This is a genomic window from Mycobacterium sp. 852013-51886_SCH5428379, assembly GCF_001665575.1.
GTDB lineage: Bacteria > Actinomycetota > Actinomycetes > Mycobacteriales > Mycobacteriaceae > Mycobacterium.
The window spans coordinates 1-57,671 of the sequence record NZ_LZSU01000009.1; the positions used below are offsets into that span (position 1 = coordinate 1).

Sequence of the window (57,671 nt, forward strand, 5' to 3'; positions counted from 1 at the left end):
ACCATCGTGGCCACCACCACCCTCGACGCCCTCGAGAAGGCAACCGGCTACGCCGCCACCGCCGGCGGCACCCGCCTACCGATCCGCGACCTCATCCAGATGGCCGGCCAAGCCCGCCACTACCTCGCCGTGTTCGACAACCACCACCGCGAGGTCCTTTATCTAGGAAGGGCGAAACGCTGCGCCACCACCGCCCAACGACTGGCCCTGTTCGCCCGCGACATCGGCTGCACCCGCCCCGGCTGCACCAAAGCCGCCTTCGACTGCCAAGCCCACCACGGCGACAAGCCCTGGCCGCAGGCGGACAGACCAACATCGACGAACTCACCCTGGCCTGCACCCCCGACCACGCAACGCTCGAGGACACCGGTTGGACCACCCGCCGCCGCAACGGCCACACCGAATGGACCCCACCACCCAAACTCGACACCGGCCAAACCCGCATCAACCACTACCACCACCCCCAGCGCTACCTCGAAACCGAGGACGGCGGCAGTGACGACGACGAGCCCGAATAGCGCCGGTACTCGCTCGGGTTGACGCCGCGGACCCGTTTGAACGCGGCGCTGAACCCGAACGGATCGGAATAGCCCACGGCGCGGGCTATTTCGGCAATGGTCGCGGTCTTGCGTTCCCCCAGCAGGTCCGCGGCGAGGGTCATACGCCACCGCGTGAGATACGTCAGCGGCGGTTCGCCCACCAGATCCGTGAAGCGCTTGGCGAGGGTCGACCGCGACACCCCGATGTGATCGGCCAGCCCGGCCACCGTCCACGGCGCAGCCGGATCCGCGTGCAGCGCCCGCAGCGCGTCTCCGACCACCGGATCCCGTTGGGCACTCCACCATGCGGGCGGTCGTCCGCCGGGCCGGTCGAACCACTCGCGCAGCGTGCACACCAGCAGCCAGTCCAGCAGCCGGTCCAGCACCACCTGCTGACCGGGAACGTCGAGGGCCACCTCCGCCGCCAGATGATCCAGTACCGGGTCCCCCGTGCCGCCGGCTTCCACCCGCAGCACGACCGGCAGTGCGTCGAGCAGGCGGTGGCCGATCTCGCCGCGCACCGGATAGGCGCCGACGATCAGCGTCGTCGATCCGCTCCCCCCGTCGTACCACCCCAGCCGGTGCCGTGTCCCACCCTGATCCGGCGTCGCACACGATTCGCCACACAGGATCGGCTCCGCCGACGTGCCGATCTCGTCGACGAAGGAGAACGTGCCAGGACCCCGCACCACAACGGTCTCGTATGCGTTGAGCGGTTCGGGTTCACCGTGCTCCGGCACGATCCAGCCGCCACGACCGAGCACCGTGCACAGCGTCAGCGGCGCGCCGTCGACGAAGTGCAGTGCCCAGGGCGGCGAATGCGTCGAGCTTCCGAACAGCGAGCCCCGGGCCCGTACATCGCGGAAGAGATCACCGAAGACGTCCACCACCCGAGGCTAGACGATCAGACAGGTAATCCGGCCGATCACCCATGGCGCCGTCCAAATTTCACGGATTGACTGGAGTCATGACCACCGACACCACCCTCGTCCTCGGCGCCACCGGTAAGACCGGCCGACGGGTCGCCGCCCGACTCCGGATGCGGGGCATCCCCGTCCGCGCCGCCTCCCGGTCGAGCCAGACCGCCTTCGACTGGTCGCAACCGAGCACCTGGGACAGCGCGCTCGACGGCGTCGCCACGGTGTACGCCGTCGCCCCCGCGACGCCGGGGCCGATGCACGACTTCACGACCCGGGCCGAGGCCGCCGGCGTGCGCCACGTGGTGCTGCTCTCCGGCCGCGGCGCGGACACCTGGGGCGACTCCGATTTCGGCCGTGACATGCGAGACGCCGAGGCGGCGGTGCGCGGGTCACGACTCGCCTGGACTGTGTTGCGCCCCAACAATTTCGCGCAGAACTTCGACGAGGAGCTCTGGTACGAACCGCTGACGGACGGAGAGCTCGCGCTACCGGCCGGTGACGTGCCCGAACCCTTCATCGACATCGAGGACGTCGCCGCCGTCGCCGCGACCGTGCTGGCGGACCCCGGCCGGCACACCGGACAGACGTACGAGCTGACCGGGCCCCGGTCGATCACCTTCACCGAAGCCGTCACGTTGATCTCCCGCGCCTCCGGCAAATCGATGTCCTACCGGCAGATCTCGCCGGCCGAGTACCGCGCCGACTCCGTCGCGCGCGGGCTGAGCGACGACACCGCCCACCACCTCGCCGAGATGTTCGCGCTCATGGACCGCGGCCTGCTCTCCGGAACCACCGACGGCGTGGCCACGGTGCTCGGCCGCCCGCCCCGGCCGTTCGAGGAGTACGTGGCGCGCACCGCCGCGACGGGAGTGTGGTCCCGATGAGCGCCGACGCCCTCACCGCCGAGGATCTCGCGTTACTGCGCCGCCCGCTCTACGGGTTCCTCGCTGTCGCCGCGGGCCCCACCCCGCCGCAGCCCCGGCCGGTGTGGTTCGAAGCCACCACCGCAAGGACGATCGAACTGTTCACCGGCCCCGACACGCTCAAGATCCGCCGGCTCCACACAGATCCTCGCGCATCGCTCGTCGTCACCGCACCCGTCGGCGAGCGCGAACACTGGGTTTCTGTCACCGGCCCCACCACCATCGAGACGACTGGCGCCCACGATCTGGCCGCCCGTCTCGCCGCGCGGTACTGGGATCTCGACGACGCCGGGCGCGCCCAGGATCTCGCCGACATCCTGGCGGAGGATCAGGTCCGGGTGGTCATCCATCCCGAGAGGGTGGCGCGGTATCTCATGCCCGTGCGTCAGCTCGAATGAGGGACGCCCGAAAGGCGGCGGATCGTGTCGACCTCGCTGGGGCGATAGGGCCGACCGTCGGCATGCAGCAGGTCGTGGAACCAGACCCGCGGTGTCGCGTCGTAGGGCCGATCCCACGAATCCCACGGTAGGTACGTCTGCGTCCGGCCCGCGACGAGGCCCCAGGTGTAGGCGCCGACCCCGCGCTTGCGGGCGACGGGCAGCACCTCCTCGATCGTGCTGCCCATCGTCCTGGCCAGGAATTCCGTGCACATCAGCGGCCGTTCCAGCGAGGCGAGCTCGTCGATCCGCCCCTCGAACTCCCGCGCATCGCCGTAGTTGTGGAAGCTGATCACGTCGGACTGCGTGAGCTGGATGTCGCTGATCCTGCTCCGGCGCACCGGATCCTTCCACGGCCCCTGCCATACGCCGCTGGTCAGCGGCTGCACCGGGTCCACCGATCGGACCCATTCGAAGACGTGCGGCAACATCGCGGTCACCAGCTCAAACTTGTTGCGCCGCTGCATCCGCCGGTACTCCTTGGCGGGGTTGTCCGGTTCGTTCCACACATCCCACGCCAGTACGCGCTCGTCGTCGCGGAACCGGTCGACGATGCCGGTGACGTAGTCGTAGAGCACGCGGTGGTACTTGGAGTCCTGCAGTTTCTCCGTGCCCGGACTCTGCACCCAACGGGAGTTGTGCACGCCCGGCGTCGGCGGCCGCTGCCGGCCCGGCCGGGGAACGGGATCCCAGCACGAATCGAACAGCACCAGCAACGGCTTGATGTCGTGGCGCGCTGCGGTCGCGACGAAGTCCTCCAGCCGGCGGGTGAATCCCACGCTGTCCTGTGCCCACAGCTGATCGTGCAGGAACACCCGCACCGTGTTCAGCCCGATGTCGCGGGCCAGCCCCAGTTCACGGTCGATCCGCGCCGGATCGTGGGTCTCGCGCTGGAACATCTCCAGCTGATTGACGGCGTTGGAGGTGATGAAGTTGGCGCCCACCAGCCAACCCTGATCCCGCTGCCAGTCGCGTGCCCGGGCCGCTGACCACCGCTGCGGCCGTGCGGTTGCGCGCGGCGTCTGTGACGCGACTGCGGCCGCGGTGAGCAGCAGCGGAGCCTTCAGCGCGGCTCGACGGCGCAGTGCGTATCGTTTCTCCGGCGGCATTCGTTACAGACGACTTTCGTTTATTTCCAGTGGTTTTCGGGTGAGCAACGCCCGACGGTACAAGCGGTCGGCGCGGTGCACCACCCCACTCGGACATCCGCCTGCGAGTTCTGCGATCAGGCGTGGTGAACACCACACCGGGGTCGTACATTGAGCCATGCGCGATCGGGCCCCACTCCTGGCGGCGGGCTTCACCACGGCATTCGGTGCACACGCCGTCGCCGGGACACTGGGCACCACGGCGTCGGGCACGGCGTCGTCGCTGTTGATGCTCGGCGCTCTGCTGGCCGTTTATGACGGTGCGGAGGTGGTGCTCAAGCCGTTGTTCGGGTCTCTGGCGGATCGCATCGGTGCGCGTCCCGTCCTGATCGCCGGCCTGCTGGTCTTCGCCGCCGCCTCGGCGGGATACGCACTGGTCGACGACATGGCGTTGTTGTGGGCGGGCCGATTCGGTCAGGGCGTGGGCGCGGCCGCCTTCTCCCCTGCAGCCTCGGCCATGATGGCTCAGCTCACCCCCGCGCGCGGCCACGGCCGGGCGTTCGGGTCCTACGGCTCCGTCAAATCAGTCGGCTACACCCTGGGTCCACTGCTCGGCGGCTTGATCGTCGCCTACGCCGGCGGTATGAGGGGCCTGTTCGCAGTCATGACCGTCCTCGGCGTCCTCGTGGCCGCCTGGGCGGCGATCAGCGTTCCTGCCGTCGCACCCGCCCCCCGCCGCAGGCAGACTCTCCTCGACACCGTCCGTCGATTCTCGAACTCCGCCTTCGTCATCCCCACTCTTGCGCTGGCCGCGGCGACAGCCGCCCTCTCTGTGGGCGTCGGATTCCTCCCCCTGATCGGCACCCACGCCGGCCTGTCACCCGTCGTCACCGGGGCGGTGGTGTCGGCGCTGGCCCTGACCACCGCGATAACCCAACCGCTGGCCGGGCGGGCGCTCGACCGTGGCCGCGTGGCGGCGGTACCCGGCATCATCGCCGGAATCGCCATCACCGCAGCCGGATTGACAGCGGTCCTGTTACCTGGGCTGGTCGGCCTGGTGTGTTCGGCGATCGTGATCGGCGCAGGCTGCGGCCTCATCACCCCGCTGGCATTCACCACACTCGCAGGCGCCACCCCGCCCGCGCACCTCGGACAGACGATGGGAGCCGCCGAGATCGGGCGTGAATGCGGCGACGCGGCCGGCCCGCTGCTGGTGGCCGGTGTGGCCGCCGCCAGCACCGTTCCGATCGGGTTCCTGGTCCTGGCCGTCGTGATCGGAGCCGCCGGCGGCGCCACCGTGGCCGGCCACGTCCGCGCAGCCGGTGTAAGCACGCGTGACACGGGTACAGATGCGCGGTGACCTCCGCTGCTGACCCCGCCCCCGACGATCTGCGCCGGCTGGCCGCCGCACACGGGGTGGCGACCTCCTACCGCAATGAGCGACGGGAACCGGTCGAGGTGGACGCCGACGTCGTGATCCGGGTGCTCGGCCTGCTCGATGTGGCGGCCGAAACCGAAGCCGACCGCCGCCGCGAACTCGACCGCCTCGAGGAACTGCGCGACGCGGGCACGCTGCCGCCGACCGTCGCGGTCCGCCTCGACGGCAGCGCGCACACCATCCCGGGGGCGGTTGCCCTCACCGCGGAGGACGGCACCGAGACCGAGGTGCGCGGCGAGCTGCCTGCCGATCTCGCCCCGGGGTGGTATCGGCTGCGCACCCGGGACGGCCAGGAGTCGACGCTCGTGGCGGCGCCGCCGACAGTGCCCGCGGCACCCGACACGTGGGGGTGGATGCTCCAGCTGTACGCGATGCGCTCGGAGCGGTCCTGGGGCATCGGGGACCTGGGCGATCTGCGGGAGTTCGTCGACTGGACGGCAGCCGAACACGGTGCCGGGGCGGTGCTGCTCAACCCCCTGCACGCACCCGGCCCCACCCATCCGGTCCAGCCGTCGCCCTACACGCCCTCGAGCCGCCGGTTCGCCAACCCGCTGGCGCTGCGCATCGAGGATCTCGACGCCTACCACCGGGCGGACGCCGCCACCCGGGCGGAGGTCGACGCACTCCGCGTGTCCTCGACCACCGCGCGCATCGACCACGATCTGGTGTGGGCTGCGAAACGTGCTGCCCTCGAAATACTCTGGCGCTCCGAGGGCCGACCCGACCCGCTCGAGGACCCGACATCACCGCCGGGACTGCGGGACTGGGCTGCCTACTGCGCCCTCGCGGAACGGCACGGTGGCAGGTGGAGCCGGTGGCCGGAACCGCTGCGCGATGTCGCAGGCAGCGCGGTCGCCGCTGCACGCCGAGAGTTGGCTCCGCGGTTGGCCTTTCATGCCTGGGTGCAGAAGCGCTGCGCCGAGCAGCTGGTCGCCGTCCGCCGGGCCGCGCACGATGCCGGGATGGCGCTGGGTGTGCTGCACGACCTTGCCGTCGGGGTGGATGCCGACGGCGCCGACGCCTGGGCGCTGGCCGACGTGCTCGCCGGCGGCGTCAGCATCGGTGCGCCACCGGACAACTTCACGCCACGCGGTCAGGACTGGGGGCTGCCGCCGTGGCGGCCGGACCGCTTGGCGGCCACCGGATACGCCGCACTGCGGGACATGTTGCGCGCGGTGCTGAGCCACGCCGACGGTCTGCGGATCGACCACGTCGCGGGGCTGTGGCGGCTGTGGTGGATTCCGCCCGGCGACGGCCCCGACCGCGGCACCTACGTGCACTACGACGCCGACACCATGCTCGCCGTGCTGGCACTCGAGGCGCACCGGGCGGGTGCCACCGTCGTGGGTGAGGATCTCGGGACGGTCGAGCCCGAGGTGACCGAGGCGCTGGCCGACAACGAGATGCTCGGCTGCGCGGTGGCGTGGTTCACCCGCGACGAATCCGCACCGGGCGAACCGCTGCTGCCGCCGGCGAAGTGGCCGACGCGCGCGGCCGCCAGCATCTCCACCCACGACCTGCCCACCGCCGCGGGGTTCCTCAGCGGTGAACATGTGCGGGCCCGCGCCGAACTCGAGTTGCTCGACGACGTCGAAGGTGAACAGGCCAACGCCGATCGGGAGCGCGCGGAGTGGTTGGCGCTGCTGCGATCCGAGGGCCTGCTGGACACCGACGCCGACGCCGACGAGGCTGCGATCATCACCGCGATGCACCGGCTGCTGGCTGCGACCCCGAGCCGGTTGAAACTGATCTCGCCCTACGACGTCATCAGCGAGACGCGCCAGCCGAATCTTCCTGGCACAGTGGACGAATACCCGAACTGGCGACTGCCGCTGCCCCTGACGTTCGAGCAGTTGCGCGCCGATCCGCGTGTCGCCGAGATCAGTGCGGCCTTCAGGCGCGGGTGAGCACCAGCATCTCGCCGGTCACCGCCTCCCGGCCGAGCAGGTCGCCGATCGCCGAGCTCTGACGTTCGGCCAGCTGCCATGCCCGCGTATGGGCGTAGCGGCTGGTCAGCTCCTCGGTGACCCGGCCGGTACGCTCGTCCCACTCCTGCGGGATGGGAGGCAGGTCGGTGGTGCTACGCCACGCGTCGACCCGCAGACCGGCCTGCTCGATCAGTGCGGTCAGCTCGGTCCTGGTGGGAAAGTGGTTGCTCTCCAGGTGGTCTGCGACCTCCTCGTCCCGCGCCATGAAGACCAGCAGGCCGATCGGCCCGCGCGGCCGCACGGTGCGCCGCATCTCGGTGAGCAGGGTCAGTTGATCACGCGTCGTACACAGCACACCGAGCGCCCAGGCGGCGTCGACACTTTCGTCTGCCACGGGCAGGGCCGAACCGATCCCCTGCAGCACGGGGAGCCCGAAGAGCCGCCGTGCCGCGCGACAGGCACCCGCCTCCGGTTCGACCAGCAGCGGATCGGCCGAAACCGACTGTGCCGCATAAGCAGCGGGTCCGCCCACGCCGGCGCCGCAGTCGAGCAGAACTGCCCCTGCGCTCAGCCGCATCTCACCGATCAGCCAGTCCAGCCCCGGCGGGCTACCGCTGCCCCGGCACGCCGCCGGCAGATAGAAGCGCTCCCCCAGATCGACCGCGACCCTGGCCGTCCACTCCGCGACGGTGTCGAACTCGGCCTCTGTCGCCTCTGTCGCTTCGCTCATGACAACACCTCCTCCCGTATCCGGCGGCCGACCTCGGCCTTGATCTCTGCGCCCACGCGGGTGCCCGACGCCGACGCCGAACCCGAGAGGTTCACCCCGTCGATGCCCTCGACGGCGAGCAGCGCACGCGCTTCGGCCACCGCCGCGTCGATGCCGGCGGCGACCGGATCGGACGCGGCCAGCACCTCCTCCACCACGCGCGCGTCGAGTTCGAGGCCCGGCAGGCCTTGGAGTACGGCGGCGGATTCGACGTCGGTGAACACCGCCGCGGCGGCGATGACGGGTATCGAGAGCCCGGCGGCGCGGGCGCCGGCCATGAACTCCGCCACCATCTCCGGATACGGCACGTGGTTCAGGACACCCATCGATGCGCCTGCGCGCTGCTTCTCGACGAGCCGGGCCGGCCGCAGCGACACCGGTGGCGCGGTGGGCGTCTCCGGGACCGCAGGCGACATCCCCACCGACGCCGCCAGCGAGACCAGCCGCGGCCCGTCGAGATCAAAGGTCTGGGTGACGTCGGGGCGCACGTCGTAGGCGCGGCCGTCGCCGGTCACGCAGAACACCGTGCGCACCCCGATGCTTCCCAGCCCCCGCAGTTCCTGTTCCAGCACCACGCGGTTGCGGTCCCGGCACGACAGCGTGAGCCACGGCGTCACGCCCGCATCGAGGAGCAGGCGGCCCATCAGCGTCGGCGGGAAGTCCGGCCGGTTCTGATGCTCACCGACCAGCACCGCGTCGCAGGATGAGGCGAGGAGCGCCGCGGTGGCCGCGGCGTCGTCCTCGTCGAACGGCGTGCAGCTGAAGTCGGCGAGCACGAGCGGCACCTCGGGCGCGGGCGCAGGCGGCGGGACGGCACCCGACCAGGTCACGATGCCGTCGAAAGCGCATGGCCCGGGCCGCATCTCACACTGCCCGTCGGGCCGGACGCCCCCGCACGGCCCGAACTGCATCCGCTTCGGACACGACGAGTCGTCAGACAAGCGAGTCCCCCTTCGTGCGGCCGTTCCGCGGTAGGTACCCCGTGAGCGCCATCGGCAAGCGGACGCCCGCACTTGACCTCGCTGTCACTTAGTGACACATTGGTGGTGTCACTAAGTGACAGGAGGTATCGACATGGTCACCACCGACCCGGACGACAAGTTGGCGCAGGCGCGCCTACGGGTGTCCCGGCTCGCCTGCGAACTGTTCTGGGAGCGGGGCGTCTCCGCCACCAGCGGTGACGACATCGCTGCCGCCGCAGGACTGTCGACGCGGACGATCTGGCGCTATTTCCGCAGTAAGGAGAGTTGTGTCGAACCTGTTCTGGCACAGACGGTCCGGCACTTCATCGCACTCGTCCAACGCTGGCCGGACGAGTTGTCCCTGGCCGAGCACATGAAGGTGGACACCGCGGAGCACCCGTTGACCGAACAGGAAATCGCCGACGAACGGGCCGCGCTGCGGATCGGCACCATGTCGCTGACCGAACCCGCGCTGCGGTCGGCGTATCTGATGGTCCACGACCAGATGGAGCGCGGCTTCATCCCCGTCATCGCGGACCGGCTGCGCCTCCCCGCGGACGATCTCACCGTCCGACTGTGCGCGGCCGCGGTCATCGGCGCCTTCCGTGTCGTCGATGAGGACATCGGCCGCCGGGCCATCCTCGAGAAAGAACCCATCACCCAGGAGGAAGCGCTGGCGCTGATCGACCGCGCCATCCGAAACGCCACCAACGGCCGCCTCGGCGGCCCCGTGACCTCCTGACCCCCGAAAGGACCCCCATGGCACTGCCCGAACTCATCTCCGTCGAGGACCTGTTCAATCCGCCCGTCCGTGCGGCCGCGACGATCTCACCCGACGGCACCCGCATCGCGTTCCTCGCACCCTGGCGCAACCGCCTCAACGTCTGGATCGAGGACCTCGACACGGAGAATGCCGAGCCGCGGCGCATCACCGCGGACGAGAACCGCAGCATCATGAACTTCGACTGGACCGACGACCCGCGGTGGATGATCTATCTACAGGACACCGACGGTGACGAGAACTGGCACATCCACCGGATCGACCTGGACGATCCCGACGCCCCCGCCGTCGACCTGACCCCGTTTCCGGGAGCGCTGGCCGCGCCGCTGCGCGAAGTGCGGAACGGCAAGGTCCCGGTCCTGCTGAACAACCGGGTGCCGACGCTTTTCGACATCTATGAACTCGACATCGCCGCAGGCGAACTCACCCTCATCGCCGAGAATCCCGGCTATGTGACCGGCTGGCTGACCAACGACAACGGCGACGTCTTCGCGACCTCACTGACCGCCGACGGCGACCTCGAGATCTCCCGGTGGGACGGCGCCGCCCTGCACACGATCATCCGCTTCGACGGCACGGACTTCCCCGTGGGCATGCACCCCACGGTCGTCACCCCGGACGGTAAGGGTCTGTGGGTGGGCTCCTACGGCGACAGCGACCACATCCGACTGGTACACGTCGATCTCGCCACCGGCGTGGAGACCGAGGTGGACAGTCACCCCGATCTCGACCTCGACCAGCGCGCGATCGTCAGCCCCCTGATCCCCGCGCCGCTCATCCAGGACCGGCGCACCGGCGCACTGCTCGGAGTCCGCTATCTCGGCGAGCGACAGGAGATCCGCGCGCTGGACCCGGGATTCGCCGACGTGCTCGCCAATCTGGAGAAGATCTCCGAGGGAGACATCGGCGCGCTGTCCTCCGACGAGAGCGGTCGACGCTGGCTCGTCGGGTTCAACAACGATCGCGATCCCGGCGCGACATACCTCTACGACCACGACACCGGGGAGAGCCGGTTTCTGTATCGGCCACTGCCCCATCTGAATCCGGAGCAACTGGCGCCGATGCAGCCGGTGACGATCCCGGCGCGCGACGGTCTGGCGCTCCCTGCGTTCCTGACCCTCCCGGTCGGGGTGGAACCGGCCGGGCTTCCGCTCGTGCTGATGGTGCACGGCGGACCGTGGTACCGCGACAGCTGGGGTTTCGATGCCGGGGTTCAACTGCTGGCCAACCGCGGCTACGCGGTGCTGCAGGTGAACTTCCGCGGATCCCTCGGCTACGGCAGGAATTTCATCAAGGCCGCGATCGGCGAGTTCGCGGGCAAGATGCACGACGACCTGATCGACGGGGTCAACTGGGCGGTGGAGCAGGGCTATGCCGATCGCGACCGGGTCGGCATCCTCGGCGGCTCCTACGGGGGTTACGCGGCGCTGGTCGGAGTCACGTTCACCCCTGATGTGTTCGCCGCCGCCATCGATTACGTCGGCATCTCGGATCTGGCCAACTTCATGCGGACCCTGCCCGCGATCGCACGGCCGCATCTGGCCAACAATTGGCACGCCTACGTCGGGAATCCCGATGATCCCGAGCAGCTCGCCGACATGATGGCCCGATCCCCGATCACCCGGGTGGACCAGATCCGCACCCCGCTGATGGTGATCCAGGGCGCCAACGATGTCCGCGTCGTACAGGCCGAGTCGGACAATCTCGTCGAGGCACTGCGCGGCCGCGGGGTCGAAGTCGACTACCTCGTGCAGTCCGACGAGGGGCACGGCGCCGTCAACCCGGAGAACGTCATCGGGATGTGGCGCGCCATGACGGAATTCCTTACCCGCCACCTCGGCGGCAGGTCGTGACCGGGGCCGGCGCTACTCCGCCACGGCGGCCGCGAGCCGGGCCGCTGAGAACGGCAGTTCGATGCCGTGTTCGTCGTAGGCGCGCAGGATCTCTCGGCGCAGCCGGCGCTGCACAGCCCACTGCGCATTGGGGCTGGTCTTGACCGTCATCCGCAGCTTGAGCATCTCCGGCGACCACTCCTGCACACCGAGCATCTTGGGCGCGCCCAACGCCTTATCCGCCAGATCCGGATCGGTCAGCGCGGCTTCGGCGGCTTCGATGGCGACCTGTTCGGCGCGCGCTACGTCCGCGGTCGGCGCGACCGGCACCTCGACCCGCGCGACGGCGTAGCCCTGGCTCATGTTGCCCACACGGGCGATCTCCCCGTTGCGGACGTACCAGAGGGTGCCGTCGATGTCGCGGAGCGTGGTGATGCGCAGCCCGACGCTCTGGACCTCGCCGACCGCCTCCCCGAGGTCGATGGTGTCGCCGACGCCGTACTGGTCTTCGAGCAGCATGAACACCCCGGTGACGAAGTCGCGCACCAGGTTCTGTGCACCGAAGCCGATGGCCAGTCCGATCACGCCTGCGGAGGCGATGAACGGCGCGATGTTGACCCCGAGCACGCTCAGGATCGACAGGCTGATCCAGATGAGCAGGATGATCGACACGGTCGACTTGAGCACCGAGCCGATGGTCTGTGCGCGCTGCAGCCGGCGTTCGGCGTTCTTCTGGTCACCGCCGGCGGGGATCCTTGCCCGCACGTGGCGCAGCAGCGACGGCTTCTGGGAGGTGTTCTCGTCGCCGGCTCGGCGGCGGCCGGTGGCCCGGTCGATCATCCGGTGCAGGGCGAAGCGCAGGATCATCGCGACGACGAGATACACCGCAATCCGCACGGGAACCTCGATGAGCCAGTGCCGGTTCGTCTCCGTCCATTCGAATGCCAGTGCGCTCAGATCCATGGGTCCGACCGTACGTGCCATGCCCTATCCGGGCGAATTCGCTGCGTACGGCGGGTGATTCGGACCACTACAACTCGCTGACCGTGCCGTCGGCGACCAGCCACCTGCGGTCCAACCGGACGTTCTGCAACATGCGGCGGTCGTGGGTGACCAGCAGCAGCGCCCCCTCGTAGGTCTCGAGCGCGGTCTCGAGTTGCTCGATGGCGGGCAGATCGAGGTGGTTGGTCGGCTCGTCGAGGACCAGCACGTTGGTGCCGGTGGCCTGCAGCAGCGCCATCCCGGCGCGGGTCCGTTCACCGGGGGACAACTCGTCGACCGGACGTTCCACGTGGTCGGCGCGCAGACCGAATTTCGCCAGCAGGGTGCGCACGTCCGCCGTGGTCCAGGTGGGCACGCGCTGTTCGAAGCGGTCGACGAGCCGCTCCGGACCCGTGAATTCCGCACGCGCCTGGTCGATTTCGCCGACGGCGACGCTGGCGCCAAGGCTCGCACGCCCCGCATCGGGCGCTCGGCGGCCCAACAGCAGGCGCAGCAGTGTCGACTTCCCGGCCCCGTTCGGCCCGGTGATTCCGATGCGCTCACCCGCGTCGACCTGCAGCGACACCGGTCCGAGGACGAAGTCGCCCTGCCGTACGACGGCACCGTCCAGCGTGGCCACGACCGCGCTCGAGCGCGGCGCCGCCCCGATGGTGAACCGCAGTGTCCACTCCTTGCGGGGTTCGTCCACCTCCTCGAGCCGGGCGATTCGGCTCTCCATCTGACGGACCTTCTGGGCCTGCTTCTCGCTGGACTCCGTCTGGGCCCGCCTGCGGTTCTTGTCGTTGTCTGGGGCCTTGCGCATCGCGTTGCGCACACCCTGGCTCGACCACTCCCGTTGGATGCGGGCCCGGGCGACGAGATCTGCCTTCTTGTCGGCGAACTCGTCGTACTGTTCGCGCCGGTGCCGGCGCGCGACCTCACGCTCTTCGAGATAGCTCTCGTAGCCGCCGCCGAAGACGGTCGTGGTGTTCTGCGCCAGGTCGAGTTCGAGCACCCGGTTGACGCTGCGCGCGAGGAACTCGCGGTCATGGCTGACGAGCACCACCCCGCCGCGCAGCTTCCCGACGAACTGTTCGAGCCGGTCGAGCCCGTCGAGATCCAGGTCGTTGGTCGGTTCGTCGAGCAGCACGACGTCGAAGCGCGAGACCAGCAGCGCCGCCAGACCCACGCGCGCCGCCTGCCCGCCGGACAGCGCGGTCATCGGGGTGGACTCCGGTCGCACGAGCGTGGTGTCCAGACCCAGATCGGCCAGCACGGCGGGCAGCCGCTCGTCGAGGTCGGCGGCACCGGTGGCGAGCCAGTGGTCCAGCGCGGCCGAGTACGCCGAGGCATGGTCTCCCGCAGAGTCCGGTTCGGCCAGCGCGGCCGCCGCCGCCTCCATCGCCAGCGTCGCCGCGGTGCACCCGGTGCGACGGGCGACGTAGGCCGAGACGGTCTCGCCCGGCACCCGGTCGTGTTCCTGCGGTAACCAGCCGACGAAGGCGTCAGCGGGCGCCAGGCTGACCGTGCCCTCGAGCGGGGCGAGGTCGCCCGCCAGGATGCGTAGCAGCGTGCTCTTTCCGGCGCCGTTCGCGCCGACGACGCCGACCACGTCACCCGGCGCCACGGTGAGGTCGACCCCTTCGAAGAGGGTGCGGTGCGCTCCGGCGAGAAGGGGGCCGCCTGCCACGTTCTTCGCGACGAGCGTTGCTGTCACCGGGCCATCGTCCCATCCCGCCCGAACCGGCCCGCAGCGAACCAATTTGTGACTGGAGTGACTCGTGGGATAGTTGGGTATACGGATAGCGAAAAAGTCCTGCGTCCGGTCAAGGAGAGGCCGTGTCCACCGACAGAAGTTCCCGGCGCTCGCGCGCGGCGGTGTTACTCGCTGCGCTGGTCGCGGCCGGCGGGTTCGGCGCCCCTACCGCCGATGCCGCGGCCAAGTGCTCCGACATCGAGGTGATCTTCGCCCGTGGCACCGATGAACCCCCGGGGATCGGTGTCGTGGGCAAGGCACTGGTCGACACCCTCAAGCCGATGGTCAAGGGGATGACGATCAACACCTACGCCGTGAAGTACCCGGCGTCGTGGGACTTCCTGAAGGCCGCCGCGGGCGCCAACGACGCCAGCCTGCGCGTCCAGTCGACGGCCGCCAAGTGTCCCGACACCAAGATCGTGTTGGGCGGTTACTCACAGGGCGCGGCGGTCATCGACATCGTGGCGACGTCACCGGTGGCGGCGATGGGGTACAGCGCCCCGCTGCCCGCCGCCGCGATCCCCCACATCGCCGCCATCACCGTCTTCGGCAATCCGGCCGCGCGGCTCGGCCAACCGTTGACCCGGCTGAGCCCCGACTTCGGCGCGCGCACCGCCGACCTGTGCAACACCAACGATCCGGTGTGCTCGCTCGGCGAGGACTTCGACGCCCACGTCACCTACCCGCAGTCCGGTTTGGTCAAGCTCGCCGCGCGGTGGGTGGCCGCGCACGTTCAGCCGCGCGATTGAACCGTCCGCGTTGCCGCGTGGGCGAACGTGCGAGAAGGTGGTGCGATGAGCGCACCGACGCCACTGAACTTCCGCCGGCCCACCGTGCTGGCCGGTGCCGCCGCAGCGGCCGTCTCCCTATCCGCCGCAATCGGCGCACTGACCACGGGTGTCGCCGTCGCCGACCCGGCCCCGCCGTGTCCCGAGGTCGAGGTGGTGTTCGCGCGCGGCACATTCGAAGCACCGGGGATCGGCGCGACGGGACAGGCGTTCATCGACGCGCTCAACGCCCGGGTCGGCACGCCCGTAGCCGTCTACGGCGTCAACTATCCAGCGACACTTGACTTTCCCGCCGCCGTCGATGGCGTTGTAGACGCCAGCCAGAAGATCGAGTCGATCGTCGCGACATGTCCGGATACGAAGATCGTGCTGGGCGGGTATTCGCAGGGCGCCGCCGTCGCCGCCTACACCACCTTCGACGAGATCCCACCCGGACTGACGTTGCCTCCGGGGATCGGACCGATGCCGCCCGCCACGGCGGAACACGTCGACGCCGTCGCGCTGTTCGGCACTCCGGACAACTGGTTCCTCAACCTGGTGGATTCGGCCGCGCCGCCGATCACGGTGGGTCATCTGTACTCGGACAAGACGATCCAGCTGTGCGCGACCGGCGATCCGGTGTGCTTCCCCGGCGGCTTCGATCGCGCCGCCCACAGCTCGTACAAGAGCAACGGCATGGCCGATCAGGCGGCCGCATTCGTCGCCGACCGGTTGGCGTCGGCGCCATCGTCGAACTAGGCGCGCGTCCCAACCAGGTGCGCGTCGAAGAACGTCAGGATCCGCTGCCAGGCGTCCTCGGCCTCCGGTGCTGAATGATGAAGTCCCGCAATTTTTTCCACGAAGTGCAGCGGTGAGGGCGTGCCCCACTGGTTCATGAAGCTGTGACCGACGCCGGGGTACTCCTTGATGTCCCGCGCGACTCCGCTCGGCGCGAGGCCCTCCTCGAGCTTCGCCGCCGCGCCGGGCAGCAGCAGATCTCTGCCGCCGTAGCTCGCGACGATGGGACACGATCGCGACGGCACGCCGGTCGCGGGCGGGAATGGTCCGTAGTTCGGGGCGGTCGCATCGAAGACGTTCCGGTCGGCCAACAGCAGACAGAACCCACCGCCCATGCAGAACCCCGCAGACCCGACCTTTCCGGTCGTCCGATCGTCGGCGCGCAGCGCCTCCGCCGCGGCGATGATGTCGTCGACGGCCGAACCCGTCCCCGTGGCCAGCGCACGGAACGCGCTGACGATGCACACCGGACGCGGCCCACGCTGGAACAGCGCCGGCGCAAAGGCCAGATAGCCGCTGTCGGCGAAGCGGTCGGTGATCCGCCGGATGTCGTCGTTGAGGCCGAAGACCTCGTGCAGCACGACGACCGCAGGCCACGGTCCTTGCGTGGAGGGGACGGCGAGGTACCCGGGCAGGTCGCCGCCCGGCGTGGTCAGTCCGGCATCAGGCACCGGGGTCTGTTACCCGTTTCTGACCCGCGCCGAACGCGGGGTTTAGATGTCGGTCCCGCAGTGCACGCAGCGATATGACCGACGATAAAGCCGTGGATGCGGACGCCGGGGTGCCCGGTCCTCCGACGGAGGAGACGTTGCGGAGGGTGCTGCGGGTGCTCGAACCGGCCCGCCGGCTCGTCAACCCCAAGCTCTACGGGATCGACAACGTGCCGGGCCGGGGCGCACTGCTGGTCGGAAACCACACGTTGATCGGCCTGCTCGACGCCCCGCTGCTGTGCGCGGAGTTGTGGGAGCGCGACATCCGGGTCCGGGTGCTGGGCAACCATGCCCACTTCAAGCTGCCCCGCTGGCGGGATCTCCTGCTGGCCGTCGGGGTGGTGCCGGGGACTCCGGCGGTCGCCGAGACGCTGATGCGACGCGGCGAGACGCTGCTGGTGTTTCCCGGCGGCGGCCGCGAGGTCGCCAAACGCAAGGGCGAGAAGTACCAGCTGTTCTGGGAGAACCGGATGGGCTTCGCGCGGTTGGCGGTCAAGCACGGTTATCCGATCGTCCCGTTCGCCACCGTCGGCGCCGAGGATGCGCTGGACGTCGTGGTCAACTCCGACAGCCGCTTCATGGAACCGGCGCGCCGGCTGTTCGAGAAAGTCTCCGGCAGCCCCGATCTGCTGCCGCTCGTCCGTGGCATCGGACCGACCCCGATCCCCCGTCCCGAACGCCAGTACTACTGGTTCGGCGAGCCGATCGACACCAGCGCGCCGGCCACCACCGACGACCGAGCGGTCGGGGACCTGCGGGACCGCACGAAGTCGGAGATCGAGTCGGGTATCGCGTTCCTGCTCGAGGAGCAGCGGACGGATGCACAGCGATCGGTTCGACAACGGCTGTTCGGCCCCGAGCGACGCCGGTGACCCGCGCGGTAACCCCGGAGACGCTGGGGGCGTGGGTGATCAAGTGCAATCCGAGCCGCACCCCCGTCGAACCGATGGTCGCCGCCGGCGAGACGAAGCCGACGTGGTGTGTCGCCGACAACTACCGGTCGCGGCTCATGAGCCCCGGTCAGCGGGTGCTGTTCTGGGTCGCCGCGCATCCGCTGCGCGGTTTCTGGGGTGCGGGCCGCATCACCGGCGAGACGGTGACGACGGAGCGGGAACGCCATGTGCCCGTGCGCATTCCGCTGTTCGACGCCCCGCTCACCGCCACCGAACTACGCGTCGTCCCCGGGCTGGAGGACCTGGAGGTGTTCCGCTCACCCCAACAGGCCAACCCGTCGTGGGTGAGCCGGACCGAACTGGCCCTGCTCGAGCCGCTGCTTCCCGCGGACTGAGCGGCTACCAGCCCGCGTTGGTGGCCAGGTCGATGGCGTACTGGTTGACGAAGGTGCCCGCGCTCGGCGCGCCGCGGCACGACCCGTCGGACTCGCCGGGCCGCTTCACCCACAGGAACGCGTCGATCTGCGGATTGCCGGTGTCCGTGGTCGGACGCGCACCCAGGGCGCGCCCGCTCGGGTTGCACCAGTACAGATCGTCGCCCTCGACCGGTCCCGCGCCGTTACGCGAGGTGTCGACGACGAAGGGCTTGCCGCCCGTCATCCCCGATATGGCGGCGCCGTAGCCGGCCGACTCCTCGGTGGTGAAGAAGTTCGCGGTGTTGAGGCTGAAGCCGCGCGCCTTCGCGACGCCGACCCGGTTGAGCCGGTCGGCCATGACGTTCGCGGGCACCCAGCGCGGATGTCCGGCGTCGACGTAGACCGCTGTGCCCGGATTGCGGGTCAGCGTGTCGACGGCGTAGGCGATCAGGTCGAAGCGCTCCTCCTGCTGGGCCGGTGACAGACAGTCGGCCATCGCCAGCGCGTCGGGTTCGAGGATGACCGCGGCCGGGCCGCCGCCGATCGCGCCCGCCACCCCGTCGATCCACCCCCGGTAGGAGTCGGCCGAGCCGAAACCGCCCGCCGCGTAGCTGCCGCAGTCCCGGTTGGTGATGCCGTAGAGCGCGAGGATCGGCATGGTGCCCGCGGCCTGCGCCGTGGCGATGTACTTCGCGTCCACCGACGGGGTGGACAGATGGTCCATCCAGTAGGCCGTCGGGGTGTTCACCACCGCGTCGAGCTGAGGGTTGCCGACGCCGCGCGCCGAGCGGATGCCCTTGGAGTCCGGGTTGACGTAGAACGGCCGCCCGACGAGCGGATTGCCGTCGGCGGCGAGCCGAATCTCCGGTGCGGAGGAAACGGGCGCCGCGGCGGGTTCGGCCACGAGCACCGTGCCGGCCACGGCAGCGACTGCGAAGAACGGGGAGATCCACCGCGCGACGGCGCCGGCGACTGAAGACATCACCCCTGGCAACTTAGTGCGCCTCCGGAAGCGCCACCAAACCGAGTCGGGCGGTCAGCTCGCCGCGGTCAGCTTCCGGATGACCCGGATCTCCTCGTCGTCGTAGGCCCGGCCGTCCGGGTGCAGCAGATCGCTGAACCACGGATCGGGCGGCGAGGTGTAGGGCGTCTTCCACGAATCCCACGGCAGATAGGTCTGGGTCCGCCCGGCGACGAAACCCCAGTTGTAGGCGCCGACGTTGCGGCGCTTGGCGACGGGCAGGATGCCCTCCACGGTGCTGCCGAGTCCCCGCGCGAGGTACTCGGTGCAGATGATCGGCCGGCCCAGCGGTTCGAGCTCGTCGATCCTGGCCTCGAACTCGTCCGGGTCACCGTAGCTGTGGAACGTGATGATGTCGGAATGCTCGAGCTGGGTGCTGCACACCTTGCTGCGGTTGCCCGGGTTCTTCCAATGGCCCTGCCAGACGCCGCTGGTCAGGGGCTGCACGGGATTGGCCGCGCGGGTCCACTGGAAGACGTGCGGCAGGAACGCCGCGACGAGCTTCTGCTTGTCCTCGTGTTCGGAGGCGCGGTAGTCCTTCGACGGGTTGTCCGGTTCGTTCCAGACGTCCCAGCCCAGGACGCGGGGGTCGTTGCGGAACATACCGACCACGCCGGTGACGTAGCTCTGCAGGACGGGCAGATACCGCGGGTCCTGCAGGCGGGCCGCACCGGGCCCCTGCACCCAGCCGGAGTTGTGCACGCCGGCGACCGGAGGCCGCTGCTTGCCGGCGCGCGGCGCCGGATCCCAGCACGAGTCGAACAGCACGAACAGCGGTTTGATCCGGTGGCTCGCGGCGATCCCGACGAACTGGGACAGCCTGTTGGCGAACCCGGCCCGGTCGGTGGCCCACAGCTGATCGTGCAGGAACACCCGCATGGTGTTGAAACCGATCTTGCGGGCCAGTTGCAGTTCACCGTCGATGCGGCGCGGATCGTAGGTGCCGGCCTGGAACATCTCGATCTGGTTGACGGCCGTGGACGGAACGTAGTTCGCACCGACCAGCCAGCCCTGCGCCTCGTACCAGGCGTTGGCGCGGTCAGCCGACCATCGGCCGGCCTCCGCCGCACCGGCGACCGGCACCTTCGTCAGTGCAGCGGCCGCCGCCAGGCACAGCGGGAGCTTGAGCGCGGTTCGCCGGTGCACGACGCGACGATAGTGCGCTGTGTTGCCGTCCTACCGTCGTCGGCTCATACTGCAACGCAACGGGTTTCAAATCGTGACCATGGCGCCGGTCAGCGCCGCGGACCCGGCGGCCCCGGACGGCGCTGGATCGTGGGTGGCGCCCGGAACGGCCGGGTGGGCGCCGCCGACCCGGCCGGCCCAGCCGCCCATGACGTGGCGGGGGCGCGCATCCGTGTGGTGGGGGCGCTCTCGATCGTCGCGGTGGCGCCCAGCTTCATCACCCGGGAGGTGTCCTCGTCGCTGTCGTCGCGGTCGAGCAGCACGCCGCGGGCGACCCGTTCGAGTGCGCCCTGCACCTGCATCCGGTCGGGCCGCTCGGTGAACTCGTCTGATTCGGCGAGCGTGTCGGTGATCCAGTCAGAGATGACGTCGCGGGCGTGGCTGACCTCCGACGCACCCGCGGGGGTGAGGGTGAACAGGTCGCCGTCGCGGGTCGCGTAGCCGCCGGCGACCAGGCGTTCGAACGTCGGCTCGAGGATCTGGCGGGGCAGCTGCCGCTGGTCGGCGATCGCGGTCAAACTCGCCGCACCCGTGGCCGCGGTGCGCCGGTAGATCTGGATCAGCGCCCACAGCCGGCCCGCGTCGAGGCGGCCGTTGCGCGAGCGGGCCAGCGCCTCGAAGTCGATGCCGTGGGTACGTCGCAGCAGCCGGCCGACGGCCATCTCGAGGAGTTTCTCCGGCGATTCGGTCGTCGGCATCCCGAAGCCCTCGCCGAGGTCGGTGCTGCCGCTGGCCGCGGCGTCGCGCAGCGGTACCTGTTTGAGGAAGAACGCGAGGAACAGGCCGACGAGGGCGAACGGTGCGGCGAGCAGGAACACCGAACTCAGCGAGTCCGCGTACGCGGTGACGATCGGTTCGGCGATCCGGTCGGGCAGGGCGTGCAGCGCCTGCGGTGACGTCGCCGCCTCGGGCGGCGCGCCGGAGACGGCCAGCGCCGCCGGCAGTTTGCCGTCGAGGAAGTTGCTGAACATCGACCCGAAGATCGCCGCGCCGAACGAGCTGCCGATGGTGCGGAAGAAGGTGACACCTGAGGTCGCCACGCCAAGATCGCTGAAGTCGGCGGTGTTCTGCACGATCAGGATCAGCACCTGCATGCTCAGCCCGATACCGGCGCCGAGGACCAGCAGGTAGAGCGACTGCACCAGCGTCGAGGTCTCGGGGGTCATCCGGGACAGCAGGACGAAGCCGACGGCCATGGTCGCGGTGCCGGCGATCGGGAAGATCTTGTAGCGACCGGTACGCCCGACGATGATGCCGCTGCCCAGCGAGGTCACCAACAGGCCGAGGACCATCGGCAGAGTGCGCAGTCCGGATTCGGTGGCCGAGACGCCGTCGACGAACTGCATGTAGGTGGGCAGGAATGTCAGGGCGCCCAGCATCGCGAAACCGACCACGAACGACAGCACGCAGCACACCGTGAAGACCGGGCTGGCGAACATCCGGATCGGCAGGATCGGCTCGGCGGCCCGCCGCTCGGCGAACACGAACGCCACCAGCGCGAGGATCGACACGGCGAACAACCCGATGATCATGGGCGAGGCCCACGGATAGGTGGTGCCGCCCCAGCTGGTGGCCAGCGTCAGACCGGCGGCGCCGGCACCCACGAGGACGATGCCCGCGTAGTCGAGCACCGGTTTGGCCGAGCGGCCCAGTTCGGGGATGGCCACAGCGGCGATGCCGATGACGATGACGGCGATCGGCAGGTTGATCCAGAACGCCCAGCGCCACGTCAGATGGTCGGTGAAGAAGCCGCCGAGCAGCGGGCCGATGACGGTCGTGACACCGAACACCGCCCCCAGCGCACCCTGGTAGCGGCCGCGTTCGCGCAGCGGGATGACCTCGCCGATCAGGGCGACCGCGGTGACCGTGATGGCGCCGCCACCCAGACCCTGCACCGCCCGCGCCGCCACCAGCACGGACATCGACTGCGCGAGCGCGCACAGCACCGAGCCGACCAGGAACAGCACGATTCCGGCCTGGAAGACGTTCTTGCGGCCGAAGATGTCGCCGAGCTTGCCGACGATCACGGTCACGATCGTCGAGGCCAGCAGATAGCTGGTGACGACCCAGGCCTGGTGGCCCGCGCCGCCGAGGTCGGCCACGACGGTCGGCAGCGCGGTGGCCACGATCGTCTGGTCGAGGGCGGCCAGCAGCATGCCCAGCACGACGGCGAGGAAGATCGTGTTGCGCTGTCGCACACTGACCCGCCCCTGCGCCGGTGCCGGGGTGGCGGTGGTGGATCGAGTCACGACTCTCCTACTTCGTGCTGCGGCGGACGGCGTGCGGAAAAGGCCCTGTCGGGCTTACCCGCCCCCGGACGATTCGAACCGGCGCCGGTGCCGGTGCGCCCTCGGGCCGCGGCGCGGTCGCGACGGCGCGTTAGTGTGCTGTGGTGACAGCAGCAGACGTGTCGCCGCTCGAAGCGCGGGTGGGCCACTGGTACCGGATGGATGGTACGTACCTGGTGGGCCGCGAGAAGATTCGTGAGTACGCCCGGGCGGTCCAGGACTATCACCCCGCGCACTGGGACGTCGCCGCCGCCGCCGAGCTCGGCTATGCGGACGTGATCGCGCCGCTGACGTTCACCTCCGCACCCGGTATGCAGTGCAACCGGCGGATGTTCGAATCGATCGTCGTCGGCTACGACACCTACCTGCAGACCGAAGAGGTCTTCGAACAGCACCGCCCGATCGTCGCCGGCGACGAGCTGACCATCGACGTCGAGCTGACCGCGGTGCGCCGGACGGCCGGCCGGGACTTCATCACCGTGACCAACACCTTCACCGACACCGACGGCGAGCGGGTGCACACGCTGCACACCACGGTCGTCGGCGTCACCGCCGAGGACATCGACGCAGGCGTGAAGACGGCCGTGCAGAACGCGATGATGCACGACGTCGACTTCTCGGGCGTGGGGTCGCTGGACGCCGACTACGAGAAGACGGTGCGCCCCGGGGGCGAGATCCGGATCTCCGAAGGCGGTCTGACTCGCACCCCGGGCACCCCGTCGTTCGACGACGTGAAGGTCGGCGATGAGCTGGCCGTCCACCACACCCGGCTCTCGCGCGGCGATCTGGTGAACTACGCCGGCGTGGCCGGGGACGCCAACCCGATTCACTGGGACGAGGACATCGCCAAACTCGCCGGGCTGCCCGACGTCATCGCCCACGGCATGCTCACCATGGGTCTCGGCGCCGGCTTCGCCTCGTCGTGGTCCGGGGATCCCGGTGCGGTCACCCGCTACACGATCCGGCTGTCCCAGCCGGCGGTGGTCTCGGCCAAGGAGGGCGCCGACATCGAGTTCACCGGCCGAATCAAATCGCTGGATCCCGAGTCTCGCAGCGGTGTCGTCATCGTCGGCGCGAAGGCCGGCGGTAAGAAGATCTTCGGCCTGGCCACGCTGAACATCCGGTTCAGCTGAGGGTCGCCTTCCGTTTCGACGGTCGGCCGGTGGGGAAGATCACGCCCATGGCCGACATCATCGAACTGGTCTACGCCGATCACGACTGGCTGAGAAGGCAGTTCTTCCGCCTCGACGACGCCCAGACCGAAGACGAGCTCGCCGCGGTCTGGGATCAGCTCAGTGCGCGGTTGGACGCGCACGCCGAGGCCGAGGAGACGGTGTTCTATCCGGCCCTGCTCAAGCACGGCGGCAAGGACGATCCCGGCAATCCCGAGGGCGACCCCGAAGACGAGACCGAGGACGCCATCACCGACCACAACGCGATCCGTGACGCGGTGCGCGCATCGCGCCGGCACAAACCCGGCAGCCCGGAGTGGTTCGAGGCGGTGCTCAAGGCGCGGACCGAGAACGGTGCGCACCTCGACGAGGAGGAGCGGGAGGCCATGCCCGACTTCATCAAGAGCGCGTCGCTGGAACTCCGTCACCAGCTGGGGATGCAGTGGCTGCAGTTCTACGCCGAGCATGACACCACCCAGGGAATCGACAACCGGGACAAGGACGCCGACGAGTACATCGAACGGCACTCGGCCCGATGACCGTCGTCCTGGCGCTGCGCTGCGCCGACGGTCTGGTCATCGCGGCCGATTCGCAGATCACCGAACCCGACCGCGGTTTGAGCTACCCGGCCCAGAAGCTGCACGGCTTGGGTGCGAACGCGGCGTGGGCCGGCAGTGGTTCGCGGGCGGTGCTGTGGGACCTCGAGCAGACGTTCGACGCGCAGCCGGAGACCATCGTCGAGGCCAACGACGTCGGCCGGGCGCTGCAGACCCGCGTGGTGCCGATCCTGCAGCACCACTACGAGAACTTCATCGAGACCGTTCCGGGCCAGAAAGAGACCGGCTCCACGCCTGCGACATACGTTCTCGCTGTGGGCTATTCCGACGGTGAACCGTTCATCGTGGACGTCGATCCGCACGGTCTGATCGGGCACTACGAGGACATCGGTTTCCACGCGATCGGCAGCGGAGCGCCGCTGGCCCAGCAGGCGCGTGCCCTGCTGGCGAATTTCCGGATGAACGAGCGGCCGGTGCAGTACGGCGTGCTGGCCGCGCTGCGGGTGCTCGACGCCCTGGACGAGACGTCACCGACCGTCGGGGGTCCGATGGACGTCTGCCGGATCACCCCCGACGGTGCCCAGCACCTGGAGCCCGACGACGTCGACGCGGCGCGGGACGAGGTGGGCCGTTGGCTGGAGCTCGAGCGCAAGGCACTCGACCGGCTGTTCCGCTGACGGATCCGCCTGGTCAGTCCCGGTCGGACCACCGGAAAACGGTCAGACAGCCGATCAGGCCGCCGACACTCCACGCCGTGAGCACCAGGAAGATCCGCCAGTGCTCCCAGCTGCCCGCCGGTTCGATCGAGACCATCTCCGGCGGCAGCAGCACCGAGCGGAACCCCTGCGCCATCCACTTGACCGGGAACACCGACCCCACGATGAGCATCCACGTCGGCAGCACCATCAGCGGCACGTAGGTGCCCGACAGGAACTGCAGACCCACGGCAGGACCGTTGGTCAGGACGGCGGCCGACAGTGCGTTGCCGGCGATGTTGCTGATGAGGATGCCGAGCAGTGAGCAGCTCACGATGCCCAGCACGAAGACCCACCCGAGGGTGAACCACTCGAAAGCGCCCGTGGGCAATCGGAGGTCGAAGACGAACACTCCGACCGCCAGCAGGATCAGCACCTCGGCGAGGCTGACGATCGCGACGAGCATGATCTTGCCGATGAAGTATGACGACGCGGTCGCGGGAGTCCCCCGCAGCCGCCGCAGCGCTCCGCTGTCCCGGTCGGCGGCGATGCTGATGCCGAGGTTGATGAACGACGTCGACAGGATGCCGTAGGCCAGCATGCTGGCGGCGATCACCGTGCCGGTGGTGATGTCGCTGCCCGGCAGCCGCTCCGAGAAGATCGACCCGAGCAGCAGGCAGATCACCGCGGGCATCGAGAACGTCAGCGCCAGCTGTTCGGGCCTGCGGTAGAACATCTTCAGTTCGGGGATGACGCGGGAGAACCCGATTCGCACCGCCGACGGCAGCGCGGCGGTGGAATGCCGGGTGCGTTGGCGCGCCGGCGAGATCCGGTCCTGACCGACGGACATCACGCCAGCCCGATCAGATGCAGATACGCGTCTTCCAGCGTCGGCCGCGTGACGGTAAGTTCGGCCAGTTCCGCGCCGTGCGCGCTGCGCTGCCGGATCAGTTCGGTCGGGCGGTCGGTGTGCTCGACGTGCACCTGGTCGCCCTCGACCCAGCGGACCGTCGCGGCCCCGGTCATGTGCGCGGTCAACCGCGTCGGCGTGTCCACGGCCACCACGCTGCCTGCGGCGATCACCGCGACCCGATCCGCCAGCGCCGCAGCCTCTTCGAGATAGTGCGTGGTCAGCAGGATCGTGGTGCCGTCGGCAGCCAACAGCCGGATGAGGTCCCAGAACTGCCGCCGCGCCTCGGGGTCGAAGCCGGTGGTGGGCTCGTCCAGGAACAGCAGATCGGGCATGCCGATGATGCCGAGCGCGACGTCGAGGCGGCGGCGCTGACCGCCGGACAGGGCCCGCACCTGCTTCCCGGCCGCGGCGGTGAGGCCCACGAGCTCCAGCACGTCGGCCGGGGCGCGGGTGGCGCCGTAACACCGCGTGAACATCTGCACCGTCTCCGCGACGGTCAGCATTCCGGCGTCGCTCACCTCCTGCAGCACGATGCCGATCCGGGCCCGCCACGCTCGGCCCGCCGTCCCGGGGTCCTCCCCCAGCACTGCGACCTCACCCGCATCGCGGCGGCGGTTGCCCTCGAGGATCTCGATCGTCGTCGACTTACCCGCACCGTTGGGGCCGAGGATGGCGAAAACCTCCCCGTATCCGACGTCCAGGTCGAGGTCGCGCACCGCAGGCACCCGCCCATAGGCCTTCGACAACCCCCGAACGTGGACTGCGGACGCGATCACGACGTCGCTCCCCCGGTCTCCGGTTCGGCGGGCTGCGCCTCGAGTTCTGCCAGCAGGCGACGCAGTTCGTCGTCGGACAGTTCCTCGATCAGCCGGTCCACCCCCTCGTCGGTCACCGGTTGCCCGTCAGGTGCGTCGTCGGTGGCGGGGACGTCCGCATGAACCTCGCGCAGATCGGTCAGGATGCGCTCGGCCAGCGAGTTCACGCTCACACCCCGCAGGATCTCGAGCACCGGCAGGTCGATCGAGAACATCGTGTTGATGCGGACACGGAAATCCATGGCCATCATCGAGTCCAGACCGATGTCGTCGAGCATGTCGTCGGGTTCGATGTCGGTCACGGCGGTGTCGAATACGGCGGCCACCAGACGCCGCACGTGGTCGGCGACCACCGCCCGGCGCTCGGCCTCCGGGGTCGCGGCCAGCACATCGAGGATCGAGGCGTCCGAATCATCTTCTGCCGCAGTCGGTCCGGATGCCTGCAAATCGGAGAACATGGCCGGCAGGTGTCCACCGAGGCCGGCCTGGCGGGCCCGGCCCCAGTCGGCGGTGATGGCGACGACGTTGGCCGCCCGCTGGTTGACGAGGCGGTCGAGGATCCGACCGCCGACCGCGGGGGTGATCAGCTCGATACCCCGATGCGCGTAGATCTTCTCGAGGTGCAGCTCTTCGACCATGCCCACCGACCACGGCCCCCAGCCGATCGTCAGAGCCGGCAGACCCTGTGCCTGACGGTGATGCGCGAAGGCGTCGAGGAAGGCGTTGGCCGCCGCGTAATTACCCTGGCCCGGTGCGGCAATGGTCGAGCCGGCCGACCCGAACATGACGAAGAACTCGAGGTCGTGGCCGGCGAAGGCCTCGTGCAGGATCCGGGTTCCCGTCACCTTCGGCCGCAGCACCTTGACGAAGTCGTCCTCGTCCATGTTCACCAGCAGCTGGTCGGCGACGACTCCTGCGGCGTGGATGATTCCGCGGACCGGCCGGCCGCCGTCGCGGGTGTGGTCGCGCAACCATGCGGCCACCTGGTCGGCGTCGGTGATGTCGACGCTGGCGGTGGCGACGTGCGCGCCGAGGCGTTCGACTGCGCGGATGGTGCTGACGGTGGCGAAGTGGGGATCGCCTTCGGTGAGGTCCGCCCAACTGCTTCGCGGGGGGATGCTGCTGCGGCCGAGCAGGGTGATGTGCCGCGCGCCCTTCTCGGCGAGGTAGGTGGCCACGACACGGCCGAGCGCCCCGGCGCCGCCGGTGACGACGTACGTCGCGTCGGGGGTCAGTTTGGTCGGGAACGGCTTGGTCAGCCCGGCGCACGGACGCAGCCGGGGCACGAACGCCGCGCCGGTGCGCAGGGCGAGCTGATCGTCGGCGCCGTCGCTGAGCAGCTGATCGACGATATGCGAGGCGATTTCGGCGTGGCCGTCGGCGAGATCGATGTCGATGAGGCCGCCCCAGTACTCGCCGAGTTCCTGATGGCCTATGACGCGTCCGAGTCCCCAGATCGCCGCCTGGCCGACACCGCTGAGCGACGTCCCGGGCGCGGGTTGCGCATTCGCGGTGACCAGGTGCAGCCGCGGTGTGGTCCCGTCCCGGCCGATCAGCGCCTTGACCAGCCGCAGCACGGCCAGGGCTCCCCGTTCCGGCTCGGGCTGATCGACGGCGCGGAAGTCGACGACCCCGACCGCCACTCCGGCGCTGTCCAGTTGGGCGGCAACGAGTTCGGCGTCACCGATCGTCTGGACCCACTGTCCTCGGGCGGTGAGTTCGCCGGCCACCGCCGCACCGACGCCGTGGTCGTCGGTCAGCACGAGCCAGGACCGGTCTGCCTCCGTAGCCGGGACGGGTTCCGGTGCATCGGGGATGCGGGGGACCCACTGGATCTCGTAGAGCCCCTTGTCGATGTGCTCGGCCGACATCCGCGACGAAGCGCTCAGCGACTGCACGACGAATCCGTCGAAGACGGCGAGCGTACGACCCTCGGCTCCGCTGACGATGATGTCGCATTCGACCGCTTCGCTGGTCGCCTCGACGACGTCGACGCGAACCGACATGTTCTCCTCGGCCGGGCCATATACCGCGCAGTGCCGGATCCGTGTCGGCAGATACGGATCCTCGCTCTCTTTCTGACCGAGAAACGGCGCACCGAAGAGTGTTTGGAACGCACCGTCGATCAGCGCAGGGTGAAAACAGTAGTCGCCGAGGCCGGCGGTGATCCCGTCGGGCACGGCGATGTCTGCGATGGCCCAGTCCTCCCCGGCGGTCACCCGGCGCACCGAACGGAACGCATCGCCGTAGTCGAAGCCGATCGCCTCGGTACGGGCGTAGAAGTCACCACCGTCGATTTCGGCGACCGGTTCGGCCGTCCCGTGGTCGCCGCGCCCGGCGGGTGCTGTGGGCAGCGTGTTGAGTTCGGCGGTCGCGGTGATCGCCCACTTCAGATCACCGTCGGCCGTCGCGGTGAACGCCGCGAACTCCAGCGCGCCGGTGTCCTGGTTGAGCGTGGTCCGCAGGATCGGATCGCAGGTGTCGTCGAGCAGGACGGCGCGGTGCAGTACCAGGTTGTCCACGCTGTGATGAGACCCGTACGTCGCTTTCGCGGCGGCCACCGCCATCTCGATGTACACCGAGCCGGGCAGCACCACGCTGCCCTGCACCCGGTGGTCGGCGAGGAACGCGTTCACCAGGGTGCTGATCTCGGCTTCCCAGGTGGGGTGCACACCGCTGACCGGCTGGCCCAGCAGCGGATGGACGGGGCGGTAGAACAGCGACTCCGTCGTCTCCTGCGTCTCGACCCAGTAGCGCTTGGTCTGCCATGGATAGGACGGCAGCTTCAGCACCCGGCCGGGACGGGAATGTACCGCCTCCCAATCGATGTCATGACCATGGCTGTGCAGGGCGCCGACGCAGTCCAGCAGCGTGCGGGCGTCGTCGTGGCCGCGACGCTGCGTCGCGGTCAGCGACACCCGCTGCTGCCCCGCGGTTTCGAATACCGATGCCGCCAGCACCGGATGCGGACCGATTTCGACGAAGTGCGTGTACCCGTCATCGAGCATCCGGCGGATCGCCGGTTCGAACAGGACGGTGGCGCGGGTGTTCTGCCACCAGTAGGCCGCACCCGCGGCATATTCGTCGAGGCGCTCCCCGGTGACCGTGGAGTACAGCGGAACTGCGGCGGTCTTCGACGACAACCCGTCGAAGGCCTGCAGGAGCTCGTCTCGGATCTGATCCATGTAGTGGGTGTGGTAGGGCACCTGCACCGCCAAATGGCGGTTGAAGATCTGCGCCTCGTCGAGTTGCCGCGCGAGGTCTTCGAGTACATCTCCGTCGCCCGCGACGGTCACGGCCGACGGGCTGTTGATCGCCGCCACCGACACCCGGCGGCCGAACTCGTCGAGCACCTTCTCGTCGACGGTGCGCATCAGGGTGTCGGCGTCCAGGCCGACGGCCAGCATGCGGCCCTGCCCCGTCGTGCGCTGCTGGAGCCGGCTGCGGTGGTAGATCACCTCGACCGCCTGCTCGAAGGTGAGCAGACCGGCGAGATGGTGTGCGGCGACCTCGCCCGCGCTGTGGCCGATGACGGCGTCGGGCCGGACGCCGAACGCCGCGAGCTGCTCGGCGAGTGCAACCTGTACGGCGAAGTTCGCCGGCTGCGCGATCTCGGTCTCGGTCATCCGCGAAGAGTCCTCGTCGCGGCGGAGTTCCTCGAGCAGTGACCAGTCGGCGTAGCGGGACAGCTCCCGGTCGCACCGCACGATGCTGTCGGTGAACACGGGGAAGACGTCGAGCAGTCCGCGGCACATCCGCCACCACTGCGGGCCCATCCCGGTGCACACGAACGCTAGTTTCGGTGCGGTCGTGGCGATGCGGCCCGTGGTGAGCTGTCCGGCGTCGGCGACCGCATGCAGTCGCTCGCGCGCCTCGGCGACGGTCTCGGCGACGACGGTATGGCGGTGGTTGAGATGGGTGCGCCGCCTGCCCAGGGTGTACCCGAGGTCGTCGAGCGCGACGTCGGGATGGGCGTCGAGGTGCTCGGCGAGCTGTCCGGCCACCGCGAGCAGCGCTTCCTCGCTGCGGGCCGAGATGGGCAGCAGGACCGGTGCCGGCGACGGGTCGATGGCTGGGATCGGTTCGCGGGCAGGCGGTTCGGCCAATACCACATGGGCGTTGGTGCCCCCGAACCCGAAGGAGTTGACGCCGGCGATCCGACGGCTCCGGGCGGGGAACGGCCGGCCCGTGCCGGGGATATCTATCTTCAACTCGTCGAGCGACACGTGCCGGGTGGGGGCGTCCAGGTGCAGATTGGCGGGAATGTGGCCCCGGTCGACGACCAGCGCCGCCTTGATCAGCCCGGCGACCCCGGCGCCGGCTTCCAGGTGGCCGATGTTGGTCTTGACCGAACCCACCAGCAGTGGGTCGCTCGCGGGCCGGTCGGCGGCCAGCGCCCGCCCGAGTGCCCGCAGTTCGATGGGATCGCCGACGGGCGTTCCGGTGCCGTGTGCCTCGACGTACGCCACGTCGGCGGGTTGCACACCGGCGCGCCGCAGGGCGCTTCTGATCGCCGCCTCCTGGGCGTCCTCGCGCGGCACGGTGATGCCGTCGGTGTGACCATCCTGCGATACCGCGGTACCGAGAATCTGGGCGTAGATCGCGTCGCCGTCGCGCACTGCCTGCTCGAGCGGTTTGATGACGACGATGGCGCCACCCTCTCCGCGCGCATAGCCGTCGGCCGAATCCGAGAACGCCTTGGACCGGCCCTCGGGGCTGAGGAATCCGCTCTTGGACTCGGCGATGGCGGTGTTCGGACCGACCATGATGTTCACCCCGCCGGCCAGGGCGAGCACGCTCTCCCCGCTCCAGATGCTCTGTGCCGCAAGGTGGACGGCCACCAGGGAACTCGAGCACGCGGTGTCCACCGACATGCTGGGCCCGCGGAAGTCGAAGGCGTAGGACAGCCGGTTGGCCAGCATTGTCATCATCATTCCGGTCGCGGAATGGGATTTGAAGCGGTAGCGACTGGTGCGGCCCTGGTTCTGCAGCAGCTGGTAGTCCAGCGTGAAGCCGCCGACGAATACGCCGACATCGGTGCCCGCCAGCCCGTCGGCGGGAATCCCGCCATCCTCCAGCGCCTCCCATGTGGCCTGCAGCAGCAGGCGCTGCTGGGGATCCAGGGAATGCGCCTCCCGCGGGGAGATCCCGAAGAACTGGGGGTCGAATTGGTCGATGTCACTGAGGAATCCACCGCGGTCGGTGACGATCTTGCCGATCTTCGCCGGGTTGGGATCGTGGTAGCGGGGGCCGTGCCAACGCGTTTCGGGGACGACTCTGGTCGCGTCGGTGCCGCTGCACAGCAGCTCCCAGAAGCGCTCTGCCGAGTCGGCGCCGCCGGGGAAGCGGCATCCGATGCCGACGATCGCCAAGGGCGCGGGCGTGGTGGGTTCGGTGCTCATCGTGGTACTCAATTCGACTGCAGCTCAGGGGTTGCGGTGACGATCCAGCCGCTGCTGACCGGATTGACGGGTTGTTCGCGACGGTAGATCGCCCGCAGCTCCCGCAGCAGCGGATCGCGCTGCCACGCCTGTACCTGCCGCACGACGTCGTCGTCGAAGTCGGCGGCCTTCTCGGTCAGGACGGTGTCGACGAGCTGACCGGCGACCTGACGCAGCAGCAGCGCGTTGGCGTCGAACTGCTCGGCGAAGTTGGGGCTCGCACCGATCATCGCGTGGTGCAGGGTCGCCATGAAGTTCAGCGGCGCATAGAGGTCGACGAACGGTACCCGCGATCCGCCCTGCTCCACCGCGGCCCACTCCCGGAAGAAGAGCTGGACCCGGTTGCTCAGGGCGATCAATCCTTCCAGATGCGGGACGAAACCGGGATCGTCAGCCACGCGCACGAATCGGTCGTTGGAGTACAGGAACCCGATGAATCCCCAGTAGAACGCGATGTCCCACACCACTTTCGCCGACATCACCGGCGCAGAACCCATCAGGACGTACTGGTCCTGGTAGATCGCCAGCCACATCTCGGCCAGGGACCGGAACAGGGAGTCGCTGATCCGGGACCGGGCGACGACGTCCTGTCCGTCGAGGTCGCGCGTGACCATGTCGGTGATCAGGCCGTTGCCGATCGCCACCAGGTCCAGGCCCGAGGAGTACAGCGGATCCAGGAACACGCCGGCGTCACCGGTGAGGCACCAGCGATCGGCGCCGTCGAACGCCTGGGTGACGCCGTGGCTGTACCGCTTCATCACCCGGAAGTCCTTGATGAGGTGCTCGTCCGCGGTGACGACGGCTGCGCACTGGGGCTCGTGCTGCGCGAGCCAGGCTCGCGCCTTGTCCAGGGTGTTGAACCCGTCGAACGGGTGGAAATGCGGGTCGGCCACGATGCCGACACTTGTGGCTCCGGACGCCAGCCGGATCAGCCAGACCCAATACCCCTCGCCCATCAGGTGATTGGTGGACATCGCGCGGTCGCCCTCGGTGAGGCGCTGGTGGTAGGCGGGGTCGTCGCTCCAAGCGTTGACGTCGATCTCGGTGGCGATGCGGAACCAGGCCGCGTTGCAGTGATGCCCGTTGGCTTGCCGGAGGTCGAGTTGGCGCGGCAGCAGGCGGTTGCGACCGGAGGCGTCGACCACCCAGCGCGCCGTCGTCCGTGCCACCTCGTCGTCGTGCTGATAGTGCACGGTGTGCGGGGCCTGCTTCCCGAGATCGACCGACCGCACCCGGCCCTGCGCGATGTCCACACCGGCTGCGGTGCACCGTCGGTGCAGTTCGTTCTCCAGCCGGCCGCGGTCGATCTGGTAGGTCACCTGCGGCACGAACACCGATCCGCCCAGTTCCACCCGCTGCGCGATATCAGTGTTTCCGTCGTGGGAGAAGAACATCCGCAGGCCCATCTTGCGGATCTGCGACGTCTGGAGATGGTCGCCGAGGCCGATCTGCTCGCGCAGATAGTGCGCCGAGATCTCGACGGTGGACTCGCCCACCGTGTGGGTCATCTCGGGCACCGGATGGGTGTTGGGCTCGATGATCAGTATCCGCGTGTCCGGACGCGCGTCGCGGAGCTGGAGCGCCAGCGTCATCGCCGCGACCCCGCCACCGACGATGGCGACATCGTGATCGGTTGCCGGACCACTCTTTTCGGCCAGCTGGCTCCGGATCCTGCGCGCCAGGGCGTCCCGGGCGGAGGAGTCGAGTTGCGAAAGTTGGGCGCGTACGTTCACGCGGTTCCCCCTCCGGAATCAATCGTCGAGATTTTTGAAGTACCCGAACGGGCACCGTTCATGCGGGGCTCCTGACGCCCGCAGGCGTACTCGAACAACGGCGACGCCATGAGCGTGGTGACGATGGCGACGAGCACCAGGATGGTGAACAGGGTGGGCGTGATGATCCCGGCCTCGAGGCCGATGTTCAGCAGGATCAGCTCGATCAGTCCGCGGGCGTTCATCAGGGAACCGAGCGCGACGGATTCCCGCAGCGGCACCTTGCTCAGCCGGGCGGCCACCGCGCACGCCACCCCCTTGCCCGCGATCGCGACGACGATCAGACCCAGGGTGACGGCCCACAACCCCGGGGTGTTGACCAGTCCGATCTCGGTGTTCAGCCCGGAGTAGACGAAGAACAGCGGCAGCAGCAGCCGCGTGGTCAGCGGCTCGATGGTGGTGGTGAGCCGCTGCGCGAAGGCACCCGACGGCAGGGCGGCACCGAGGATGAAGGCGCCGAAGATCGCGTGGATGCCGATCGTGTCGGTGAACCACGCGCACAGCATCAGGGAGATCAGCACCGTACTCAGCGCCGGCCCGGAGACCGCCGGCCCGTCGCCCGATCGGTCGGCCAGTGCACGTCCCGCCCGTCGTCCCACGGTCAGCACGAACACCGCGTAGAGCACGCCGCCGACGATGGTGGTGACGGCCGTGGCCGGGCTGCCCTTGTGCATGGCGACCACGGTGGCCAGGATGCACCACGACACGGCGTCGCCGATCGCCCCGCAGGCCAGCGCCAAGGTACCCAGCGACGTTCCGGCCAGCCCCTTCTCGAAGATGATCCGGGCCAGCATGGGGAACGCGGTGATCGCGATGGCCGCGCCCAGGAACATCATCGCCATGACGACGGTGACGCCGTCGCCGAAGTAACGCCCGTCGGCCAGCAGCGGAACCGCGACCGCGGCGCCGAGCACGAGCGGCGCGACGGTGCCCGCCGTCGACACCGCGACCGCGGTGCCCGCCCGCTGCCTGACGTGGTTGACGTCGAAGTTGAGGCCGACGACGAACATGTAGAGCACCAGGCCGATCTGCGCCGTGGTGTACAGCACGACGTTCGACGTGCCCGGCGGGAAGAGGTCCTGCTGGACGCCGGGCGCGATCCGGCCCAGCAGCGACGGGCCGAGGACGACCCCCGCAATCATCTCCCCCACCACTGGCGGCTGCCCGACGCGTTGTGCCACCATCGCCGCAAGACGGCAGGCCGCCAGTATGACGGCCAGTGCCAGGAAGAAGTGGATGGCGGTTGCTGCGGGCACGGTTCAGCTCTCACACTCGGGCACCAACACAATTTAACGGCGAGCAAAGCCTCCGATTGGTGTGGAATGTGATCAGTTGATGACGCCGGCCCCGAATGGACGAGGAACGATGAGAACCACTGCGCCGTCCACCGGGCGGATTCTGATCCCGGGTGACACCTGCTGGCGCACCGCGCACGCGGACCGCTTCAGCCGGATCGTCGACGGCGAGAACTACCTGCGCAACGTCAAGGCCGCGATGCTCAACGCGACCCGGCGCATCATCATCGTCGGCTGGGATCTGGACTACCGGACGCCGTTGGAGACAGGTGACGCCGACCTGTCGGGCCCGCGACACCTCGCTCCCTTCCTGCATTGGCTGATCCGGCAGCAACCCGACCTCGAGGTGTATCTCCTCAAATCGAATTTGCGGCTGCTGTCCGCGTTCGACGGATTCTGGTTCGGCATCGCCCCGGTCAGCCTGGTCAACCGTGTCACGTCCCCGCGGATGCACTTCGCGGTCGACGGCGCCCACCCCACCGGGGCGGTGCACCACCAGAAGATCGTCGTCGTCGACGACGCCCTGGCGTTCTGCGGCGGCATCGATCTGACCATCGGACGCTGGGACACCCGGTTACACCTCAACGACGACCCGCGCCGATCGGCGGCAGGCAACAGCTACGGCCCGCGGCACGAGGTCGCGACGGTGGTCGACGGCGCCGCCGCGCACGCGCTCGCCGAGGTGGCCAGGGACCGGTGGCGCACCGCGACGGGTGAGACGCTCGAACCGGTCGACACCGGTCGCACGTTCTGGCCGCCGGCGGTGCGGGACCCGCTGTGCGACGTCGTCGTCGGGATCGCCCGGACGCTGCCCGCACCGCCCGCCGACGTCGAGGTCCGTGAGGTCGAGGCACTGGACCTGGCCGCCATCGCCGCCGCGCGCGACGTCATCTATCTGGAGAACCAGTACCTCGCCGCCCGCAGCCTCGCCGACGCACTCGCCGAGCGGTTGCGCGAACCCGACGGGCCCGAGATCGTCATCATCCTGCCGCGCAGCTCTGAGAGCCGGCTCGAACAGCAGTCGATGGACAGCGCCCGCGAACGTCTGCTGCGACTGCTGTGGAGTGCGGATCTGCACGGCAGGCTCGGGGTGTACTGGCCGATCGCCGCCGGCGGGAAGTCGGTGTACGTGCACTCGAAGGTGCTGGTGGTCGACGACCGGCTGCTGCGTGTCGGCTCGTCGAATCTCAACAACCGCTCGCTGGGTTTCGACAGCGAATGCGACGTCGCGCTGGAGGCGGTGCCCGGCGGTTCCCGCGAGGATGCTGTTCGGCACGAAATCCTCTATGTGCGAGACGATCTGGCGGCCGAGCACCTCGGGGTGACCGTCGACCGGTTCCGCGCCGAACTATCCGCGACCGGTTCGTTCCTCGACGCGATGAACTCGCTGCGCGGCACCGGCCGGTCGCTGCGAAGTTTCACCCGGCACATGGTGTCCGCCGAGGCCGGGCCGCTGGGTGAGAACGATCTGATGGATCCCGGTCATGTTCCGGAGTCGGTCGCCGAGAGCGTGTGCAGCCTGGTCACCGGTCTGGTGACGTGGCCGCTGACCCGACTGGCGCCGCAGACGTGGTCCACGGTCCGCTGGCTGGCCGGTGCGGTGGCCGCGGCGACCAGGGACACAGAACGCTAAGACCACTCCGCGAGGACGCGCATCCGGTCGGCCCGCACCCCGGCGTCCCGACGCAGTTGTCTCAGTGTCGGGGCGAAGGCGTTACCTTCGTTTTTCTGGATGTTGAGGGGTAGGTCCAAGGCGGCGAGCAATTTCGCCTCGAGGTGCCACGGTTCGGGGTGCAGCACCCACGACACCGCGGCGTTCTCCGCCATCCACTGGGTCAGCACCGCTTCACCGCCGGCGAAGGTCTGCCGTTTCCCGGTGCCCACCCGGCGCAGCGCGAAGCCGAGTTGCTCGCCCAACAGGACGCCGAGCGATTTGCGCAGCGTCGAACCGTGGGCATCGGCGTTACCTGCGCCGAAGTGGTAGCGGATCCGCTTACGTAGCTCCTGGGGCGTGGCCGGTTTGCCGCTCTTCGACGGCGGCCCAGGGCTCACGCCCACATACAGCAACGTCCACCCATCGCGCTGTTCGCAGCCGCTGGTGTCGATCTGCCCCGGTACCTCCCGGAACCACCAGCCCATCGCACCGGCCTCGGCGGGCACCGGGCAGGGATCGGCAAACACCTCGTCACGGGTAAATCGTTGCGTCGCAACGAATTTGCCGATCGCGGCCGCTTTGCGCCGCGCGGATATGGACTCCGACATGCTCTCAGGGTAACCCTGGTCGATCCGAGACCGGACACGGTCTTAGCCTGGGCGGGTGGAACCCACCGATGTCCGTTGGCGCGAACGGAGCAAGCTGGTCCGCGCAGCGCGGCTGTGGCGCACGCGGAACCCGCACACGTTCCGGGACAAGGTGCGGTACAAGATGTTGCGCGACCATCGTCCGCTCGTGGTGACCTTCGCCGATAAAGCTGCCGTGCGCGGATATGTGGCCAATGTGATTGGACCGCAGTATCTTCCGCATGCCTATGTCATCACCGCCGATCCGTCGGTACTGCTCGGAGTGGCCCTGCCGGACGCCTACGTCGTCAAGCCCACCCACGGAAGCGGAGCGGCGATCGTGGTTTCCGGTCGCGGATCGGTCGAGGCACGGCTGCCCTCGGTTCCGGGCGACTGGAGCTATTAGCACGTGCGGCCGGAGTTCGCGTCACGCGACGACATCGCGCGGATCTGCCGGGGTTGGCTCAGGCAGCTGTACGGCCAGGGCCCCAACCGGGAATGGGTGTACGGCCGGATTCCGCCGCAGATCATCGTGGAGGAGATGCTCGCCGACGCGGACGGCGCCATCCCCGCCGACTACAAGTTCTTCGTCTTCCACGGGACGTGTGCCTACGTGCAGGTGGACGGCGGCCGTTTCGACCGGCGGACACAGGACTTCTTCCGGCCGGACTGGACGCACGTGCCGCTGTCCGGCGGACCGCCGTGGGCGGACCCCGAACCCGGCAGACCCGCCTGCATGGACGAGATGATCGAGGTGGCACAGCGACTCGGCGCCGACACCGATTTCGTCCGGGTCGACCTGTACGACGTCGGTGGACGCGTCGTCTTCGGGGAGTTGACCAGTTTCCCCGCGGGTGGTGACAGCCGGTTCGACCCCGAATGCTTCGACGAGGAGTTCGGACGTCACTGGACGGTTCCCCGTCGGTACGTCACACGGTGAGCCGCAACTCCTGCCCCGGGTGCGAGCTGATCGTGATGACGACGGTGCCGCTGCCGGTGGCGAACGTGGTGTTCGCGTATCCGACGAATCCGTAGTGGCCGTCGATCGTCGACACTGCGGTGATGTCCTCGGCGCCGCTCGCGCCGGTGTCGAGATTCGCCCATGCGGCCGTCACGGTGAGCGCACACGATCCGTCGTAGATGCCGGCGTCGTAGTTGATCGCCACCCGGACGCCGTTGTCGACCCGGCCGTCGGTCTGGACCGGCGTCAGTTGGGCTTCGGCGCGGACGGTGCCGTCGCACGTCGGGGACGCCACGACCGGGACGGCGTCCAGTTCGGCGAACGGCTGCGCCTGCGCGGCCGGCGCCCACGCCCACGGCGCGAGCAATGTCGCGGCCGCCAAGGCGGCGATGCGGATCGAGGTCACGTCTGGGTATCGGCCGCCGCGTGGCCGGCGTTAGCCGGATTCGGAATCGCCACCACCGGGCATACCCCGGGTTCGATCCGATACGGAAGAGGTTCCATGGTCAGCACCCGCGTCGAGCGCCGTTCGACGTCCCCGTTGCTGCTGTCGATCGCCGCCGCCCTCGCGACGGTGGCGACGCTCGTCGTCAACGGTCTCGCGAACAGTCTGCCCATCAACGGCCAGACCACCGGCGACGTCACCCGCAGGTTCGAGGTGTACTTCGTCCCCGCCGGGTACGTGTTCTCGATCTGGAGCCTCATCTACCTCGGTTTGATCGCCTACACCGGATACCTGGTCCGCGACGCGGTCCGGGGCGGTGCCGACAGCGGCACCGCGCGGGCCATCGCCCCGTGGTATTTGCTGACCGCGCTGGCCAACTGCTCCTGGTTGTTCGCCTGGCATCACAACCTGTTCCCGCTGAGCATGGTGCTGATGATCGTGCTGCTCGGCACGCTGATCGTGATCTACCGCCTGCAGGCGGCTCGTCCGCCGGTCTCCAGACTGGAGCTGTGGACGGTGCACATCCCGTTCCGGGTGTACCTGGGCTGGATCTCGGTGGCCACGATCGCCAACGCCACCATCACCCTCGACGCCGCCGGATGGTCGGGCTTCGGGCTGTCGGAACCGACGTGGGGCGCCATCATGGTGGTGGTCGCGACCGCGCTCGGACTCACCATGAGCCTGGTGCACCGCGACATGGCCTATGCGCTGGTGCTGATCTGGGCGCTGATCGGCATCGCGGTACGGCTGAGCGAGACGGCGCCGGTGTTGGTCACCTCGCTCGCCGGTGCGGTGGTGTTGGTGGTGTCGGTTCTGGTCAGCGCGCGTAGGACGGCAGCTGGGCGGCCAGTTCGTCGAACAGGGCCTGGTTGAGTCCGAACGCCAGCCGCACCTCGTCCACCACGCGCGCGGCGTCGTCGGCCGTCAGGCCCAGCTCGTCGAGCCGTCGCCGGTATCGGTCCTTGTACGGTTTTACGCGCACCGGGAAGTGGTAAAAGGCCAGACCCGTGCCCCCGAGGCCGAACTCGCGGTCCAGGATCCTGCCCATGGCCTGTCCGCCGGACAGATCGCCGAGGTAGCGGGTGTAGTGATGGGCGAGTATCGCGCCGCCCCAGGGTGATCCGGCAATCCGCTCCCGATAGCGTTGCGCGGCAGGCGAATCCACGTCTCGGTCGACGCCGGGCGCCCAGTGCTGCAGATCCGCGTCCAGCGCCGGGACACGCTCGAGCGCCGGGTCGTACACCGCGGCGACGAGCGGATCGCGGCGGTGCGCCCGGACCGTGTCCTCCAACGCCGAATAGACCAGCCACAACCGCAGCAGATACTCGGTGTAGCCCTGCCCGCTGACCCGGCCCGCCAGCAGTTCGGTGATGAACGGCGACTGCTCGGCGGCGTCGTGCTCAGCCGCCGAGCCGTCCCTCATCGCGACGGACAGCGTGACGTCGGTGCCTGTCAGCCGAGTTCCTTCTCCGCGGCCGCAAGCGCCGCGAATTCCTCGTCCGGCGAGTTCGCCACCAGGTGGTGGCGGCTGTAGATGCCGAAGTAGGCCATGAACCCGGCGAACACGACCAGACACCAGGTGGCTGCGGTGCTGTCCACCAGGAACGTGGCGACCACCGCGAAAGCCGCGATGACGAGCGCGAACGACGTGGTCACGATGCCGCCGGGAGTGCGGTAGGGGCGCGGCATGTCCGGTTCGCGGACCCGCAACACGATGTGGCTGACCATCATCAGTACGTAGGACAGGGCGGCGCCGAACACGGCCATGTTGAGCAGCATCGCGCCCTGGCCGGTCAGCGACAGGATGAAACCGATGATGCCGGGCACGATCAGGGCCAGCACCGGCGCCTTGCGTTTGTTGGTCACCGACAGCCGCTTGGGCAGATAGCCGGCCCGCGACAGGGCGAACAGCTGGCGCGAGTACGCGTAGATGATCGAGAAGAAGCTCGCGATCAGGCCGGCCAGACCGATGTAGTTGACCACCTTGGCCATCGTCGAGTCTCCGAGCGCCTCCACCAGCGGATTGCCCGATGCGCTCATCGCCTCGGCGCCACCGGAGCCCGCGACCAGCACCAGCACGGTGGTGCCGGTGATCAGCAGTACGCCCATGGCAGCGAGGATGCCGCGGGGCACGTTGCGGGCCGGATCCTTGGCTTCTTCGGCGGCCAACGGCACGCCCTCGATGGCGAGGAAGAACCAGATGGCGAACGGCACTGCCGCCCAGATCCCGAGATAACCGAACGGCAGGAACGACGAGGCGCCGGCCGCGTCGGTGGGGGCGATGTCGGTCAGGTTGGCGACGTCGAAGCTACCGATGGCCGAGAAGGCGAAGACGATGAGGCCCACCAGCGCGATCGCGGTGATCACGAACATGACCTTGAGCGCCTCGCCGACGCCGCTCAGGTGGATCCCGATGAAGATGAGGTACACCGCCAGGTACACCCACCACCCGTCGGTGATCCCGAACAATCCCAGGGATTCCACGTAGGCGCCGATGAAGGTGGCGATGGCCGCGGGGGCGATCGCGTATTCGATCAGGATCGCCGTGCCGGTGGCGAATCCGCCCCAGGGCCCCAGCGCGCGGCGTGCGAAGGTGTACCCGCCGCCGGCCGCGGGCAGCGCCGAGGACATCTCGGCCATACCCAGCACCATCGCCAGGTACATGCCGGCGATGATGACGGCGGCGATCGCCAGGCCGCCGAAGCCGCCTTCGGCGAGCCCGAAGTTCCAGCCGGAGTAGTCGCCGGAGATCACATAGCCGACGCCGAGGCCGGCGAGGAGAACCCAGCCGGCAGTGCCCTGCTTGAGGGTTCGCTTGGCGAGGTACTCGCCGGATTCGCTGTGGGTTTCCATTCCGGGATGCTAGAACGCCCAGCCGTTCCGCGCCCGACTTTGCCCTACGTGTCGAGGCCCCACGTAATGACGTCGGGCAGCCCTGGAAGGCCGTTCCTCCCAGTTGGGAGCAGAACGGTCGTGGCGCACCCCGGCAGGTCCGCCCGACGATGGCGTCATGGCCTGGAACCACCCCCACCTTCATTTCGCCCGCGGCGCAGCGGCTTTGGCTGCGGCCATGGGCATCGGCCGTTTCGTCTACACCCCGATCCTTCCGCTGATGACGGCGCAGGCCGGTCTGAGCCCAGCCGCCGCCGGGGGCCTGGCGACCGCCAACTACGCGGGCTATCTCGCCGGTGCGCTCGCCGGTATCGCGGCACCCAGGACGATCCGGACGACCGCCACGTGGCGCGCCGCGATCGCCGCCGTCGTCGCCGGCCTCGCGCTGATGCCGCTGACGCACAGCGTCGTCGCGTGGCTGACGATCCGCACGGTCGCGGGGTTCGCGAGTGCCGTCGTGTTCGTGATCGCCGTCGACTGGATGCTCGACCACTCTCGGGGGCGATCGGCTCACCTACCGGGGTGGGGGTTCGGCGGGGTGGGCGTCGGGATCGCACTGTCGGGCCTGGTGGTGTTCGCCCTGCCTGCGGCGGGGTGGCAGACCGCCTGGTGGTCGTCGGCTGCGTTGGCCGCCGCGGTCGGGGTGCCGGCCTGGCGCATGCGGGGAGCTGCTCCGCCACCGGTCACGGCGACCGCCGAGCGGACGGGTTCCCGGCGATGGTTCGTCGTGTTGCTGGCCTGCTACTCCCTCGAAGGCGTGGGGTACATCATCGCGGGCACCTTCCTCGTCGCGGCCATCCGGCAGGCCACACCCGGCGGGCTGGGTAACGGGGCCTGGGTGCTGGTCGGGGTGGCCGCCGCACCGTCCGCCGCGCTGTGGGCGATGGCGAGCGCCCGCTGGTCGCGGCCGTCCCTGCTGACCGCGGCCCTGGTGATGCAGGCCGGCGGCATCGCCGCACCGGCACTGTTCGGCGGTACCGCCGCTGCCCTCATCGGCGCGGTGTTGTTCGGCGCCACGTTCATCGGGGTGAGCGGAATGGCGCTGGCGGCGGGCCGCGAGCTGGCTTTCCCCGGGGCCGTCGCCGGACTCACCGCCGGTTACTCGGTGGGCCAGATCCTCGGTCCGGTTGTCGTGACACCCCTGCTGCATCAGGGCTTCCGGCCGGCGTTGATGGTCGCCGCCGCGGTGGTGACGGTGTCGGCCGGCACGGCCGCGTGGTTACGCCTGAGCTGCCGGGAGCTCAGTCCACCCCTGCGCGGTGCGGGTCGCGGGCAGGTAGCCACACCCCGGGGGCGGTGAGCGCCGATCGGTCGACATCGCCGGTGAAAGCGTCAACCAAGCTGTGTACCAACGGATTCGGCTCGTCCAGGCGCCACACCAGTGACCACGTCCAGATCGGCTCCGGGTGCAGCACGGGTCGCCGGATCAGGTCCGGCGGGGTGACGTCGTGCTGCCCCTTGGGGTTGTTCAGCACCGGTCCCCGCAGCCGCCGGACATGGTCGAAGAACGTCGAACCCGTCACTCCCCCGTCGTCCACGCGGATCACCCGCGCACCGACCGCGCGGGCGAACTGATCGGCGAACCGGTTCCACGACGACCAGCTCGCCTGATCGGAGTCGAGCAGCACGGTGACCTCGCGTGCGTCGACGGGTGCGCCGTCGCGCCCCGGACCCACCGCGTACAGCCGGTCGACGCCGACGAGCCGGGCCTCCAGCGACAGTGCGTCGAGATCGGTCCGCTCCACCCAGCAGATCGCGAGATCGAGGTTGCCGTCCGCCACGCGTGCCGCCTGTGCGTGCGACGGCATCACCCACGTATCCACCCGCAGCGGCGCCACGCCCGCGGCGCGCTCCGCCCAATCCGTCGGGCACCACTGGACGTAACCGATGCGGACCGGGTCAGCCGCCGCCAGACCGAGCGCGTCGCGGCGGAGTTCGTCGGCCTGGGCGATGAGGGCCCGCGCACGTGGGAGCAATGCCGAACCGGCCGCCGTCAGGGCCACCGAGCGCCGGTCACGGTCGAACAGTTGCACCTTCAGATCGCGTTCGAGCGCCTTGATCTGTTGGGAGAGCGACGGTCCCGCGATACGCAGCCGATCGGCGGCCCGCCCGAAATTCAACTCGTCGGCGACGGTGACGAAGTAGCGCAGCTGCCGGAGCTCCACGCGCCCAGCGTAATGCAGTGCGAGCCTGCGCCTACCAGTCGCGAGTAATCCGGTCGCACCGACGCGGAGTGCCGCGTCCGTGCGGCGCGTTCCGTGAAGCATCACCACGAGAAGGGAACCGACATGACATCCACTCCACGCGTCGCACTCATCACCGGCGCATCACAGGGCATCGGCGCCGGGCTGGTCGCCGGATACCGCAAACACGGCTACGCCGTCGTGGCCAACTCCCGCAGCATCGGCGACAGCGACGACCCGATGGTGCTCGCCGTACCCGGCGACATCTCCCGACCCGGGGTCGGCCGACATCTCGTCGAGGCCGCCGTCGACCACTTCGGCCGCATCGACACCGTGGTCAACAACGCCGGAATCTTCATCGCCAAACCGTTCACCGACTACACCGACGACGAGTACGACGCCGTCACGGGTGTGAATCTACGTGGCTTCTTCGACGTCTCGCGCGCCGCGGTGGCGCAGATGCTTGCGCAAGGCGACGGCGGTCACCTGGTCACCATCTCGACCACACTGGTCGAGCACGCCAACTCCGCCGTACCGGCGGTGCTGGCCTCGTTGACCAAAGGCGGTCTGAACGCCGCATCGCGAGCCCTGGCGATCGAGTACGCCGACCGGGGAATCCGCTCCAACGCGGTGGCTCTCGGCATCATCAAGACACCGATGCATCAGCCGTCGGAGCTGGCGGCCCTGGCGGCGCTGCACCCGGTGGGCCGCAACGGCGAAGTCGACGACGTCGTCGACGCCGTGCTCTACCTCGAGAACGCGCCGTTCGTGACCGGGGAGATCCTCCACGTCGACGGCGGCCAGAGCGCGGGGCACTGAGATGGGCGACGAGCAGGTGGTCACCGGGGTCATGAAGGAGTGGGCGGCCGCAGTGGACAGCCACGACCCCGCGCGGGTGGCCGCGGTGTTCACCGAAGACGCGGTGTTCCGCGGGCTGCGGCCCTACGGCGTGGGCCGGCGCGCCGTCGCCGACTATTACGACTCCCAGCCTCAGGGGATGACCGTCGGCTACCGAATCCTCGAGACTCGCCGGCCGTCCGCAGGGGTGGTGCTGGCCTATCTGGACGCGACGTTCAGTTACCCAGACCGGCCCCCCGTGCAGGTGTCCATCGGCGTGACACTCATCCGGACGGCAGACGGGTGGCGGGTGCTCCAGTACCAGGCGTCGCCCGCTGCATGACAGCGCGTGCCCGCCGCGCCTCTTAGAATGTCGCAAGTCCGCGGGCACAGGTTTCGGGTGGAGGTGAGGGGTATGGCCACGGCGTTCCCTGATGCCGCGACCCTCGACAGCGCGCTCGACCTTGCTGCCCGGGCCCCCTCGATCCGCAACGCGCAGCCGTGGCGGTGGCACGTCGACCGCCACGGTGTCCGGCTGTTCGCCGACTGGACCCGGCGCCTCGGCGACACCGACTCCGACCGGCGCGATGTCGTGCTCAGCTGCGGTGCGGTCCTGCACCACTGCGCGGTCGCCTTCGCCGCCGCCGGCTGGTCGAGCCGGATCAGCCGGGTGCCCGCCGACCCCGCCGACCCCGCCGACAACGTACTGGCGACCATCGAGCTCGCACCGCAACCGCCCGGGGCCGGCAGCCTGGAACTGGCCCGCGCAATCCCCCTCCGCCGGGCCGACCGTCGCCCGTACGCCGGCTCGCTTCCCGCCGGCACCATCGAACACCTGCTGATCCGCGCCGAGCGCCTCGGCGTCCGGCTGGCGGTGGTGCCTGCCGTCCGGTGGACGAAAGTCGGCGACACCGACTTCGCCCTGCGCTACGGGGACGGTCCGCCCGATGTCGCGGACGGTGACGACGCCGTCATGCTGGTGCTGGCCACCGACTCCGACGGCGCTGCGGATCAATTGCGCGCGGGTGAGGCGATCAGCGACCTGACGCTGTCGATCGCCGCGCTCGGACTGGCCAGCTGCCCGTTGACCGACGCGCTGAGGGACACCCGCAGCCGGCTCGCGCTGGCGTGTGAGGTGTTCGACGGTGATGCCCACCCGCAGGCGTTGATGCGGCTCGGGGCGCGGCCCACCGCGGAACCGCTGCCGCCCATCGACCGGCGGTCGGTCGCGGAGACGACGACGTTCAGCCTGAACTAGGCCCCCGTCCGCGGACGGTTGCAGCATCAGAAGGGCGGCGGGTCGTCGTCGCTGCAGTTGGGGAGGGGTTGTGGTTCGGCGGGTGGGTGTTTGGCCCGGGCGGCCCGGGCGGCAGCGGCGGCGTGGGCGGCGGCCGCTGCTGCTGCGGCGGCTTGTCGTTGGGCGGCGTTGTGGGCGCGTTCGGCTGTGATGCGTGCGGCGCGGTCGGCGGCGCGGGTGCGTCGTCTTTTCGGCATTTTGGCGATCCGGTCGGGGTCCGGGGGCGGTTTGGCGAGCGGCGGTAGTTCGGTGGTGGTGGTGTCCCAGCCGGGGAAGAACAGTCGGCTGCCCGGGGTGGTGGTGTAGTGCGCGCCGGCGGGGGTGGTCCAGGTGATGGTGCCGTCGGGTGATTGTTCGTCACCCCAGCCGTCCCAGCACGTTTTGGCCAGGTGGTGGGTGCGGCATTTGCAGTGCAGGTTCGAGGGGTGGGTGGGTCCGTAGGGCCAGGGCACGACATGGTCGATGTCGCAGCGTGCGGCGGGGACGTGGCAGCCGGGGAAGCGGCAGAACAGGTCGCGGGCGCGGACGAACGCGGCGAGTTTGGCGGAGGGCTGGTAGTGGGGTTCGGGGTCGGGTCCGGGGTGCTGTAGGGGTTTGATCCTGGCGCCGGCGCGGATCGTTTCGGCCAGGGCGAGGATCGGCAGGATGGTGCCATCGGGCATCAGGGCGGTTCCGGAATCCTGTGGGCAGGCAGGCGGATTGGACACTTCCGATCCGGCCTCGGGCTCGGGCTCTCGCTCTTCTTCGGCGGATCGCTCAGCTCCCGCCTCGGCCTCCGCCTCGGGTTGGGTTCGTCTCTTGGCGTGCGCGTTTCGTTGATCGTGGTCTTCGGTGGCGATCAACTTGTGTGCGGCGGTGATCGCGGTGGGGTCGGCGACGACGTTGATGACGATGTGGGAGGTGTCCGAGGCGGTGGCGGTGCAGGCCGGGTTGCCGCATCGACACGGCAGGGGCTGGTCGAGGATGATCGCGCCCATGGCACAGGAGCGTCGTTCGTCGATGCTGCGGGGGTCTTCATCGCACAGACCGGTGAGCAGGGCGGCGATCCGTGCGGCCAGCACGGCGGCCTCACAGCCCAGGATGTGTCCCCAGATGGTGGTCAGTTCGTCGGGGTCGTCGTGGGCGCCGATCCGGAAGGTGCGTCGCCGCAGGGCCTCTTTGGCGCGGGTGACCGCGTCGGGGTCGTAGCGGTGGATCAACGCGTCGATGGCGTTGATCAGTCGCTCATCGGAGAGTGGTTCCCACCGTTGGGCCTTGTCGGCCAGCGCGGCATCGACCAGTGCCATCGTGTCGGCGTCGATGATCAGGCGGCTGCGCCAGGTGATAATCGCGATCATGCGGGCACTGAGCCGGCCCTGCAGGCACAGCGCCGCGACTTTGGGGAGCCGATCGCGTAGCGCGAGGGCGATCCGCATCTGGGCCGAGGCTTTGCGGTACCCGACATTGAGCACCGCCCCGACCTCGGAGGCGGTGGTCGCCCAGGAGTCACACGCCCAATCGTCGCGCTCCTCGTCGAAGGTCACCGACTGGTGCACCAGCTGGGCGAGCGCGGCCAACTTCCGCGCCCCCGCCACAGCCTCCTCGCGGGCGGCCTGCTCGATGACAGCGATCAGCGCGGCGTCATCCCGCCCCCCAAACACCGTATCGAACATACATTCGATTATAGCCCAAACCCCCGACCTGCCAACGCATTATCCACAGTCCGCGGCTCCGCATTCACTCAGGCAGCGTGACCTGATCGTCGGCCCGGACGGTGCCCTCGACGACCACCTCCATCTAGCTGTTCGGGATTGAATCCTGGTCGCGAGGCGGTTTCACCTGCGAACGCTGCGGGTATGCGCGGCGGATGGTGGGGACCGCTGAAGAGACCCTCACGGATGCCTGGCGCACCCGAGTCGAGCGGCAGCCCGACCATCCCGCCATCGCCTACTTCGACGCGGTGTTGTCGGCCCGCGAGGTCGACGACGCATCCGATGCGCTGGCTGTCGCGTTGTCCGACAACGGTGTTGGGCACGGCGACCGGGTGGGGATCTATCTGCAGAACATCCCTCAATACGCGATCACGCTTCTCGCGCTCTGGAAGATCGGTGCGGCCGCGCTGCTGCTCAATCCGATGTACCGCGGACGCGAGCTCCGCGCCATCGTCGACGACGCGCAGGCGGTGGGCATCGTCTGCGACGAACGCGACGTCGAAGCCACCGCAGATGCACTGCGCGCAAGCACTGTCCGGTTCACGATCACCACCAGTGGTCTCGACTTCCAGACCCGCAACGATCCGCGGGTGTTCGGCTCGAGCACGCGGCTCAGCTCGCCCGCCGACGATCTGGTGGACCTGATCGAGCGCAACCGCGGTCGTCGGCCGGCCGCACCCGGACCGGTCGGAGATGACCTGGCGCTTCTCGCGTACACCTCCGGCACCACCGGCCCTCCGAAGGGCGCGATGATCTCGCACGCCAACGCGCTCGCAACGGCCGTCGACTTCGGCGATTACGTCGGCCTCGCCGACGGCGATGCCGCCTTCGCCGTCGCACCGTTGTTCCACATCACCGGCGCCATGCTCAATGCCGCGGTCGCGCTGGTCCGCGATTGTCTGCTCGTATTCGCGAACAGGTTCAATGCCGCCGTCGCCCTCGATGCGTTCGTCGAACATCGCGTGACGTACACGATCGGATCCATCACGGTGTTCAACGCCATCTCGGCCCAGCCCGACGCGAGCCCCGCACACTTCGAGTCGGTGAAGACCCTGTACTCCGGGGGTGCGCCCATCCCTCCCGCCACCACCAAGACGTTCGCAGCGCGGTTCGGCCACTACATCCACAACGCCTACGGCATGACCGAGACCACCGCCGGTGTGATCGCGGTACCTCCGGGTACGGAGGCGCCGGTGGATGAGACGAGTGGATCGCTGTCGGTGGGGCGTCCCCTTCCCCGCGTGCGACTTCGCACCGTCGATCCGGCGGGGAACCCCACACCTCCCGGTGTGGCCGGTGAGCTCGAAATCGCCGGTCCCCAGGTGATTTCCAAATACTGGCGCAATCCCGAGGCGTCCGTGTCGACGATGCCCGACGGTCGGCTCCGTACCGGCGACGTCGCGATCATCGACGAGCAGGGCTGGGTTTACATCGTCGATCGACTCAAAGACCAGATCAACGTGTCGGGCTACAAGGTGTGGCCTCGCGAAGTCGAGGACGCCCTCTACGAACATCCCGGCGTGTTCGAGGTCGCCGTGGTCAGCCATCCCGATGACTACCAGGGCGAAGCCGTGGTCGCCTACGTCGCGCTTCGCCCCGACGCGACCGCCACCGAAGACGAACTCATCGAGTTCACCCGCGAACGACTCGCCGCCTACAAGCGACCGCGAGCCGTCCACCTCATCGGCGAACTCCCCAAGACCCCCACCGGGAAGATCAAGCGCGCCGAACTCCGGCGATGACACACCACCGCTGCGTCTCTCGAGAAAGTGACTCCCGATGACCAACAGGATCACCGCAGAGACCCGTCCCACGCCGACGATGGCCTCCCGTAAGAAATCCCTCGTCGCGAGTTCTGTGGGCAACGTCCTGGAATGGTACGAGTGGAGCGCCTACGCGGTCTTCGCGCCGTTCATCGCGGCGGCGATGTTCAGCAAGGAGGATCCGGTCTCGGCGCTGCTGTCCACGCTCGCGGTGTTCGCCGTCGGCTTCCTGATGCGTCCGTTGGGCGGCATCGTCTTCGGCCGGATAGCCGATAAGCGCGGCCGGAAGTTCGTGCTCATCACGACCATGCTGACGATGGCCACCGGCAGCCTGGTGATCGGACTGCTGCCCACCTACGCCGCGATCGGCACCTGGGCGTCGGCAATCCTGCTGCTGGCCCGGATGATGCAGGGATTCGCCCACGGCGGCGAATCGGCGACCGCGTACTCCTACGTCGGCGAGATCGCCCCACCGAATCGTCGCGGCATGTGGGGCAGCGTGGCGTTCGTCGCGATCTTCGGCGGGTCGGTGCTCGCCTACACGGTCGGCGGTGTCATCACGTCCACCTTGAGTGAATCTGCTGTCGGCCAATGGGGTTGGCGCATCCCATTCATCCTCGGTGCGGGGCTGGCGCTGTTCGCGCTCTATCTGCGGCGCAGTATGGACGAGAGCGACGTCTTCGACGCTGACCAGGAACAGCCACAGCTCGAACGGCCGTCCGTTCCACGCAAGACCGTGGTGCGGGCCATCCTGCTGATGATCGGTATGACCTCCGGTGTGACTGCAGCGCACTACACCTGGACTTCGTACGTCTCGACGTATGCGATCACGCAGCAGGACATGGATCCGGACATCGCCTACTGGATGCTGGTGATCGCCCAGCTGGTCGCATTGGTGTCGCTACCGTTCCTGGGCCGGTTGTCGGACTCCATCGGCCGCAAACCGATGTTGGCCGCGTTCGCCGTGCTGATGTTCGTCCTGCAGATCCCGTTGACGGCACTCATCTCGTCGGAATGGTGGACGTTGCTGCTGGCGGCGACGGTGGCGCTCCTGGTCGTCGCCATCCCCGGCTGCATCCTGTCGTCGACGCTGTCCGAGAGCTTTCCCACCCACCTGCGCACGCAGTCCATCGGCTTCGCGTACTCCTTCTCGGTCGCGGTGTTCGGCGGCACTGCACCGTATTTGAACCAGTTGTTTCTGGGCTGGGACCTCGGCTGGGTGTTCGGCGTGTACATCATGGTGCTCTCGGCGCTCACCGGCGTCGCATGTTTCTTCATGAAGGAGACGAAGGGCATCAGGCTGGAGGACGTCTGATGCAGACCGGCCCGTTCGGTTCGTGGTTCCAGCCGCTTCGCGGAGATTAGGCCAGCGTGACCTGATCATCGACCCGGACGGTGCCCTCGACGACCACCTCCATGTACGACCCTGCGCACGGCAATCGGCCGAGGCCGAACGATTCGACCCGGTTCTCGGCCGTCGGGGTGCGCAGCGCCTCGGGCGACCGGCCGAGGCCGGCCTGTTCGAGAGTGGGGATCACGCAGCGCGGGGTCGGCCCCATCCCCCTGAGCTGCACGCCACCCACGGTCAGGATGCGCCCGGTCCACTCGTTCTCGGAGTAGGGCGGATGACCCGGCCGCGTCGCGACGACGATGTTGGGGCGGTAACGCTCGACCTCCACACCGATGTGGTCGATGGTGGCGGTGGTGATCACGTGCAGCGGGGCCAGGTCGACGAAGGAGTCGCCCGGCGTGCCCTCGCCCAGTTCCAGCAGCGGTGCGTCCACCTCCGCGTCCAGCCCCTGCCGCATGACCTGTTCCGGATCGGCGCGTTCGACGCTCGCGCCCTCGGGACGCGTGTCGGACAGCTGCACCGGACGGGACAGCAGTGCCGAGAGCAATTCCTCGACGCGGTCGTCGTCCGCAGCCGCCTCCGTACCGTCGGGCAGGGCGATCCACACGCGTCCACCGTCGGTGCGGGCGCGACACTGCAGCAGGTTGCGCCACAACCGCGCCTGTTTGGCGCTGGCCACCCGACCGGTGACCCGGTCGATCAGGGCGAATCGCCGATCGCCGTCGACACCGCCGGACCCGACGGAGAACTCGCTGACGGTCTCCCCGAGCATCGATTTGACGGGATAGCGACGCAGGCTGGTGACGCGGGACTGCTGCTCGGTGCTCACGGCGGTCATATGCGAACCATAGCCCTTCCCCGAGACCCCAAACCCGGAGCTCAGACGGAGCACTGTGGTTAGCTCGAACGGTGTCCGAAGCCCCCCGCACGACCGCCGAACTCATCGTCGAATGCCTGGAGAACGAGGGCGTCACGCACGTGTTCGGCATCCCCGGGGAAGAGAACATCCGGTTGGTCGACGCGCTGTCGAGGTCGTCGATCGACTACGTCCTCGCCCGCCACGAGCAGGGCGCGTCCTTCATGGCCGAGGTCTACGGTCGGTTGACCGGGAAGGCAGGGGTGTGCTCGGCGACGCTGGGTCCCGGTGCGATCAACCTGCTGCTCGGCGTCGCCGACGCCACGACGAATTCGACTCCGCTGGTGGCGCTTTCGGCGCAGGTGGGGATGCAGCGCAGCTACAAGGAATCGCACCAGAGCGTCGATCTGGTTTCGATGTTCGCGCCCGTGACCAAGTGGTCGGCGCTCGTCGCCACCCCGGGTGCGGTACCGGAGATGGTGCGCAAGGCCTTCAAGCTGGCCCAGACCGAACGGCCCGGGGCGGTCTACCTCGCCGTGCCCGAGGACGTCGAGGCCGCCGACGCGCCCGCGGACGCCACCGCGCTGCGGATCAATGTGCCGCGTCCGGACGATCCGTCGGCGGCGCAGATCGCGCGGGCCGCGGAGATCCTCCGGTCGGCGCGCAATCCCGTTCTGCTCGCCGGCCACGGCGCGGCCCGCAGCGACGCCGCGGCCGCGGTGCGCCGGTTCGCCGAGACGCTCGGCATGCCGGTGGCCACGACGTTCCACGGCAAGGGCGTCATGCCGGACGACCATCCGCTGGCACTGGGCGCCGTCGGTTTCATGCGTCACGACTACGTCAACTTCGGCTTCGATCAGGCCGACGTCATCGTCGCCGCCGGTTACGAACTGCAGGAGTTCGACCCGGTCCGCATCAATCCCCGCGGTGACACCAAGATCATCCACGTTCACCGGTTCCCCGCCGAGGTCGACGCGCACTACGACGTCGCCGTCGGTCTGCACGCTGACATCGGGGCCTGCCTCGACGCGCTGGCCGCCGCCGTCGGCAGGGACGAGCCGTATTCCGTTGGACAAGAACGAATTCGGCGGCTGCTCGCCGATGAGCTCGACCGGGGCCGCGCCGACAACAGCTTCCCGCTGGCCCCCGCGCGGATCGTCGCGGACACCCGCGCAGCCCTGGCCCGCGATGACATCGCGCTGGTCGACACCGGTGCGTTGAAGATGTGGATGGCCCGGCTCTATCCCACCTACGAACCGAACACCTGCCTGATCTCCAACGGGCTCTCGACGATGGCGTGGACCGTCCCCGGCGCCATCGCCGCGAGGATCGCCCGCCCGTCGGCGAAGGTGCTCGTCGCGACCGGCGACGGGGCGTTCCTGATGAACTCGCAGGAGATCGAGACCGCGCTGCGGGTGGGTACGCCGATGGTCATCCTCATCTGGGTGGACGAGGCCTACGGCCTGATCAGCTGGAAGATGGATCTGGAGATCGGGCACAACGTCGACACCGGTTTCGGCAATCCCGACTTCGTCTCGTACGCAGAGAGTTTCGGCGCGAAGGGATATCGGATCACGTCGGCCGAGGAGCTGCTGCCCACGTTGGCGGAGGCCTTGGCCACCGACACGGTCAGCGTCATCGCCTGTCCGGTGGACTACAGCGCGAACAGCGCCCTCATCGCCGCGCTGGGCGAGCTGGACGATTCGTGGTCGTGATTCGCCCGGTGGACGGTGAGTTTCGCACCGTGGTGTCGACGTGCGGCACCTTCACCGTGGGGAAGAGCTGACCGAGCCACGGGTTGTTGCGGTGATCGCGGCCGTAGCCATAGTGGAAACCACCGTTGAAGCTGTAGTCGGCGCGTCCTCTGACATCGCTGCCGTTGTTGCCGTTGCCGTTGTCGGCCTGCGCCGGACCGGCGAACCCGATCACCGCCGCGGACAGCGTGCCCGCGACCATGCCTACCAAGCCCATCTTGTTCATGGGTCTCGCCTCTTCTCATCTGACCACTCCGCCGGCGGGCAGAACTCCCGCGACTCTCTGCGGAACAGGCGACAGGACGCGTTGATTCCCCGCGGTCGGCCGTACGCACGCGTGTTGCGACCGCATCAGTTCCGGCGGGCGACGTCCGGCCAGCCTTCCAGCGCCAGGTCCCCGATGGCGTGGAGTTCCGCGCGGGTCGCCCCGCTGCGCGCCTGTATCGCGATCCCTTGGCACACAGCCGCAATCCAGCGGGCGAGTAGCAGGGTGTGCACGTCAGCCAACTCGCCGGCGGCGACCGCGGCGTCGAACCGTTCGGCCAGGCGGTGCACTGTCGCTTCGCGGAACTCGGCCATGCCGGGCGCCTCCCCGACGGTCAGGCACCCGTGGATGTCGCCGCTGACCGTGTCGGCGGCGCCGTGCACCATCGCCTCGGCCACCTCGCGGGCCGTCGGCCGGGTCAGCGCCTCGGTCGTGTAGGCGCCGGGACCCTCGAGGTAGCGCCGCAACGCGCGTTCGAACAGATGCTCTTTGGACCCGAACTCCGCGTAGATGCTGCGGCGGTTCACCCCCGTCGCCGCCGTCACGTCCGAGATCGAGACCGCGTCGAAGCCGCGATCCCAGAACAATCTCATCGCCGCGTCTTCGACCTCGTCCGGATCGAACTCGCGCGGCCGCCCGACAGCCATGGCGAACCCTTTCATGTGATGCCGATCACATCCGGAATGGACCCGCCACGGAACCGGCTTGACCTGAGCGTACTAAGTAACGCATCGGTTCGTAACTAACCAGGAGGCCTCACATGAGCACAGCACACCTGACCGGACGCCGCGCACTGATCACCGGAGGCTCGCGCGGAATCGGCGCCCAGATCGTCCGCCGGTTGACCGCGGACGGCGCCGCAGTCGCGTTCACGTACTCGGCCTCGGCCTCGGCCGCCGACACCCTCGTTGCCGAACTCACCGCCCAGGGCGCCACGGTGGTGGCCATTCAGGCCGACGCCGCCGTCCCCGCCCAGAACGTCGACGCGGTTGACAAAGCCGTCGCCGCACTCGGCGGTTTGGACATCGTGGTGAACAACGCTGGGGTCGCTCACATGGCGCCCATCGACGACTTCCCCGGCGAGCAGTTCGACCGCCTGGTGGCGATCAACATCGGCAGCATGTTCTGGACCACCCGCACCGCGATGAAGCATCTCGGCGACGGTGGACGAATCATCAACATCGGCAGCATCAACGCCGATCGGGTGCCGGGCGCCGGCCTGTCGGTCTATGCGATGACCAAAGGAGCGGTGCAGTCGTTCACCCGCGGACTCGCGCGCGACCTCGGCTCGCGCGGCATCACCGTCAACAACGTGCAGCCCGGCCCGGTCGACACCGACGCCAACCCGGGTCAGGGCGATTTCGCCGAGAGCCTCAAGCTGGTCACCACCCAGGGCCGCTACGGCGACACCACCGACGTCGCCGCCCTGGTGAGCTTCCTGGCCGGGCCGGAGTCCGGGTACATCACCGGCGCGCACCTCAACATCGACGGCGGCTTCACCGTCTGACCGGCGGGCTCCGTCGTCCGCACCGGCGAGTCGAAACGAATGCTCCCGCAACGCATGTTCCGCGGTGAGCCTGCACCTCGCTCGTGTCTCAGTCGGGTGGGAACACGACGGGATAGGCCTCGGCGAAGTCGGCCGACCGTCCGACGGCGGCCCACTTCGTGTCTTCGGCGAGCAGGTTCCGGTCCTGCTGTATCGATCCGTCGACCGCGTTGACGCCGAGCGGCAGGTGATACGGGATGTCGGTGCGTCGTGACATCTGCACGAGGATCTCGGCGGCCCGCGCAGGATCACCGGCGGTGACTGCGCCGCCTCTGCGAATCGCACCCATGGCCCCGACCGTATCGGCGTACGCCTCCGGGACATCCGCGATGGACATGGACGCACCTGCCCAGTCAGTGGCGAAACCGCTGGGTTCGACGACGAGCACCCGCAACCCGAAAGGTGCCGTCTCCGCCTGCAGGACACGCGAGAACCCGTCGATGGCGAATTTCGCCGCCTGGTAGGACGCGATGCCCGGTGAGCCGCCGACGCGTCCACCCATCGACGAGAACTGGATGATCAGGCCGCCCTGCTGTTCCCGGAAAACCGGGATGGCTGCCCTGGAGACGTTGTAGACGCCCCAGAAGTTGGTCTCGAACTGGGCACGGAAGTCGTCCTCCGACACGGTCTCGATCGGCGCGACGTTGGCATAGCCGGCGTTGTTCACCACGATGTCGATGCGCCCGAACCGCTTTCGCGTCTCGGCAATGGCCGCACCGACCGCCGTCGCGTCGGTGACGTCGAGTGCCAGCGGCAGGATCCGCTCGCCGTGAGCCGTTACGAGGTCGGTGAGCGTCTCCGGACGCCGCGCGGTCGCCGCAACCGAATCCCCCGCGGACAGCACCGCCTCGACCAGCGCCCTCCCGAACCCGCGGGAGGAGCCGGTGACGAACCAGACGCGAGACACGCTGTCCCCGCTCACAGTCCCAACTCGCTGAGGTCGGGGTGGCCCTGTGGGCGCGGCCCGCTTAGATCCCAATGGAACAGGCGGTCCTTCCCCGTTTCATCGTGGAACTCGTAGGCGAACCGGACAGCGATGCGGTCGTTCCCGAACGCCCAGAGTTCCTTGATGAGCCGGTAATCGAGCTCACGGGCCCATTTGTCGGTGAGGAACTCGACGATCTGCGCACGTCCGCACACCAAGGTGGAGCGGTTGCGCCACCGACTGTCGGCGGTGTACCCCAGCGCGACCCGTTGCGGGTCTCGTGTGTTCCACAGATCCTCTCCTGCACGGACCTTCGCGATGGCGGTATCGCGCCCGAAGGGTGGGGAGAGTGCCGATGTCGTCACAGGTGTGTTCCCTTTCAGGACGTCAGGAATCCGAGCGGGCCAGCACAAGCATCCCCCTCTGGGCACTGCGCGCGTATCCGCCACTGGCCAGTGCGATGCGCCAGTCATGACTCAGGGCAGTACGCGGTCGAGCTGGCCGCGCGAGGTGATTCCCAACTTCGTGAACACCTTGCCGAGGTGGTACTGCACGGTGCGAGCGCTGATGAACAGCCGGGCGCCGATTTCCGGGTTCGACAATCCGTCCCTGGCCAGGCGCGCCACCTGGGCCTCCTGCGCGGTGAGTTGCTGATCGGCCACCGGCGAATCGGTCTTGCGCGGGGTGTCGCCGACGGCGGCCAGTTCGCGCCGGGACCGCTCGGCGAACGCGCCCATGCCCATGTCGGTGAACATCTCATGAGCGGTGCGCAGTTCGGCGCGGGCCTCGCCGCGGCGGCGTTCCCGGCGCAACCATTCCCCGTACACCAGGTGCGCGCGGGCCAGTTCGGCCCGCACCCGGGTGCGACTGAGGTGCTCGATCGCTTCGCGGTAACAGCGCTCGGCCCCATCACCCACGGCGACGATGGCCCGTGACCGCTTTTCGAGGCCGAGTGCCCAGTCGGTGCCGCTGGAGCTGGTGATGTGACTGAGCCGGTGCAGCGTGTCGGTTGCCTCCGACAAGGCGCCGCTACGCACCGCGGCCTCGATGAGCTCCGGCAGGGCCCAGCTCGCGGAACTCAACTCCGAGAGGTCCTCGGTCGCATGTCTGGCCGCGGCGAGCGCTGAGTGGTAATCACCGCACCCGTTGTGCAGCACGGCTTTCGCCCACGAGGTGAACGTGAGGCCGTTTCCCTCGCCCCGTGCGGTGACTTCCGCCGTCGTGGTCGCGGCCAGCGCCGCCACCACGTCGTGCTCACCGCGCATCGCCGCAAGGCCGAGTGCGGCGTAGGGCGCGATCCTGGTGCCCGTCGCGTCTGTGGCGCTCTGCAATTCCTCGATCAGGGCTGCGGCGCCTTTGAGATCCCCGTGCACGAGCAACGTGCATGCGCGCGAGTTCAACGCCAGCGGCACGTGGCTCAGCGCGCCGGCGCCCCGGACCAGTTCGACGTGGCGTTCGGAGAGGCGGTACCACCCGTCGTCGTCCCAGGACCGGGTCGCGGCGACGAATGCGCACCACACCCACCTGCGCTGC

At 69.0% G+C, this 57,671-nt stretch carries 51 protein-coding genes and 1 pseudogene (1 of these 52 running past the window's edge); 25 read left to right on the plus strand and 27 right to left on the minus strand.

The window, feature by feature from the left end; genetic code table 11:
* Positions 1–6 precede the first annotated feature (6 nt).
* Positions 7–540 carry a DUF222 domain-containing protein gene (locus tag A5757_RS22635; protein ID WP_369815906.1) on the plus strand — a complete coding sequence of 178 codons (534 nt, stop codon included), beginning with the start codon at positions 7–9 and terminating at the stop codon, positions 538–540.
* On the opposite strand, the gene A5757_RS02225 is transcribed toward A5757_RS22635, so the two are convergent.
* Positions 470–1,426, minus strand: a complete 957-nt coding sequence (locus A5757_RS02225) for an AraC family transcriptional regulator (protein ID WP_066828393.1) — start codon at positions 1,424–1,426, stop codon at positions 470–472. The two genes, A5757_RS22635 and A5757_RS02225, sit on opposite strands and share 71 nt — an antisense overlap.
* Positions 1,427–1,506: 80 nt before the next feature.
* Between A5757_RS02225 and A5757_RS02230 the strand changes: the two genes are divergently transcribed.
* A complete protein-coding gene (locus A5757_RS02230; protein ID WP_066828340.1) occupies positions 1,507–2,343 on the plus strand; it encodes an NAD(P)H-binding protein in 837 nt (278 codons plus the stop codon).
* A complete protein-coding gene (locus A5757_RS02235; RefSeq protein WP_066828394.1) occupies positions 2,340–2,780 on the plus strand; it encodes a pyridoxamine 5'-phosphate oxidase family protein in 441 nt (146 codons plus the stop codon). Before A5757_RS02230 ends, A5757_RS02235 begins: the two co-directional genes overlap by 4 nt.
* Here the strand turns inward: A5757_RS02235 and A5757_RS02240 are convergent.
* A complete protein-coding gene (locus tag A5757_RS02240; RefSeq protein ID WP_066828395.1) occupies positions 2,768–3,904 on the minus strand; it encodes a cellulase family glycosylhydrolase in 1,137 nt (378 codons plus the stop codon). The two genes, A5757_RS02235 and A5757_RS02240, sit on opposite strands and share 13 nt — an antisense overlap.
* Positions 3,905–4,085: 181 nt before the next feature.
* Here A5757_RS02240 and A5757_RS02245 point away from each other — a divergent pair, with 181 nt between their 5' ends.
* The gene (locus A5757_RS02245) at positions 4,086–5,267 is read left to right on the plus strand and encodes an MFS transporter (protein WP_066828341.1); all 1,182 of its coding nucleotides are present in this window, start codon (positions 4,086–4,088) and stop codon (positions 5,265–5,267) included.
* Complete coding sequence (locus tag A5757_RS02250; RefSeq protein WP_231983859.1) at positions 5,264–7,252, plus strand: 4-alpha-glucanotransferase; 1,989 nt, start codon at positions 5,264–5,266, stop codon at positions 7,250–7,252. Before A5757_RS02245 ends, A5757_RS02250 begins: the two co-directional genes overlap by 4 nt.
* Here the strand turns inward: A5757_RS02250 and A5757_RS02255 are convergent.
* Both A5757_RS02255 and A5757_RS02260 read right to left on the minus strand, forming a co-directional pair.
* Complete coding sequence (locus A5757_RS02255; RefSeq protein ID WP_066828342.1) at positions 7,239–8,003, minus strand: class I SAM-dependent methyltransferase; 765 nt, start codon at positions 8,001–8,003, stop codon at positions 7,239–7,241. The two genes, A5757_RS02250 and A5757_RS02255, sit on opposite strands and share 14 nt — an antisense overlap.
* Positions 8,000–8,983: a methylenetetrahydrofolate reductase C-terminal domain-containing protein gene (locus tag A5757_RS02260; protein ID WP_255360348.1), complete on the minus strand. Its 984-nt coding sequence runs from the start codon at positions 8,981–8,983 to the stop codon at positions 8,000–8,002. Before A5757_RS02260 ends, A5757_RS02255 begins: the two co-directional genes overlap by 4 nt.
* A gap of 133 nt (positions 8,984–9,116) precedes the next feature.
* Between A5757_RS02260 and A5757_RS02265 the strand changes: the two genes are divergently transcribed.
* Both A5757_RS02265 and A5757_RS02270 read left to right on the plus strand, forming a co-directional pair.
* Positions 9,117–9,746, plus strand: coding sequence for a TetR/AcrR family transcriptional regulator (locus tag A5757_RS02265; protein WP_197497229.1), 630 nt, complete (start codon positions 9,117–9,119; stop codon positions 9,744–9,746).
* Positions 9,747–9,763: 17 nt separating this feature from the next.
* On the plus strand, positions 9,764–11,638 hold the full coding sequence (locus A5757_RS02270) for a S9 family peptidase (protein WP_066828344.1): 1,875 nt from the start codon (positions 9,764–9,766) through the stop codon (positions 11,636–11,638).
* A 12-nt stretch (positions 11,639–11,650) separates the two neighbouring features.
* On the opposite strand, the gene A5757_RS02275 is transcribed toward A5757_RS02270, so the two are convergent.
* Both A5757_RS02275 and A5757_RS02280 read right to left on the minus strand, forming a co-directional pair.
* Positions 11,651–12,580, minus strand: coding sequence for a mechanosensitive ion channel family protein (locus tag A5757_RS02275; protein WP_066828345.1), 930 nt, complete (start codon positions 12,578–12,580; stop codon positions 11,651–11,653).
* A gap of 67 nt (positions 12,581–12,647) precedes the next feature.
* Positions 12,648–14,315, minus strand: coding sequence for an ABC-F family ATP-binding cassette domain-containing protein (locus A5757_RS02280; RefSeq protein WP_066828346.1), 1,668 nt, complete (start codon positions 14,313–14,315; stop codon positions 12,648–12,650).
* Positions 14,316–14,437: 122 nt separating this feature from the next.
* Here A5757_RS02280 and A5757_RS02285 point away from each other — a divergent pair, with 122 nt between their 5' ends.
* Both A5757_RS02285 and A5757_RS02290 read left to right on the plus strand, forming a co-directional pair.
* Positions 14,438–15,103: a cutinase family protein gene (locus A5757_RS02285; protein WP_082929272.1), complete on the plus strand. Its 666-nt coding sequence runs from the start codon at positions 14,438–14,440 to the stop codon at positions 15,101–15,103.
* 45 nt (positions 15,104–15,148) lie between these two features.
* Positions 15,149–15,880, plus strand: a complete 732-nt coding sequence (locus A5757_RS02290) for a cutinase family protein (RefSeq protein WP_066828348.1) — start codon at positions 15,149–15,151, stop codon at positions 15,878–15,880.
* Here the strand turns inward: A5757_RS02290 and A5757_RS02295 are convergent.
* Positions 15,877–16,590, minus strand: a complete 714-nt coding sequence (locus tag A5757_RS02295; RefSeq protein WP_066828349.1) for a dienelactone hydrolase family protein — start codon at positions 16,588–16,590, stop codon at positions 15,877–15,879. The two genes, A5757_RS02290 and A5757_RS02295, sit on opposite strands and share 4 nt — an antisense overlap.
* 74 nt (positions 16,591–16,664) lie before the next feature.
* On the opposite strand from A5757_RS02295, the gene A5757_RS02300 reads away from it, so the two are divergent.
* Both A5757_RS02300 and A5757_RS02305 read left to right on the plus strand, forming a co-directional pair.
* Entirely contained in the window at positions 16,665–17,501 is an 837-nt protein-coding gene (locus A5757_RS02300) for a lysophospholipid acyltransferase family protein (protein ID WP_066828350.1), read from the plus strand.
* Positions 17,498–17,917, plus strand: a complete 420-nt coding sequence (locus A5757_RS02305) for a hypothetical protein (RefSeq protein WP_082929273.1) — start codon at positions 17,498–17,500, stop codon at positions 17,915–17,917. The genes A5757_RS02300 and A5757_RS02305 overlap by 4 nt, the downstream gene beginning before the upstream one ends.
* Positions 17,918–17,921: 4 nt before the next feature.
* On the opposite strand, the gene A5757_RS02310 is transcribed toward A5757_RS02305, so the two are convergent.
* From A5757_RS02310 to A5757_RS02320, 3 genes are all read right to left on the minus strand, one after another.
* Positions 17,922–18,920, minus strand: coding sequence for a glycoside hydrolase family 6 protein (locus tag A5757_RS02310; protein WP_066828399.1), 999 nt, complete (start codon positions 18,918–18,920; stop codon positions 17,922–17,924).
* A 54-nt stretch (positions 18,921–18,974) separates the two neighbouring features.
* The gene (locus A5757_RS02315) at positions 18,975–20,105 is read right to left on the minus strand and encodes a 1,4-beta-xylanase (RefSeq protein ID WP_066828351.1); all 1,131 of its coding nucleotides are present in this window, start codon (positions 20,103–20,105) and stop codon (positions 18,975–18,977) included.
* An 89-nt stretch (positions 20,106–20,194) separates the two neighbouring features.
* Positions 20,195–22,393, minus strand: a complete 2,199-nt coding sequence (locus A5757_RS02320; protein ID WP_082929274.1) for a DHA2 family efflux MFS transporter permease subunit — start codon at positions 22,391–22,393, stop codon at positions 20,195–20,197.
* A 143-nt stretch (positions 22,394–22,536) separates the two neighbouring features.
* Between A5757_RS02320 and A5757_RS02325 the strand changes: the two genes are divergently transcribed.
* The 3 genes from A5757_RS02325 to A5757_RS02335 are packed head-to-tail and all read left to right on the plus strand — an operon-like array spanning position 22,537 to position 24,838.
* A complete protein-coding gene (locus A5757_RS02325; protein WP_082929280.1) occupies positions 22,537–23,565 on the plus strand; it encodes a fused (3R)-hydroxyacyl-ACP dehydratase subunits HadA/HadB in 1,029 nt (342 codons plus the stop codon).
* A 47-nt stretch (positions 23,566–23,612) separates the two neighbouring features.
* On the plus strand, positions 23,613–24,143 hold the full coding sequence (locus A5757_RS02330; RefSeq protein WP_066828354.1) for a hemerythrin domain-containing protein: 531 nt from the start codon (positions 23,613–23,615) through the stop codon (positions 24,141–24,143).
* Positions 24,140–24,838 carry a proteasome protein gene (locus tag A5757_RS02335; RefSeq protein ID WP_066828355.1) on the plus strand — a complete coding sequence of 233 codons (699 nt, stop codon included), beginning with the start codon at positions 24,140–24,142 and terminating at the stop codon, positions 24,836–24,838. The genes A5757_RS02330 and A5757_RS02335 overlap by 4 nt, the downstream gene beginning before the upstream one ends.
* Before the next feature lie 13 nt (positions 24,839–24,851).
* Here A5757_RS02335 and A5757_RS02340 read toward each other — a convergent pair whose 3' ends face one another.
* Genes A5757_RS02340 through A5757_RS02360 form a run of 5 tightly spaced genes read right to left on the minus strand, consistent with a single transcriptional unit; the run spans position 24,852 to position 35,053 of the window.
* A complete protein-coding gene (locus A5757_RS02340; RefSeq protein WP_066828356.1) occupies positions 24,852–25,706 on the minus strand; it encodes an ABC transporter permease in 855 nt (284 codons plus the stop codon).
* Positions 25,706–26,542, minus strand: coding sequence for an ABC transporter ATP-binding protein (locus A5757_RS02345; protein WP_066828400.1), 837 nt, complete (start codon positions 26,540–26,542; stop codon positions 25,706–25,708). Before A5757_RS02345 ends, A5757_RS02340 begins: the two co-directional genes overlap by 1 nt.
* Positions 26,542–31,986 (minus strand): type I polyketide synthase, encoded by a 5,445-nt coding sequence (locus A5757_RS02350; RefSeq protein ID WP_066828357.1) that lies wholly within the window; start codon positions 31,984–31,986, stop codon positions 26,542–26,544. Before A5757_RS02350 ends, A5757_RS02345 begins: the two co-directional genes overlap by 1 nt.
* 8 nt (positions 31,987–31,994) lie before the next feature.
* Positions 31,995–33,758 carry an NAD(P)/FAD-dependent oxidoreductase gene (locus A5757_RS02355; RefSeq protein WP_066828358.1) on the minus strand — a complete coding sequence of 588 codons (1,764 nt, stop codon included), beginning with the start codon at positions 33,756–33,758 and terminating at the stop codon, positions 31,995–31,997.
* The gene (locus tag A5757_RS02360) at positions 33,755–35,053 is read right to left on the minus strand and encodes a cation:proton antiporter (RefSeq protein WP_082929275.1); all 1,299 of its coding nucleotides are present in this window, start codon (positions 35,051–35,053) and stop codon (positions 33,755–33,757) included. Before A5757_RS02360 ends, A5757_RS02355 begins: the two co-directional genes overlap by 4 nt.
* Positions 35,054–35,162: 109 nt before the next feature.
* Between A5757_RS02360 and A5757_RS02365 the strand changes: the two genes are divergently transcribed.
* Positions 35,163–36,725 carry a phospholipase D-like domain-containing protein gene (locus A5757_RS02365; protein WP_066828359.1) on the plus strand — a complete coding sequence of 521 codons (1,563 nt, stop codon included), beginning with the start codon at positions 35,163–35,165 and terminating at the stop codon, positions 36,723–36,725.
* Here A5757_RS02365 and A5757_RS02370 read toward each other — a convergent pair.
* Positions 36,722–37,354: a GIY-YIG nuclease family protein gene (locus A5757_RS02370; protein WP_066828360.1), complete on the minus strand. Its 633-nt coding sequence runs from the start codon at positions 37,352–37,354 to the stop codon at positions 36,722–36,724. The two genes, A5757_RS02365 and A5757_RS02370, sit on opposite strands and share 4 nt — an antisense overlap.
* A 151-nt stretch (positions 37,355–37,505) precedes the next feature.
* Here A5757_RS02370 and A5757_RS02375 point away from each other — a divergent pair.
* Positions 37,506–38,312, plus strand: a pseudogene (locus A5757_RS02375) (ATP-grasp fold amidoligase family protein).
* On the opposite strand, the gene A5757_RS02380 reads toward A5757_RS02375, so the two are convergent.
* Positions 38,302–38,739: a hypothetical protein gene (locus tag A5757_RS02380; protein WP_066828361.1), complete on the minus strand. Its 438-nt coding sequence runs from the start codon at positions 38,737–38,739 to the stop codon at positions 38,302–38,304. The pseudogene A5757_RS02375 and the gene A5757_RS02380 sit on opposite strands and share 11 nt — an antisense overlap.
* 96 nt (positions 38,740–38,835) lie before the next feature.
* On the opposite strand from A5757_RS02380, the gene A5757_RS02385 reads away from it, so the two are divergent.
* Positions 38,836–39,651, plus strand: a complete 816-nt coding sequence (locus A5757_RS02385) for a TspO/MBR family protein (RefSeq protein ID WP_066828362.1) — start codon at positions 38,836–38,838, stop codon at positions 39,649–39,651.
* On the opposite strand, the gene A5757_RS02390 is transcribed toward A5757_RS02385, so the two are convergent.
* Both A5757_RS02390 and eat read right to left on the minus strand, forming a co-directional pair.
* Positions 39,596–40,201, minus strand: a complete 606-nt coding sequence (locus A5757_RS02390; protein ID WP_066828363.1) for a heme oxygenase (biliverdin-producing) — start codon at positions 40,199–40,201, stop codon at positions 39,596–39,598. The genes A5757_RS02385 and A5757_RS02390 overlap by 56 nt on opposite strands.
* A 29-nt stretch (positions 40,202–40,230) precedes the next feature.
* Positions 40,231–41,631 (minus strand): ethanolamine permease, encoded by a 1,401-nt coding sequence (gene eat / locus A5757_RS02395; protein ID WP_066828364.1) that lies wholly within the window; start codon positions 41,629–41,631, stop codon positions 40,231–40,233.
* A 157-nt stretch (positions 41,632–41,788) separates the two neighbouring features.
* Here eat and A5757_RS02400 point away from each other — a divergent pair, with 157 nt between their 5' ends.
* The gene (locus tag A5757_RS02400) at positions 41,789–42,970 is read left to right on the plus strand and encodes a YbfB/YjiJ family MFS transporter (protein ID WP_231983860.1); all 1,182 of its coding nucleotides are present in this window, start codon (positions 41,789–41,791) and stop codon (positions 42,968–42,970) included.
* Here A5757_RS02400 and A5757_RS02405 read toward each other — a convergent pair.
* Entirely contained in the window at positions 42,912–43,835 is a 924-nt protein-coding gene (locus tag A5757_RS02405) for a LysR family transcriptional regulator (RefSeq protein WP_066828366.1), read from the minus strand. The two genes, A5757_RS02400 and A5757_RS02405, sit on opposite strands and share 59 nt — an antisense overlap.
* 123 nt (positions 43,836–43,958) lie before the next feature.
* Here A5757_RS02405 and A5757_RS02410 point away from each other — a divergent pair, with 123 nt between their 5' ends.
* The 3 genes from A5757_RS02410 to A5757_RS02420 all read left to right on the plus strand — a co-directional run bounded on the left by A5757_RS02410 (position 43,959) and on the right by A5757_RS02420 (position 45,948).
* Complete coding sequence (locus A5757_RS02410; RefSeq protein ID WP_066828401.1) at positions 43,959–44,672, plus strand: SDR family NAD(P)-dependent oxidoreductase; 714 nt, start codon at positions 43,959–43,961, stop codon at positions 44,670–44,672.
* Position 44,673: 1 nt separating this feature from the next.
* Complete coding sequence (locus A5757_RS02415) at positions 44,674–45,033, plus strand: SgcJ/EcaC family oxidoreductase (protein WP_066828367.1); 360 nt, start codon at positions 44,674–44,676, stop codon at positions 45,031–45,033.
* A 72-nt stretch (positions 45,034–45,105) separates the two neighbouring features.
* On the plus strand, positions 45,106–45,948 hold the full coding sequence (locus A5757_RS02420; protein ID WP_066828368.1) for a nitroreductase: 843 nt from the start codon (positions 45,106–45,108) through the stop codon (positions 45,946–45,948).
* Positions 45,949–45,974: 26 nt separating this feature from the next.
* Here the strand turns inward: A5757_RS02420 and A5757_RS02425 are convergent, their stop codons facing one another.
* Positions 45,975–47,639, minus strand: a complete 1,665-nt coding sequence (locus tag A5757_RS02425; protein WP_066828369.1) for an HNH endonuclease signature motif containing protein — start codon at positions 47,637–47,639, stop codon at positions 45,975–45,977.
* Between the two features lie 194 nt (positions 47,640–47,833).
* Between A5757_RS02425 and A5757_RS02430 the strand changes: the two genes are divergently transcribed.
* Positions 47,834–49,420 carry a class I adenylate-forming enzyme family protein gene (locus A5757_RS02430; protein ID WP_066828370.1) on the plus strand — a complete coding sequence of 529 codons (1,587 nt, stop codon included), beginning with the start codon at positions 47,834–47,836 and terminating at the stop codon, positions 49,418–49,420.
* A gap of 37 nt (positions 49,421–49,457) precedes the next feature.
* Complete coding sequence (locus tag A5757_RS02435) at positions 49,458–50,756, plus strand: MFS transporter (RefSeq protein ID WP_066828371.1); 1,299 nt, start codon at positions 49,458–49,460, stop codon at positions 50,754–50,756.
* Positions 50,757–50,802: 46 nt separating this feature from the next.
* On the opposite strand, the gene A5757_RS02440 is transcribed toward A5757_RS02435, so the two are convergent.
* Entirely contained in the window at positions 50,803–51,630 is an 828-nt protein-coding gene (locus tag A5757_RS02440; RefSeq protein WP_066828372.1) for an MOSC domain-containing protein, read from the minus strand.
* 71 nt (positions 51,631–51,701) lie between these two features.
* Here A5757_RS02440 and A5757_RS02445 point away from each other — a divergent pair, with 71 nt between their 5' ends.
* Entirely contained in the window at positions 51,702–53,363 is a 1,662-nt protein-coding gene (locus A5757_RS02445; RefSeq protein WP_066828373.1) for an acetolactate synthase large subunit, read from the plus strand.
* Here A5757_RS02445 and A5757_RS02450 read toward each other — a convergent pair.
* Together A5757_RS02450 and A5757_RS02455 are read right to left on the minus strand one after the other, a co-directional pair.
* On the minus strand, positions 53,323–53,628 hold the full coding sequence (locus tag A5757_RS02450) for a hypothetical protein (RefSeq protein ID WP_066828374.1): 306 nt from the start codon (positions 53,626–53,628) through the stop codon (positions 53,323–53,325). The genes A5757_RS02445 and A5757_RS02450 overlap by 41 nt on opposite strands.
* A 125-nt stretch (positions 53,629–53,753) precedes the next feature.
* Positions 53,754–54,314 (minus strand): TetR/AcrR family transcriptional regulator, encoded by a 561-nt coding sequence (locus A5757_RS02455; RefSeq protein ID WP_066828402.1) that lies wholly within the window; start codon positions 54,312–54,314, stop codon positions 53,754–53,756.
* A 113-nt stretch (positions 54,315–54,427) separates the two neighbouring features.
* On the opposite strand from A5757_RS02455, the gene A5757_RS02460 reads away from it, so the two are divergent.
* The gene (locus tag A5757_RS02460; protein ID WP_066828375.1) at positions 54,428–55,174 is read left to right on the plus strand and encodes a 3-oxoacyl-ACP reductase family protein; all 747 of its coding nucleotides are present in this window, start codon (positions 54,428–54,430) and stop codon (positions 55,172–55,174) included.
* Between the two features lie 88 nt (positions 55,175–55,262).
* Here the strand turns inward: A5757_RS02460 and A5757_RS02465 are convergent, their stop codons facing one another.
* The 3 genes from A5757_RS02465 to A5757_RS02475 form a co-directional block, all read right to left on the minus strand.
* Positions 55,263–56,135 (minus strand): SDR family NAD(P)-dependent oxidoreductase, encoded by an 873-nt coding sequence (locus tag A5757_RS02465; RefSeq protein ID WP_231983861.1) that lies wholly within the window; start codon positions 56,133–56,135, stop codon positions 55,263–55,265.
* Entirely contained in the window at positions 56,132–56,503 is a 372-nt protein-coding gene (locus tag A5757_RS02470; RefSeq protein ID WP_066828376.1) for a DUF1348 family protein, read from the minus strand. The genes A5757_RS02465 and A5757_RS02470 overlap by 4 nt, the downstream gene beginning before the upstream one ends.
* A gap of 111 nt (positions 56,504–56,614) precedes the next feature.
* On the minus strand, positions 56,615–57,671 hold the end of the coding sequence (locus A5757_RS02475; protein ID WP_231983862.1) for an AAA family ATPase. 1,697 nt of this gene lie beyond the right edge of the window; only the last 1,057 of its 2,754 coding nucleotides appear in the window; its start codon lies beyond the right edge, outside the window; it ends in the stop codon at positions 56,615–56,617.

Coding starts and splice junctions, on each gene's coding strand:
- A5757_RS02230 (WP_066828340.1), top strand. CDS start 1,507: ATGACCACCGACACCACCCTCGTCCTCGGCGCCACCGGTAAGACCGGC.
- A5757_RS02235 (WP_066828394.1), top strand. CDS start 2,340: ATGAGCGCCGACGCCCTCACCGCCGAGGATCTCGCGTTACTGCGCCGC.
- A5757_RS02245 (WP_066828341.1), top strand. CDS start 4,086: ATGCGCGATCGGGCCCCACTCCTGGCGGCGGGCTTCACCACGGCATTC.
- A5757_RS02255 (WP_066828342.1), bottom strand. CDS start 8,003: ATGAGCGAAGCGACAGAGGCGACAGAGGCCGAGTTCGACACCGTCGCG.
- A5757_RS02265 (WP_197497229.1), top strand. CDS start 9,117: ATGGTCACCACCGACCCGGACGACAAGTTGGCGCAGGCGCGCCTACGG.
- A5757_RS02270 (WP_066828344.1), top strand. CDS start 9,764: ATGGCACTGCCCGAACTCATCTCCGTCGAGGACCTGTTCAATCCGCCC.
- A5757_RS02275 (WP_066828345.1), bottom strand. CDS start 12,580: ATGGATCTGAGCGCACTGGCATTCGAATGGACGGAGACGAACCGGCAC.
- A5757_RS02290 (WP_066828348.1), top strand. CDS start 15,149: ATGAGCGCACCGACGCCACTGAACTTCCGCCGGCCCACCGTGCTGGCC.
- A5757_RS02300 (WP_066828350.1), top strand. CDS start 16,665: ATGACCGACGATAAAGCCGTGGATGCGGACGCCGGGGTGCCCGGTCCT.
- A5757_RS02310 (WP_066828399.1), bottom strand. CDS start 18,920: ATGTCTTCAGTCGCCGGCGCCGTCGCGCGGTGGATCTCCCCGTTCTTC.
- A5757_RS02330 (WP_066828354.1), top strand. CDS start 23,613: ATGGCCGACATCATCGAACTGGTCTACGCCGATCACGACTGGCTGAGA.
- A5757_RS02335 (WP_066828355.1), top strand. CDS start 24,140: ATGACCGTCGTCCTGGCGCTGCGCTGCGCCGACGGTCTGGTCATCGCG.
- A5757_RS02340 (WP_066828356.1), bottom strand. CDS start 25,706: ATGTCCGTCGGTCAGGACCGGATCTCGCCGGCGCGCCAACGCACCCGG.
- A5757_RS02350 (WP_066828357.1), bottom strand. CDS start 31,986: ATGAGCACCGAACCCACCACGCCCGCGCCCTTGGCGATCGTCGGCATC.
- A5757_RS02365 (WP_066828359.1), top strand. CDS start 35,163: ATGAGAACCACTGCGCCGTCCACCGGGCGGATTCTGATCCCGGGTGAC.
- A5757_RS02370 (WP_066828360.1), bottom strand. CDS start 37,354: ATGTCGGAGTCCATATCCGCGCGGCGCAAAGCGGCCGCGATCGGCAAA.
- A5757_RS02385 (WP_066828362.1), top strand. CDS start 38,836: ATGGTCAGCACCCGCGTCGAGCGCCGTTCGACGTCCCCGTTGCTGCTG.
- A5757_RS02390 (WP_066828363.1), bottom strand. CDS start 40,201: ATGAGGGACGGCTCGGCGGCTGAGCACGACGCCGCCGAGCAGTCGCCG.
- eat (WP_066828364.1), bottom strand. CDS start 41,631: ATGGAAACCCACAGCGAATCCGGCGAGTACCTCGCCAAGCGAACCCTC.
- A5757_RS02400 (WP_231983860.1), top strand. CDS start 41,789: ATGGCCTGGAACCACCCCCACCTTCATTTCGCCCGCGGCGCAGCGGCT.
- A5757_RS02410 (WP_066828401.1), top strand. CDS start 43,959: ATGACATCCACTCCACGCGTCGCACTCATCACCGGCGCATCACAGGGC.
- A5757_RS02415 (WP_066828367.1), top strand. CDS start 44,674: ATGGGCGACGAGCAGGTGGTCACCGGGGTCATGAAGGAGTGGGCGGCC.
- A5757_RS02420 (WP_066828368.1), top strand. CDS start 45,106: ATGGCCACGGCGTTCCCTGATGCCGCGACCCTCGACAGCGCGCTCGAC.
- A5757_RS02425 (WP_066828369.1), bottom strand. CDS start 47,639: ATGTTCGATACGGTGTTTGGGGGGCGGGATGACGCCGCGCTGATCGCT.
- A5757_RS02430 (WP_066828370.1), top strand. CDS start 47,834: ATGGTGGGGACCGCTGAAGAGACCCTCACGGATGCCTGGCGCACCCGA.
- A5757_RS02435 (WP_066828371.1), top strand. CDS start 49,458: ATGACCAACAGGATCACCGCAGAGACCCGTCCCACGCCGACGATGGCC.
- A5757_RS02440 (WP_066828372.1), bottom strand. CDS start 51,630: ATGACCGCCGTGAGCACCGAGCAGCAGTCCCGCGTCACCAGCCTGCGT.
- A5757_RS02450 (WP_066828374.1), bottom strand. CDS start 53,628: ATGAACAAGATGGGCTTGGTAGGCATGGTCGCGGGCACGCTGTCCGCG.
- A5757_RS02455 (WP_066828402.1), bottom strand. CDS start 54,314: ATGGCTGTCGGGCGGCCGCGCGAGTTCGATCCGGACGAGGTCGAAGAC.
- A5757_RS02460 (WP_066828375.1), top strand. CDS start 54,428: ATGAGCACAGCACACCTGACCGGACGCCGCGCACTGATCACCGGAGGC.